This window comes from Peptococcaceae bacterium (assembly GCA_024655825.1).
Taxonomy (GTDB): Bacteria; Bacillota; Peptococcia; order DRI-13; family PHAD01; genus JANLFJ01.
The window spans coordinates 1-57,671 of record JANLFJ010000013.1; the positions used below are offsets into that span (position 1 = coordinate 1).

The 57,671-nt window shown below is 50.1% G+C and carries 51 protein-coding genes and 1 other annotated feature (1 of these 52 running past the window's edge); of the genes, 5 read left to right on the top strand and 46 right to left on the bottom strand.

Annotated elements, in window-relative coordinates; translation table 11 throughout:
- The first annotated feature begins 135 nt into the window (after window positions 1-135).
- On the top strand, window positions 136-795 hold the full coding sequence (locus tag NUV48_06560) for a phosphoribosyltransferase family protein (GenBank protein MCR4441799.1): 660 nt from the start codon (window positions 136-138) through the stop codon (window positions 793-795).
- Here the strand turns inward: NUV48_06560 and NUV48_06565 are convergent.
- The 29 genes from NUV48_06565 to NUV48_06705 all read right to left on the bottom strand — a co-directional run bounded on the left by NUV48_06565 (window position 790) and on the right by NUV48_06705 (window position 32,297).
- The gene (locus NUV48_06565; GenBank protein ID MCR4441800.1) at window positions 790-2,088 is read right to left on the bottom strand and encodes a phenylacetate--CoA ligase; all 1,299 of its coding nucleotides are present in this window, start codon (window positions 2,086-2,088) and stop codon (window positions 790-792) included. The two genes, NUV48_06560 and NUV48_06565, sit on opposite strands and share 6 nt — an antisense overlap.
- A 58-nt stretch (window positions 2,089-2,146) precedes the next feature.
- Window positions 2,147-2,406 (bottom strand) — a binding site (T-box leader).
- Window positions 2,407-2,476: 70 nt separating this feature from the next.
- Window positions 2,477-4,447 (bottom strand): sigma 54-interacting transcriptional regulator, encoded by a 1,971-nt coding sequence (locus NUV48_06570; GenBank protein ID MCR4441801.1) that lies wholly within the window; start codon window positions 4,445-4,447, stop codon window positions 2,477-2,479.
- A gap of 127 nt (window positions 4,448-4,574) precedes the next feature.
- Window positions 4,575-6,518, bottom strand: a complete 1,944-nt coding sequence (locus NUV48_06575; GenBank protein ID MCR4441802.1) for a hypothetical protein — start codon at window positions 6,516-6,518, stop codon at window positions 4,575-4,577.
- A 27-nt stretch (window positions 6,519-6,545) separates the two neighbouring features.
- Window positions 6,546-6,989 carry a 4Fe-4S dicluster domain-containing protein gene (locus NUV48_06580; protein ID MCR4441803.1) on the bottom strand — a complete coding sequence of 148 codons (444 nt, stop codon included), beginning with the start codon at window positions 6,987-6,989 and terminating at the stop codon, window positions 6,546-6,548.
- A gap of 24 nt (window positions 6,990-7,013) precedes the next feature.
- Entirely contained in the window at window positions 7,014-8,075 is a 1,062-nt protein-coding gene (locus NUV48_06585) for a bifunctional 3-deoxy-7-phosphoheptulonate synthase/chorismate mutase (protein ID MCR4441804.1), read from the bottom strand.
- 28 nt (window positions 8,076-8,103) lie between these two features.
- A complete protein-coding gene (locus NUV48_06590; GenBank protein ID MCR4441805.1) occupies window positions 8,104-9,243 on the bottom strand; it encodes an acyl-CoA dehydrogenase family protein in 1,140 nt (379 codons plus the stop codon).
- A 37-nt stretch (window positions 9,244-9,280) separates the two neighbouring features.
- Window positions 9,281-10,273, bottom strand: coding sequence for an electron transfer flavoprotein subunit alpha/FixB family protein (locus NUV48_06595; protein MCR4441806.1), 993 nt, complete (start codon window positions 10,271-10,273; stop codon window positions 9,281-9,283).
- Between the two features lie 15 nt (window positions 10,274-10,288).
- The gene (locus NUV48_06600) at window positions 10,289-11,047 is read right to left on the bottom strand and encodes an electron transfer flavoprotein subunit beta/FixA family protein (protein MCR4441807.1); all 759 of its coding nucleotides are present in this window, start codon (window positions 11,045-11,047) and stop codon (window positions 10,289-10,291) included.
- A 16-nt stretch (window positions 11,048-11,063) separates the two neighbouring features.
- Window positions 11,064-12,323, bottom strand: a complete 1,260-nt coding sequence (locus tag NUV48_06605; protein MCR4441808.1) for a methylaspartate ammonia-lyase — start codon at window positions 12,321-12,323, stop codon at window positions 11,064-11,066.
- Between the two features lie 23 nt (window positions 12,324-12,346).
- Entirely contained in the window at window positions 12,347-13,330 is a 984-nt protein-coding gene (locus NUV48_06610; GenBank protein MCR4441809.1) for a hypothetical protein, read from the bottom strand.
- Window positions 13,331-13,336: 6 nt separating this feature from the next.
- Window positions 13,337-14,629, bottom strand: coding sequence for a U32 family peptidase (locus NUV48_06615; protein ID MCR4441810.1), 1,293 nt, complete (start codon window positions 14,627-14,629; stop codon window positions 13,337-13,339).
- 119 nt (window positions 14,630-14,748) lie between these two features.
- On the bottom strand, window positions 14,749-15,015 hold the full coding sequence (locus tag NUV48_06620; protein ID MCR4441811.1) for an acyl carrier protein: 267 nt from the start codon (window positions 15,013-15,015) through the stop codon (window positions 14,749-14,751).
- Window positions 15,016-15,044: 29 nt separating this feature from the next.
- A complete protein-coding gene (locus NUV48_06625; GenBank protein ID MCR4441812.1) occupies window positions 15,045-15,983 on the bottom strand; it encodes a GNAT family N-acetyltransferase in 939 nt (312 codons plus the stop codon).
- A 10-nt stretch (window positions 15,984-15,993) separates the two neighbouring features.
- Window positions 15,994-17,553 (bottom strand): acyl--CoA ligase, encoded by a 1,560-nt coding sequence (locus NUV48_06630; protein ID MCR4441813.1) that lies wholly within the window; start codon window positions 17,551-17,553, stop codon window positions 15,994-15,996.
- 16 nt (window positions 17,554-17,569) lie between these two features.
- Window positions 17,570-18,598 (bottom strand): 7-cyano-7-deazaguanine synthase, encoded by a 1,029-nt coding sequence (locus NUV48_06635; GenBank protein ID MCR4441814.1) that lies wholly within the window; start codon window positions 18,596-18,598, stop codon window positions 17,570-17,572.
- A 42-nt stretch (window positions 18,599-18,640) separates the two neighbouring features.
- On the bottom strand, window positions 18,641-19,615 hold the full coding sequence (gene nadE / locus NUV48_06640; protein MCR4441815.1) for an NAD(+) synthase: 975 nt from the start codon (window positions 19,613-19,615) through the stop codon (window positions 18,641-18,643).
- 51 nt (window positions 19,616-19,666) lie between these two features.
- On the bottom strand, window positions 19,667-20,788 hold the full coding sequence (locus NUV48_06645; protein MCR4441816.1) for an acyl-CoA/acyl-ACP dehydrogenase: 1,122 nt from the start codon (window positions 20,786-20,788) through the stop codon (window positions 19,667-19,669).
- A gap of 40 nt (window positions 20,789-20,828) precedes the next feature.
- Window positions 20,829-22,532, bottom strand: a complete 1,704-nt coding sequence (locus NUV48_06650; protein MCR4441817.1) for a thiamine pyrophosphate-binding protein — start codon at window positions 22,530-22,532, stop codon at window positions 20,829-20,831.
- 55 nt (window positions 22,533-22,587) lie between these two features.
- Window positions 22,588-23,196, bottom strand: coding sequence for a cupin domain-containing protein (locus tag NUV48_06655; GenBank protein MCR4441818.1), 609 nt, complete (start codon window positions 23,194-23,196; stop codon window positions 22,588-22,590).
- A gap of 28 nt (window positions 23,197-23,224) precedes the next feature.
- The gene (locus tag NUV48_06660) at window positions 23,225-23,785 is read right to left on the bottom strand and encodes a hypothetical protein (protein ID MCR4441819.1); all 561 of its coding nucleotides are present in this window, start codon (window positions 23,783-23,785) and stop codon (window positions 23,225-23,227) included.
- Window positions 23,786-23,813: 28 nt separating this feature from the next.
- Entirely contained in the window at window positions 23,814-24,854 is a 1,041-nt protein-coding gene (locus NUV48_06665; protein ID MCR4441820.1) for a hypothetical protein, read from the bottom strand.
- 411 nt (window positions 24,855-25,265) lie between these two features.
- Window positions 25,266-26,420 carry a TRAP transporter substrate-binding protein DctP gene (gene dctP / locus NUV48_06670; GenBank protein MCR4441821.1) on the bottom strand — a complete coding sequence of 385 codons (1,155 nt, stop codon included), beginning with the start codon at window positions 26,418-26,420 and terminating at the stop codon, window positions 25,266-25,268.
- A gap of 47 nt (window positions 26,421-26,467) precedes the next feature.
- A complete protein-coding gene (locus NUV48_06675; protein ID MCR4441822.1) occupies window positions 26,468-27,787 on the bottom strand; it encodes a TRAP transporter large permease in 1,320 nt (439 codons plus the stop codon).
- Between the two features lie 63 nt (window positions 27,788-27,850).
- Window positions 27,851-28,357 (bottom strand): TRAP transporter small permease, encoded by a 507-nt coding sequence (locus NUV48_06680; GenBank protein ID MCR4441823.1) that lies wholly within the window; start codon window positions 28,355-28,357, stop codon window positions 27,851-27,853.
- Between the two features lie 15 nt (window positions 28,358-28,372).
- A complete protein-coding gene (locus NUV48_06685; protein ID MCR4441824.1) occupies window positions 28,373-28,783 on the bottom strand; it encodes a DUF126 domain-containing protein in 411 nt (136 codons plus the stop codon).
- 2 nt (window positions 28,784-28,785) lie between these two features.
- Window positions 28,786-30,033: an aconitase X catalytic domain-containing protein gene (locus NUV48_06690; protein MCR4441825.1), complete on the bottom strand. Its 1,248-nt coding sequence runs from the start codon at window positions 30,031-30,033 to the stop codon at window positions 28,786-28,788.
- 16 nt (window positions 30,034-30,049) lie between these two features.
- Window positions 30,050-30,331: a UxaA family hydrolase gene (locus NUV48_06695; protein ID MCR4441826.1), complete on the bottom strand. Its 282-nt coding sequence runs from the start codon at window positions 30,329-30,331 to the stop codon at window positions 30,050-30,052.
- A 29-nt stretch (window positions 30,332-30,360) separates the two neighbouring features.
- Window positions 30,361-31,521, bottom strand: a complete 1,161-nt coding sequence (locus NUV48_06700; GenBank protein ID MCR4441827.1) for a UxaA family hydrolase — start codon at window positions 31,519-31,521, stop codon at window positions 30,361-30,363.
- Window positions 31,522-31,595: 74 nt separating this feature from the next.
- Window positions 31,596-32,297: a FadR family transcriptional regulator gene (locus NUV48_06705; protein MCR4441828.1), complete on the bottom strand. Its 702-nt coding sequence runs from the start codon at window positions 32,295-32,297 to the stop codon at window positions 31,596-31,598.
- A gap of 328 nt (window positions 32,298-32,625) precedes the next feature.
- Between NUV48_06705 and NUV48_06710 the strand changes: the two genes are divergently transcribed.
- Window positions 32,626-33,621, top strand: a complete 996-nt coding sequence (locus NUV48_06710; GenBank protein ID MCR4441829.1) for a hypothetical protein — start codon at window positions 32,626-32,628, stop codon at window positions 33,619-33,621.
- An 86-nt stretch (window positions 33,622-33,707) separates the two neighbouring features.
- On the opposite strand, the gene guaA is transcribed toward NUV48_06710, so the two are convergent.
- The 4 genes from guaA to NUV48_06730 all read right to left on the bottom strand — a co-directional run bounded on the left by guaA (window position 33,708) and on the right by NUV48_06730 (window position 39,167).
- Window positions 33,708-35,246, bottom strand: a complete 1,539-nt coding sequence (gene guaA, locus NUV48_06715; protein MCR4441830.1) for a glutamine-hydrolyzing GMP synthase — start codon at window positions 35,244-35,246, stop codon at window positions 33,708-33,710.
- Between the two features lie 49 nt (window positions 35,247-35,295).
- Window positions 35,296-35,829 (bottom strand): hypoxanthine phosphoribosyltransferase, encoded by a 534-nt coding sequence (hpt, locus tag NUV48_06720; GenBank protein MCR4441831.1) that lies wholly within the window; start codon window positions 35,827-35,829, stop codon window positions 35,296-35,298.
- A gap of 152 nt (window positions 35,830-35,981) precedes the next feature.
- On the bottom strand, window positions 35,982-36,701 hold the full coding sequence (locus NUV48_06725; GenBank protein MCR4441832.1) for a hypothetical protein: 720 nt from the start codon (window positions 36,699-36,701) through the stop codon (window positions 35,982-35,984).
- Window positions 36,702-36,776: 75 nt separating this feature from the next.
- Complete coding sequence (locus tag NUV48_06730) at window positions 36,777-39,167, bottom strand: AAA family ATPase (protein MCR4441833.1); 2,391 nt, start codon at window positions 39,165-39,167, stop codon at window positions 36,777-36,779.
- A gap of 206 nt (window positions 39,168-39,373) precedes the next feature.
- On the opposite strand from NUV48_06730, the gene NUV48_06735 reads away from it, so the two are divergent.
- Window positions 39,374-40,171 (top strand): flagellar motor protein, encoded by a 798-nt coding sequence (locus NUV48_06735; GenBank protein ID MCR4441834.1) that lies wholly within the window; start codon window positions 39,374-39,376, stop codon window positions 40,169-40,171.
- Window positions 40,164-40,886 (top strand): OmpA family protein, encoded by a 723-nt coding sequence (locus NUV48_06740; GenBank protein MCR4441835.1) that lies wholly within the window; start codon window positions 40,164-40,166, stop codon window positions 40,884-40,886. Before NUV48_06735 ends, NUV48_06740 begins: the two co-directional genes overlap by 8 nt.
- 66 nt (window positions 40,887-40,952) lie before the next feature.
- Here NUV48_06740 and lpdA read toward each other — a convergent pair whose 3' ends face one another.
- The 10 genes from lpdA to NUV48_06790 all read right to left on the bottom strand — a co-directional run bounded on the left by lpdA (window position 40,953) and on the right by NUV48_06790 (window position 53,495).
- Window positions 40,953-42,359, bottom strand: a complete 1,407-nt coding sequence (lpdA, locus tag NUV48_06745) for a dihydrolipoyl dehydrogenase (protein MCR4441836.1) — start codon at window positions 42,357-42,359, stop codon at window positions 40,953-40,955.
- The gene (locus NUV48_06750; protein ID MCR4441837.1) at window positions 42,356-43,690 is read right to left on the bottom strand and encodes a 2-oxo acid dehydrogenase subunit E2; all 1,335 of its coding nucleotides are present in this window, start codon (window positions 43,688-43,690) and stop codon (window positions 42,356-42,358) included. The genes lpdA and NUV48_06750 overlap by 4 nt, the downstream gene beginning before the upstream one ends.
- A gap of 18 nt (window positions 43,691-43,708) precedes the next feature.
- Entirely contained in the window at window positions 43,709-44,680 is a 972-nt protein-coding gene (locus tag NUV48_06755) for an alpha-ketoacid dehydrogenase subunit beta (protein MCR4441838.1), read from the bottom strand.
- A complete protein-coding gene (locus NUV48_06760; protein ID MCR4441839.1) occupies window positions 44,673-45,614 on the bottom strand; it encodes a thiamine pyrophosphate-dependent dehydrogenase E1 component subunit alpha in 942 nt (313 codons plus the stop codon). The genes NUV48_06755 and NUV48_06760 overlap by 8 nt, the downstream gene beginning before the upstream one ends.
- A gap of 499 nt (window positions 45,615-46,113) precedes the next feature.
- Entirely contained in the window at window positions 46,114-48,078 is a 1,965-nt protein-coding gene (locus NUV48_06765; GenBank protein ID MCR4441840.1) for a sigma 54-interacting transcriptional regulator, read from the bottom strand.
- Between the two features lie 66 nt (window positions 48,079-48,144).
- On the bottom strand, window positions 48,145-49,809 hold the full coding sequence (gene ilvD / locus NUV48_06770) for a dihydroxy-acid dehydratase (protein ID MCR4441841.1): 1,665 nt from the start codon (window positions 49,807-49,809) through the stop codon (window positions 48,145-48,147).
- Between the two features lie 23 nt (window positions 49,810-49,832).
- Complete coding sequence (locus NUV48_06775; protein MCR4441842.1) at window positions 49,833-51,092, bottom strand: TRAP transporter large permease; 1,260 nt, start codon at window positions 51,090-51,092, stop codon at window positions 49,833-49,835.
- Complete coding sequence (locus NUV48_06780) at window positions 51,089-51,595, bottom strand: TRAP transporter small permease (protein MCR4441843.1); 507 nt, start codon at window positions 51,593-51,595, stop codon at window positions 51,089-51,091. The genes NUV48_06775 and NUV48_06780 overlap by 4 nt, the downstream gene beginning before the upstream one ends.
- Before the next feature lie 80 nt (window positions 51,596-51,675).
- Window positions 51,676-52,689, bottom strand: coding sequence for a TRAP transporter substrate-binding protein (locus NUV48_06785; protein ID MCR4441844.1), 1,014 nt, complete (start codon window positions 52,687-52,689; stop codon window positions 51,676-51,678).
- Between the two features lie 110 nt (window positions 52,690-52,799).
- The gene (locus tag NUV48_06790; GenBank protein ID MCR4441845.1) at window positions 52,800-53,495 is read right to left on the bottom strand and encodes a FadR family transcriptional regulator; all 696 of its coding nucleotides are present in this window, start codon (window positions 53,493-53,495) and stop codon (window positions 52,800-52,802) included.
- Window positions 53,496-53,916: 421 nt separating this feature from the next.
- Here NUV48_06790 and ilvC point away from each other — a divergent pair, with 421 nt between their 5' ends.
- Window positions 53,917-54,915: a ketol-acid reductoisomerase gene (gene ilvC / locus NUV48_06795; GenBank protein MCR4441846.1), complete on the top strand. Its 999-nt coding sequence runs from the start codon at window positions 53,917-53,919 to the stop codon at window positions 54,913-54,915.
- A 60-nt stretch (window positions 54,916-54,975) separates the two neighbouring features.
- Here ilvC and NUV48_06800 read toward each other — a convergent pair whose 3' ends face one another.
- The 3 genes from NUV48_06800 to NUV48_06810 all read right to left on the bottom strand — a co-directional run.
- Window positions 54,976-55,950: an alpha-ketoacid dehydrogenase subunit beta gene (locus NUV48_06800; GenBank protein ID MCR4441847.1), complete on the bottom strand. Its 975-nt coding sequence runs from the start codon at window positions 55,948-55,950 to the stop codon at window positions 54,976-54,978.
- A complete protein-coding gene (locus tag NUV48_06805; protein ID MCR4441848.1) occupies window positions 55,947-56,942 on the bottom strand; it encodes a thiamine pyrophosphate-dependent dehydrogenase E1 component subunit alpha in 996 nt (331 codons plus the stop codon). The genes NUV48_06800 and NUV48_06805 overlap by 4 nt, the downstream gene beginning before the upstream one ends.
- 119 nt (window positions 56,943-57,061) lie before the next feature.
- Window positions 57,062-57,671, bottom strand: partial view of a TRAP transporter large permease gene (locus NUV48_06810; protein ID MCR4441849.1) — the 3' end only. 674 nt of this gene lie beyond the right edge of the window; the window shows 610 of its 1,284 coding nt (coding positions 675-1,284); the start codon falls outside the window, past its right edge; its stop codon occupies window positions 57,062-57,064.

Here is a 57,671-nt window from a genome sequence, read left to right on the forward strand (position 1 = left end):
CGTTCCTTTCAACGCTTGTGCTGTTTGGCCCCCTGAACATAGCAATTAGCTCTTTCAACATTTGCCTGGTTCTATCTGTTTCTGGTATATTTGTGTATAAGAACACCTCGATTAGCCTTGTGGAGGTGACAAGTTTTGTTTAGAAACAGAAATCAGGCCGGCCTGCTCCTGGCCTCCGAAGTCGCCGGGTTAAACCTGGAAAAACCCGTCGTTATAGGTATCCCGCGGGGAGGGGTGGAAGTGGCCGCTCCAATTGCGAAAAAACTCGGAGCACCACTTTATGTGATCCTGCCCAGGAAAATCGGGGCGCCGCATAATCCCGAGTTTGCCGTGGGCGCCCTGGCCCCGGACCATACGGCGGTCTTCGACGAGGAAACCCTGGATTTACTTGGCCTGACCCCGGCCGCTTTACAACCTGTAATTGAAAAAGAGAAGGAAGAGATCAAAAAAAGGCTCGAACTTTACGGGCGGTGGGGAGTCATTCCTGACCTGGCGGGATGCGACGTTATCCTGGTGGATGACGGCATCGCCACCGGGCAGACCGTTAAAGCCGCGCTTTCCTCTTTGCAAAAGAAAACGGACAACCCGCTCATTCTTGCCGTCCCGGTATTGCCTGAAGATGCGGTTCCCATTTTTACGGCCCTGGCCGGCAGGCTGGTCTTCCTTGAAGCTCCCCGTTATTTCCGGGCTGTGGGGCAGTTTTACGAAGACTTCTCTGACCTGCCTCATGAGACCTTGATCTCGCTGCTCGAAGAAACGAACAGCAAAACGCAAAAAAGCCGTTCGGGTTTATAGCTCGCGCTTGTCGACAACCCGTTTAGCCTTGCCCTCGCTGCGAGGGATTGTGCGCGGCTCCACCAGCTTGATGCGCGCCGCTATTCCCAGGACACTGCTGATGCGCGAGCGCAGCCTGTTTTCAATGTCCTCCAGGTCCTTAACCTTATCTTTAAACATCTGCGCGGAAACCTCAACCCAGATCTCCAGGTCATCCATAACGTTTTTCCTGTCAACCACCAGCAGATAATGAGGTTCGGTTTCTCCAAATTCCAGGAGCACGCTTTCAACCTGGGAGGGGAACACATTAACGCCCCGGATAATCAGCATGTCATCGCTGCGGCCCGTTACCCGGCACATTCTCACATGTGTCCGCCCGCAGGCGCATTTTTCAGGCTTGAGATAAGTGATGTCCCTGGTCCGGTACCGGACGATGGGAAAAGCCTCTTTGGTTATGGAGGTAAGAACAAGCTCGCCCTGTTCCCCGAAGGGAAGGGGTTCTTTCGTCTCGGGGTCAATAATCTCGGCAATAAAATGGTCTTCAAAAATGTGCATCCCTTGCTGGGCCGGGCATTCCATCGCCACCCCCGGTCCGAGCACCTCGCTTAAACCGTAAATATCAAGAGCCTTAATATCAAGTTTTGCTTCCAATTGTTGTCGCATGCGCTCCGTCCACGGTTCGGCGCCAAAGATGCCGGCCTTTAGAGGAAGTTTCTGGAAATCGATCCCCTGGTTTTGGCCCTCTTCGGCGAGCAGCAAGGCGTAAGAGGGAGTGCAGCACAAAATGGTGGCGCCGAAATCCTGCATCAGCATGAGCTGGCGGGCGGTATTGCCGCCGGAAACCGGCACCACCGTGGCGCCAAGCAGTTCGGCCCCGTAATGAAGTCCCAGTCCCCCGGTAAAAAGGCCATAACCATAGGCGTTCTGGACAATGTCGCCTTTTGTCCCTCCCGCCATGGCCAGGGCCCGGGCTATCAGGTTGGCCCACGTGTTAATATCGTTCCTGGTGTAGCCTACCACGGTCGGCTTGCCTGTAGTCCCGGACGAAGCGTGTACCCTTACGACCTCTTCAAGGGGCACTGCAAATAGACCGAAAGGATAGTTGTCCCGCAGGTCCGTTTTCTCCGTAAACGGTAGTTTCGTCAAGTCATCAAGCGAGCGTATGTCGCCAGGCGCAATTCCCTTCTCTTCAAAAGCCCGGCGGTAAAAAGGAACATTCTGGTAGACTCTTTCCACCGTGGCTCGCAATCTCCGCCCCTGCAGTTCAGCCAGCCTGTCACGCGACATGGTTTCGTATTCTTGCTCCCAGTACATAAAGCTCTCTCCTTTCCTCAGATTATAAAGTGATAAAACAAAAAAACTTTTCATCCAGGCAAGGGACGAAAAGCCGTTCGCGGTACCACCCTTTTTGGTCCAAAAAAGACCCACTCAACTTTGGGTATGGAAATTCAAGTTTCCTCTTACCCCTCCCTTTTAACGGCGGAAGCACCCGGCCGGACCTACTTGCGCTGCGGTTTCAACCCGGCGGCTCCGGGGAGAACTTCAACGGTCTTGCCTTGGAAGCGCTTCCAGTCTGCGGCGCTTCCTCCCTGAAAAAGCAGCACCGTCCACTTTCCCCATCATCGCCTTATAACATGTGACGTCAAAGTAATTCTACCAGCACACAGCAAAAAGATCAACAAATTTAATCTGTATTTTGTTTTTAATATTCAAGGCCATATTTCATTATTTTGCTGTACAAGGTGTTCCTGGAAACTCCCAGCATCTTAGCCGCCTTGCTGATGTTTCCCCGGCAGTGCGCAAGTCCCGCGGCAATGGCTTCCCTTTCTGCCTGCTCAAGCGATACAACCTGGGACGAGGAATGAGGCCCCTTATTTTTTGCCAGCAGGTTCTTCGGAAGGTGATGCGGCATGATAACACTGCCCTCGGCAAAGGCAATCGCCCTTTCCAGGGTGTTTTCCAGTTCGCGCACGTTGCCCGGCCAGCTGTAGTTTAACAGTATTTCCATGGTGCCGGCATCCAGCGTGTATTTCGTATTGTGGCGCTTCGAGAACTCATGCAGGAAGTGGGCTACAAGCTCGGGAATGTCACTGCTGCGTTGGGATAAAAGAGGCAAATAAATCGTAAGGACATTAAGGCGCCAGTACAGGTCCTTCCGGAACGTTTCTTCCGACATTTCCCGGTGAAGGTCTTTGTTGGTGGCCGCTATCACCCTAATATCCACCGCTATTGTTTTGTTTCCGCCAACCCGGGTAACCTCCCTCTCTTGCAAGACCCTGAGGAGTTTGACCTGCATATCGAAGGGCATTTCGGCTATCTCGTCAAGGAAGATTGTGCCTCCCGTGGCCATTTCGAACTTGCCCGGCCTTCCGTCCTGCTTGGCCCCTGTAAAAGCTCCTCCTTCATAACCGAACAATTCACTCTCGATCAATTCCCGGGGAATAGCCCCGCAGTTTATGGCAATAAACGGCCCCCCGGCCCGTGGACTGGCATTGTGAATGGCCTGGGCAAACAGTTCTTTGCCCGTACCGCTGTCTCCTATGATCAGCACATTGGACATGCTCTTGGCTGCAATGCGGGCCAGGCGCTTAGCCTCAACCATCTCCCTGCTGGAGCCGATGATGTTATCGAAGGTGAAACGAGCCTGGGCGCCCACCATCTGGTTTACCAGGTGTTTAACCTGCTTAATCTCGCGAAACACGTCCACCACTCCGTCTATTTGGCCGTCTTCTCCCCTGATCGGGACAGCGCTTTTAAAGAAATGCAGCCGGCCCCGCTTGGAGTTGATAATAAACTCTTTGTCCACGTACCCTTCACCGGTGCGAAGCACGTCAAGGATGACCGGCCGGAAATCGACCACTTCCGTAACATGCTTCCCGATGGCTTCACCAGGGTCAGTAAACAGTATCTTTCCTGCGCTCTTGTTCATGCAGGTGACATACCCTTTGCTGTCAACCGCGAGAATACCTTCGGAAACCGCCTCAATTACTGCCTTGTAGTATTTATTGCTTACCAGCAGCTTTTCTGACGTCTCCAAAACCTGCAGCTGGTTCCTTATGGCAAGCTCAGCGGCAACCAGCATGCCGAGGGTATGGGAGTAAACCTTCTCTGAACTTCCCATGATGCTCAACACCGCTGTTATGTTTCCCCGGGGATCCCTTATCGGCACGGCTGAACTGGTCCATTTTTTTTGCCTTAAACAATAATGTTCATCACCTTTTATCTGGATGACTTTTCCCTCGGCCAGGACAACCCCAACCGCGGTTGTACCGACATTTTTTTCGCTCCAGTTCGACCCGGTTTTAAAATTGGTTCCCAGCCTCAACTCTTCCAGTTCTTCCTTGTCCCCTAAAATGTATAAAATATTAGCCTTTTCATCACATAAAAATACTACAAACCCTGAACCTTTTACTATTTTGTAAATATTTTTAATATAAGGAACAGATGTATTTATTATTACGCTTTTTTCTTCAAGTCTTGTATAGAGTTCCTCCCGGGTAAGGACGCTTTGGGATTCCCCGCCCAGGGGATTGACATTAAGAACCTTGCACCTTTGCCAGGACGCTAAGATACAGGACCTGATTTTTTGCGGTTCATTGCCGTTCCGGATAAAACTCTCCCACTCGCGGAAAGATTCAGTTTTGTCGTTCAACAAAGAAATATTTAAAGACACCTTGATTACTCCCTCTCTATAAAACTCTCCTCGTGTCTCTTCAAGTATTATATACACCGCTATTACTATTCTTCTCTACAAATTTACAAATTCCTTCTACAATTTACATGTTTATGAAATTTAATGTTTATTTTTCCATCGCCTCCGCGATACCCGCGAGGTCGAGTTCTTCAAGTTTTTTCCTGGTGGGAATCGAGGTAACCGGGTCCCAACCCCTGTATTCATAATACTCGTCCAGCAGCCTGTCGAAAAAATCGCGCGCCTTCATGCCTTCGCCGGGGCCGGACCGGATGGGTTCGTCCATCCACCTTGGGCAAAGGGTGTCATCCGAACGTCGCAATCCCACCCTAACATTGAAAGCCTTTTCCACGTTGTAAGCCCTCTCGGCGGCGAGCAGCAGCCCGTTTTCCGTCATGTCCATGCCGGTAATCGCCGCATAGGCTTCCGCCAGCATATCCAGGGGATATATCGCCGACGAGGCCCTGAACATGCAAATTCCGAGGCAGTTGAACACCGAAATGTAGTTTTCAGCCGCGGCAGCAGCCTTGCCTTTTAGGTCGGGAACATGCTTTATACCGGCGTCCTTTTTCCCGAACCACCGTAGCGACACGTCCTCTCTCCCCGTTTTATCTATAAAATTAAACCCTTTCATCACGTCGCACCCGCGCGTGTTGGTGGCAGCCATCACGCACCAGATAGGGAACGGCCTAACCTCTTCCGGAACCACCATTCCTCCCTTGCCGGCCATTGAATAACGCCTTGCGCAAGCGCCCGTCTGCGCCTCGATAAACTCACATAATTTTCCGGTGCTGTAAGAACACATCCGCCCAAGTGTGTTTTCCTGCAGGGCAATCGATTCGATGATTTTTACCACCGCTTCGGCACTGCCCCACTCGAGCGCCAGTTCTTCTCCGAACCATTCTTTCACCTGTTGTTCATTGATGATGCCCCGCTGCCGGAGTTCCATCAAAAAAGGGATGATTCCACCGATTTCTTCATAGTCCAGGCCGTATTTATTGCACAGGTCGCCCAGGAACAGGATCGCCGGGTAATCATGGATGTCGCAGGCCATGCCGAATGAACCAACCGTGATGTATTCCGGACTGTATCCTTTAAAGCCCGGTATCTTCCGGGCAAAGGGCGTTTCATTTCCCCTGACTTCACAGGTTGAACCGCAGCCGAAAGTGCATCCCGGCGAGCAGGAAATGTCGCGGAGCTTTAAGTTTTCTATATACCAGTCGGCGCTTATCTTGGCAATGTTCTCGTCAGCAGTTTTCGTAAACTGGTTATTGCGGAAGGCGTTGCCGTTAATTGTATTGTAGTAGGCTACACCCATGGTTGAACCGATCTTTTTCCACCGATCAATACCCGCGCTGTTATTTATGACCTGATATATTTTTTCTGCGGCATTCAAGGCCGCCTTCTTATCATATACATCAATACCCCTGCTGCCCAAAGCAACTATTGCCTTGAGGTTTTTGCTCCCGGCAACGCATCCTCCGCCCGCGCGAGCGGCGGCCCGGTGGTGCGTCACGATTAAGGAAGCATACCTTACGCCGTTCTCTCCGGCCGGCCCGATGCACACAATACCCGCCTCATCCGGAACCCCTCCGGCATACAATGCCTCGATGGTCTCATCCGTGGTCAGTCCCCATAAACAGCGGGCGTCCCTGATCTCAATCTTCGCGTTTTCAATATAAATGTACACCGGCCAAGGAGCCCTTCCCGTTATCACCAGGTAGTCTATCCCCGCCCACCTGAGCTGCGCCCCGAAAGTGCCTCCGCTGGTGGTATCGCCAAAAAAGCCTGTGAGCGGGGACTTGAAGGTGAATTTCGTTTTTGTGCCGAAACATGTCGCCGTCCCGCCCAACGGCCCGACGCCGACAATCAGGACATTGTCCTCATCCAGGGGGTCTACCCGCGGGTCAACCTTTAAAAAATGTTCCCACAGCAGCCAGTCATTTATGCCCATCCCGCCGATGAATTTTTTCGCCAGGGCGGGATCGACCGGCTCCCGCTCAATCGTCCCGGAGCTCAAATCAATCCTTGCCATATCGCCGTACCCGAACATCGATAAATCACCTCGCCTTTTGCCGATTCAATAGTAATTGAGGGCCTGTTCTCCCTCTTGGTTATTCATCAAGGGGCTGCTTTTTTCCGGCCTTGGGGAGCAAAGCCTCACACAGACCGGGTTCCCGCCGCACAGGTCGCACTTCAATATATACCCTTTTTCGGCGATATAAATCGCCTTGAACGGGCAGGCCTTTACGCATTCATAACACCTGGCGCATTTATCCCTGTCGTAAACAACAACACCCGTCTCCCGGTTAAAGGCAAGAGCCCCAGCAGCACAGGCTTCAAGGCATTTCGGCCGGGAACAATTGCGGCAAGTATTGGGACTGTACGTGTTCGTTTTCTGGTCGTAGATAACCCTTATCCTTGCCAGGGACGGGTTGAATTGCCCTTCATTGTACAGCGAGCACGCCAGTTCGCACTGCCGGCAGCCTATGCATAAATTCTCTTTAACGTTTAACTTTTTCATAATGATCGCTTCTCCCGGTTGTTGTTAATACTCTCTTTTCCGCACGAAGTTCAGCATTTCTTCAAATTCGCCGATGCTCAACTGCTGCTTGCTGTCGGAAAGCGCAAGTTCGGGGTAAGGGTGCACTTCCACCATCAGGCCGTCGGCCCCGGCCGATAAAGCGGCCGAAGCCATATGATTGACAATGTCTTTTCTTCCCAAGGAGTGACTTAAATCCACTACTATCGGTAAATGGGTTTCCTTTTTGATAATCGGTATCGACGACAGGTCCAGCGTGTTCCGGGTCTTTGTTTCAAACGTGCGGATTCCGCGTTCGCACATGATGACCTTTTTATTACCTCGCAAAACAATATACTCAGCCGCATACAAAAACTCCTGGATTGTGGCGTTCAGCCCGCGTTTCAGCAAAACCGGGCAATTGCTCTGTCCCACTTCTTTTAACAGCTCGTAGTTGTACATATTCCTCGCGCCTATCTGTAATACATCCGCGTATTCAGCGACGAGTTCGACATCCCTTGTATCCACGACCTCCGTAACGGTATAAAGATCATATTTTTTAGCCACATCATGGAGTATTTTCAGGCCTTCCGCCCTCAACCCCTGGAAATCGTAGGGCGATGTCCTGGGCTTATAAGCGCCTCCCCTCAGAAAACCGATGCCTTTCTCTTTTAACACGCCAGCAACTGTTTCCAGGTATTCCGGTTTTTCCACGGCGCAGGGACCAGCAATTATTACCGCTTCCTTGCTGTCCAAATTGAACATTTCCTGGATGCTGTCGAACTTCTCCGGCGAACCGCTGCTGATCAGCAGTTTCCTTTCCCGGCTCATGCCCATATACTTGAGGGAAGCGGCAAAAACCATATTAAATATTTCCTTGACTAGCTCATTGTTTAAAGGTCCCCGGTTATTCCTCAAGATCTTTTCAGTCATCTCCGCTTCACGCTCTGCGTCGAAGTACTCCATGCCTTTCTGGTCCTTGAGGTCCACTATCTCTTTTAACAGGCTCGTTCTCTTGTTAAGCAAATCCAGTATTGATAAATTGATGTCGTCAATTTCCTCCCGCAAGGCTTTTAATTCCCTGGCCATTTATCTCTACCTCCGTTCTTTTAAAATGTTACCTCAGTAATTCGCGGGCAATGATGTTTTTTTGGATCTGGTTGGTGCCTTCATATATCTGCGTTATTTTTGCGTCCCTCATCCTTTTTTCGACAGGGTATTCTTTCAAATAACCGTAGCCGCCCAGGATTTGCACCGCATCCACCGTAACCTTCATCGCCATGTCCGACGCCACCGCCTTAGCCATCGCCGCCTCTTTTGATATGCTGTCCGCACCGCTGTCGATATGCCTGCATGCCTGGTAGAGCAGGCACCTGGCGGCTTCTATCTGCATGGCCATGTCCGCCAGCATGTGTTGAACGGCCTGGAAGGAAAAGATCGGCTGTCCAAATTGCCTTCTCTCTTTTGAATACTTGAGAGCTTCTTCAAAAGCGCCCTGGGCAATACCTACCGCCTGCGCGGCGATCCCCGGCCTCGTCCTGTCCAAGGTCCTCATGGCGATTATAAAGCCCATGCCTTCCGCGGCCAGCAGGTTTTCTTTCGGTATCCTGCAGTAGTCAAAGACCAGGCCCCTTGTGGTCGAGGCCCTTACCCCCAGTTTGTCCTCCTTTTTCCCGAAAGAAAAACCCGGGGTGTCTTTTTCCACAATAAAGGCCGACAGGCCCATAGCCCCTTTGCTTCTGTCCGTGGAGGCGAAAATGACATAAACATCCGCTTCACCGGCATTGGTGATCATTTGTTTTGTCCCGTTGATTACATAGTGCTGGCCGTCTAAAACCGCCCTGGTTTCCGTGCCGGCAATGTCGCTGCCGGCATTGGCCTCGGTCAGCCCAAAGGCGGCCAGTTTTTCCCCCGAAGCCAGAGCGGGAAGATATTTCGCTTTTTGCTCCGGGCTCCCAAAGAGTATGATGGGGATGGTTCCCACCGCGCTGCCGTTGTAAATCAAGGCAATCCCGCCGCAGGCCTTGCTTAATTCTTCAACCACCAGGGCCAGTTCAAAAATACCGCCTCCCAGGCCGCCGTATTGTTCTTCGATATAGACCCCGCATAAATCGGAACCGGCAAGCGCCTTAATAACTTCGTGCGGAAACCTCTCCTCCTCGTCACACTGCGCGGCGACCGGCGCTATTATTTCCCGGGCAATCCTGCCCGCGATCTTTTTTATCATTTGCTGCTCTTCTGTTAAGAAATAATCCATGACTTTATCCCCCCGTATGGTATTGGTTTGGTTCCCATCAATCGCGAAAACTGTCAAGAGCCTTGTTTATTTCCGGCACCACTTCATACAAATCGCCGATTATCCCGTATTTTGCATAATTGAAAATAGGCGCATGAGGGTCCTTGTTTACAGCGACGATCACTTTGCTGCCGCGGATCCCGGCAATATGCTGGACAGCACCCGATATGCCCAGCGCGATGTACAGCCTGGGCGACACGTTTTTGCCGGTCTGTCCGATTTGAATGCCCTGTGAGGCGAGGCCGGAATCAACGACTGCTCTTGTGGCGCCGACCGTTCCTGCCATTTTTTTTGCCAGTTCCGCCAGCATTTTGAACCCTTCGGGGTTTTTTATTCCCCGGCCCCCCGAGACAATTATCTCCGCCTCCGTCACATCTTCCTGCCCCGGCTCCTGGGTCCGGGCGGCAATCAGCCTCCCCGGCGGCTCGTGGTCCAGCACATATTCAATCACGTCCAGTTCAGTTTTCCCTCTCGCCTCACCCCCCCCTTTTTTCAGGTTCGAAGACCGGCGGGCCATGGTGACTATATATGGCGGTTCTCCAGTAAAACTCAGCTGTGCGTGCGCTTTGCCGTAGAAAACCGGCCTGACCGCCTTCAACCTGCCGCCTTCAACAAACACCCTGAGACAGTCTGAAATCATGGGAACCCCAAACAGAGCCGAAATCCTGGGGAAGAGGTCTTTTCCCATTATCGAAGCGCTGCCCATGATCAGGCGCGGGCTCAAATTCCGGGCAGCGGAAAAGAATGCGGGAGCGAAAACATGAACATCGTAGTTCTTGAAGAGCGTTGATTTCAGATAGTGCACGCACCGAATACCGCAGCCGGATATTTCTTTGATGCTCTCCGGTGGTTCATCCGCCATGACGATGGCCTCTATCTCCAACCCCAGCTGGCCGGCCAGGCAATTGGCAACATTGATCAACTCAAAAGCGCTTTTCTTAAAACCCCCGTCCTTGTTCGTCTCTAAAAAAACCACAATTCTGTTATCCATAACGTGCTCCTTAAATCAAAGTACTTTTTCTATTTCCCGCAAAATTCTCACTAATTCCGCCGCGGCATTTCCCGGCTCACCTTCGACAAACCGGCAATCGCTCTTCTCCTCAACCGGATGAATCCTTTCGATTTCGAGACCGTATAAAACCGATCCCGGAACAGCCAGTTCCTCAATCCTAACCCTTTTCACTTCTTTTTTCCTGGCTGAGATAACGCCTTTCAAGGAGGGATAACGCGGTTCATTAATCCCTCTGGTTACCCCGACCACACAGGGTATCCCCGCCCGGATAACTTCAATATTGCCGTTTTCAGCCAGTCTTTCAGCAATCACTTCGTTCTCTTTCACCTGCAGCCTGATGGTATCTATCGCCTGGGGCCATCCCAGCAGGCCGGCCAGCATCCCCCCCACCTGGTGTGCTGAATTGTCCACGGATTGTTTTCCCATTAACACAAGATCTACTTTTTCCATTAAAACAATGTTTTTTATTATGCTCGCGATCCCGAACCCGTTGATATACCTGCCGTCTTCATTCACGACATGTACCGCGCGCTCAGCCCCCAGGGCCAGCGCAGAATAAAGGACTTCTTCCAGCCTGCCGTTCCCAATCGTGAGGGCAACAACTTCGACCCCGCCTTGCTTTTCTTTGATCCTAAGCGCTTCTTCCAGGGCATACTCATCAAAAGCATTCATCACGTATTTAAACGCATTGCCGTACCCGCTCACGTCTGCCGTCGTTTCAAGTACCCCTTTTATGCATACACCAATCCTCATGATCCAAAACCCCAGTTCATATCAATATTTTTACTCTATTTCGCGCGTTCACCAGGGCCAAAACCCGGTTCATCTCGTTGTGGACGATCATATACCCCTCATCAAATCCCATGCCCGGTTTGGCCATGCACAGGTCGGCCCCGCAGGCCAGGGCTATATTGGTACAAACCGCTGCTGACCTGTCAGTGCCGTTGCAGGTTCCCCCGCAGTATGCCCCAATCCCTTTTTTCTTGCAGTAAAGTATGGCCTTGGCCAGATTATTTACTCCGCCCAAATCGGGAGGTTTGATATGAATCATATCCGCAGCTTCCTCATCGACAAACTGTTTAATATCCTCCCAGGTGTTACACCACTCGTCGGCCACAATTTCCACAGCGATCCTTTTGGCCTTTAACATGCGGCGCAGTTCTTTATAAACCTGCAGTTGAGCGGCCCTGTTTTCCATATCCAGCGGCCCTTCGATGCGCAACCTAAAAGGCATCGCCTCCAGGGCCAGTTCCCCGAAATAATTGGCTATCCTCTCCACATTGCTATCAAAGGCCAGGCCGACTGTGCCGTAGGTGTCAATATGGATAACCGGGCTGTAGGTCTCATTCTCTCTCAGGAGTATAATCCTGTCCCGCACCCAGCCAACGTATTCCTTCAATATTTCTCCCCTGGAGCCGAGTTTTTCCGCCACATTGTTGACCAGCCCATGGGGGAGGGCATCCACGCCCTTGAGAATCATTTTATCCGTGTTGGCAAAGCGTTCATCCCCCGACTGCCCAAGAATAGGCACCCTCTTCATCTCTTGGGCGATCCTGTATTCATCCCTAATCACTTCGGCCATCGTAATCCTCCTGGCCTTCGCCACGGCATCGAGGAGGGCCTGGGTAATCCCGTACCGCAGGGCCGGGTGCAGCCTTCTTCCCCTTAAAGCCAGCGTATCAATTTCACCAGCCAATTCGCGAAAGCTGCCAAGCTCTCTCCCCCGCAACAGTGGTGCAATAACCCTTTCAATAACCGGCAGGGAATTCTCCGCCAGGAATAGAGGTTCTCTTCCTCCAGCGCCTGAATACTGGACAGCAACGCAATCTCCCAAGGCCACCTGTCCATCTTCCAGTACGAGCATGACGGAGACGGCCTCACCCGGTTGCCTTATTTTTCTGAATCCCGCGGTAACCGGACTACCCGCATAATTAAAACCATCCCGGACCGCCCCCCTTCTTATTGCCTGCAGATCATCGTAAAAATATCCAGTTCGGCCAACGGAGCAGACAACATCTGCTATCTTCATGTTGCTTCCCCCCTAACCTCAAGTCACTCCTGCAGCATTTCCAGCAAGGCCGCGTTCCAGCTGGTTCCCCACCCCAGCCCGTAAGCGATCATCAGCTCGCCTTTCTTAACCACTTTTTGCCCGGTTATATCCGTTAAATTCCTGATTGTGTCCACGTCGCCGGTGTGAGCGCCCTTGGGAATATTGTCCAAAAACACTTTCCGGATATCGATCCCCAGCAAGGAGGCATAAATCTCATACCCGCCGTAAGTCGTGTTTTGGGGACATATTACTTTGATCGCCTCAAAATCAAGGTTGTTCCTTCTCAACAGCTCCTTCATCGTTTCGGCACCATCGGCAATATAATTTACCAGTTCACGGTAATTGCCTCTCTTGGTAAAGCTCTCGATGGTAAAACTGTAGCTGCCGGTAGTCCTTGACAAATAATCCCGTATCAGCAGTTTTCTGGGATTGCTCTCAATATAAAGCACGCCAGCCGCATCGCTGATCAGCGTTACCTGGACATTACGCTTTTCAAGTTCTTTGATTAAACTGGAAGACAGTATGAGCGCCGAGCGGTACCTTCCTGTCCTGATGAGGGATTCGGCCACATGGATGGAAGTAAGGGAAGCCCCGCAGGTCTGGTCCACATTAAAGGTAACGACATCTCTTTTCAAGTCGAATTTCTTATGAATGTAGTAAGGAACATTCACTTTACAAGCATGAATGGGCACGCCTTTGGTATAAATCAAAATATCAATGTCTTCCGGCCTGACACCCGAATCTTCGAAAAACCCGGCGACCAGGTTTTCAAATATTTCAACCTCTTCTTTTTCCTCTTCCACGTACACCCCCGTGATCTTTTTCTGCTTGTAAAACGATTCGCAGAAACTTTCCATGTCGCTGTAACCTTCAGGAAGGGAAAAGTTTTTCAGGCTGTTGAAAAATTCATTTACACCAAGGTATTTCCCCGGCAGGTAATAATCGCTGTATGAAATTCCAATCCTGTTATTCTCCAAACCCTTCATCCCGTTTCATCCCTTTCCGTAACTGTAAAAGAGCCTGCTCGAATTAACGTCGTCCAGAGCTTTTTCAGCCCTGCCTATTATTCTTTTTCTTTCTTCAGGGTCTATCGACAGCGCTTTTTTCGCCCAGACCCTGCAGTAGGAGCAGGTTTCACCGGATAAATAATCATCTGGCGTTTTGGAGTCATAGTCGCTTTCGTCGCACATTTTACTGTCGCACTGGTAATGGTCTATGAAAAATTTCAAGAAGTTATCCAGCTTTGTGTTATCAAGATAAGGGAGGGTATAAAAAATCGACTCGCGGTAATTGCGGAACAATTCTTCGTTATAGCCTTCTTCCTCAATCTGTTTCCAAAGGTGCTCGTCATGAAGCTTCCCGTAAAAATTGCCTTTCCCCACAAAATTTACGATATCCAGCAGGTTTCCGCGGTAGGACCTGTGGTGATAGGCTTCGGCCACCCTTAATAACCATTCGGTTGTCCTGCCTCTTTCGGTTAATTTGAGCGTCAGCCTGTCATACCCCACCTCCTGGCTCAGTTCCTCATAATAATGAATATCCTCTGGCCTGATCCACTCTGAAGACACTATCCTGGAGGGGTCTTTAATCTTTAAAAGATTGCAGTTTAAGATCTGGTAATCGACATGAAACAGCCTTGTTTTGGCGTCATCCTTGGAACCGTGGGCATGAGTCACTGCATGGTTGGCGTGAAAGGGGCATTCGTGCAGGCAGCTGTTGTTGGCAATAAGCCTTATCGTAATATTATGGAGCTTTGCGTATTTCATCATTTGTTTCAGTTTTTTAAAGTCACGGTTGACGGTGTGAAACATCGTAACCTCGTCTGCCCCTAGCATTTTCCAGTATTGCAGCTGCGTAAGCGTTTGTACCTTATTGTAAATAGACACCGAAACATAAAGGTGAGGAAACTGGTTTTTTATTATTTCGCATAAATACGGGGAGGCGATTGTTACCCCATCGGCCTTTATTGACGAAATCCTTTTCAACAGCTCAACGACTTCCTGGTGAAAAGACTTCTGGAACTCCATCCCGCCCAGGCACAGGGCGTTAAGCAAGTAATTGAACTTGATGTTGTGGCGGTGACAGTATTCTATATAATCAGCCAGCTCCTTCCATGACAGGATGGGCAGCCTGATCGAAGGCCTGCCTCCGCCAACCACATCGTGGTTCATTTTTCCGTATACCCATTCAAAATCGCCATAAGTCGAAATAACATCAATGACTTGTTTATCGAAATTTGCGGCGAGGTCAAAGGTCACTTTGCACTCTTTCCTGATTTCTTCCATTTTTCTCCCCTTCGATCTCTTTATAATTTTTTTTATAATTTGTTTCATCTTGCTAATTTTATGACAACTGCCTTCCCCGCTGTACTTAACCTTCAAGCCAGGCCGGGCTTTTGCTTTGGTTAACTGATTTTGTTCATTAACCCAAGTTTGCTGTCAATCAGGTTGGCCAGCGCGTTTATTGTATTGAAATTTTCAGGGATCAATTCGGCGTCGTCAATTGAGATACCGTACATCCTCTCAATCTCCATGATCAAAACCAGAACTCCCGATGAGTCAATGATCTGTTGATCGAGCAGCTTGGAATCGTAAGCCAGTTCGTAAGCTGCGCTTCCAGCTAAAAATCTGTCTTTAATAAGCGTTTTCAGTTCTTTTTTAATATTTTTCATTAATCGATTGCTCCTTTCTTTCACATCCGTTAAATCAGGTTCGTTATAAACGTACCCTCGCGCGGGGCATCTATCTCTTCGCCCGCCGCCAGATCGCCGGGCTGTTCTTGACCGAGTAGAAACAGGGCATACTTTTTTTCCAGCACCTTTTTACTTCGTTCCCAGCCGGATAAAAAACGGTCGTATTCGCTTCCTTTCGGCACTTTTAAGATCATGTAGGCAAAACCCTGTGTTTGTAAAAAAGCCATCATTTCGCGCAAACAAGCTGCCGATTCTTTTTTTTCCCCTTGTCTTTCCATATATATTTCCCCTATTTCAACTCCCTTCACCCCGTTGATAATGACTGTCGTAAAAGCAAAATACCCCGCTCTTAATCCCTTTTTCTCGGCAACAACGAAGCCGTGCTTGACCGGATGTTTAAAATACCTCCACTTTAAATAATCATTCTCTTTTTTGAAATCCAGGCCGTCTATGTCCGGTTCGTTCAGGAATTGAAAATGCAGCTTTTTCACCGCTGCGTCCCGGCAGCCGAGCGAGATGCCCCACCGGTGCAATTCGCGGTATTCATTGATCTGAAACATAAACCGCCAAGTGATAAATGAATTGCGGTCTATGGGGAAAAAGACAAACCTTGGGCAGTCCTTTAACTCTTGCCGGCACAGTGTTTCCACAAACTCTTTCGCGTAGCCCTGCATACGGTAAGCGGGGTCAAAAATGACGTCCGAAAAAGCAGCCATCCTGCCGTGCCGGTCTTTCCCCAGGATGACGCCGCAGAAACCTATCGGCCGGCCGTCCTCATTAAGACAGCAGTACGCCCTGGCATAAGGATTATCAAAATACTTGTACCTGTAAAAACCCACTTCATGCGTTCTCAGGACATGGTTGTTGTTTTTCCAGTATACCTCCCACATCCCGCTCCACTGCTGAAGGTCCTTGCTCGACAGGGGTTCAATGCCTATTTTTTTCATTGAATACCACTCACTTCAGGAGTTCTGCCAGGAGATCCCTTTTTAATTTGCCCGTGTTGGTCCGAGGAAGGGCTTCGACGAATACCACCCTGGCCGGCACTTTATGGCGCGGCAGGACTCTTTTGCAGAATTCGTATATTTCATTCTCCGTCAGCCTCTCTTTCGGAACAACAAAAGCGTATATGGTTTTTCCCATGTAGTCGCTGAAGGTTTCCCTAATCCCGCTTTCTTCCTTGATGCCTATCACGCCGGCTTCGGCGACCAGTTCATGGGTCAGAAGCGCTTTCTCAATCTCGATGGGGAAGACCCTTTCCCCGCCTATTTTGATCATTTCGTCCATTCGGCCGGAAATATACAGGTACCCGTCTTCATCAAGTTTCCCAAAATCGCCGGTGTATAGATACGAATCCTTTATTTTCGAGGCCGTCGCTTCAGGATCGTTCCAATAGCACTTCATAATATTCGGCCCGGCGACGATAACCTCCCCGTACTCATTGGGCGGCAGTATGTTCCCTTCGGAGTCGACAATCTTTAAGTCCATTCCTTTTATGGGCCTGCCTACGGAACCCGGTTTCTTATCCAGCTCGTCCGGCTTCAGAATGGAAATCCTGGCAGTCGCTTCGGTTTGGCCGTACATCACGTAAACATCCAAGCCCATAGACCTCATCTCCGAAACAACCCAGTCGGCCACAGGCTCGCCGGCAAAAGTGACATATCTTAAAGCGGGCCATTCCAGTTCTTTAAACGGCGACCTTTTCAACAGCAGAATAAAATTCGAGGCAACACCGGCAATGCTTGTGCATTTCTTCTCTTTTAAATCATTGAGAATATAGACGGGCAGCTGTGAATTGTTGTTGATGGTCAGCCTCGCGCCCCTGGCCACGTGGCTTAAAATGAGAGAGTTCCCATATGAGTAGTAAAAGGGGATTATCACCAGCATGTTGTCGTTTTCGTTAATGTCTATCCGGTCAATGATTTGCTCCATGTTCGCCAGGAGGTTCCTGTGCGTCAGGCAGACCCCGTTGGGTAAACCTTTCGTCCCCGACGTGTAGATGATCTGGGCGATGTCGTTTTCATCCTGCCTGTAAAAGTCAGCAGGGTTATAATGCATATCGCTGTCGTCAAGAATAACCTTTTTAAAACTTTTTATTTCCATGCTTGTACCATTTTTGTATCGCTCAAATTCGTCATCGAAATTGTAACAGGTGATAGAGTCTAGCAATTTTTTGTCCAGGTTCAAGACAGTTTGCAGGTAATTGTTGTTGGTAAACAAGACCCTGATCCCGGCATTGGAAATAATCCTTTCCAGGTCGTATTCCTTATTGAGAGGATTGATGGCCACCACAATATTGCCGCTTTTGATTATGCCAAAATGGCAAACCAGGTAATCAAGGGAATTTTTGGATAGTATCCCCACCGCAGTCCCCCGGCCGTACTTTTTTAGTTCCAGGGCCAGCCTGTCCGAGTAGTAGTCCAGTTCCCGGTACGTCATGTTTTCATCGCCGGCGCTGGCATAAACCCGGTCACCGTACTTTTGGGCGCAGCTTTTAAGCAGTTCCTGGACGAGCATATCGAACACCTCCTCACTAAACAATGTGTTCCAGTCCCAGTTTTCGTTTGCACTCGTCAATAACTTTTTGGTCCAGGCTTCCCTCCAGCCTGGCCAGCCCTTCGTCGCGGGTAATGACCCCGCTGCGGATCAACCCGCTGATCTCCTGGACATACGGGTTATAACCGTATTTTTTCAGGTGGACGTAATTGCCGAAAGCGTTCAACAGGCAGTTGGTCGAGTTTAAATCCGTGTTTTCGGGGTTTTCCCAGCCCAGGTCTTCAATCAAGGCCCTGACCTTTTCCATCCTGTATTCGTTAAAAAGCAATGGATTAATCAAATAAGGGATAGCGGGCGCGTTTTCCTCAAATTCGCGGGCCTCAAGAAAGTAGTTCTCTTGAAACCCTTCCAGGTGCGTCTTGTTGGCGTTGATAAACACTTCCTGGGATTTTGCCAGGAAAGAGGGGAGCGGTTTCAGGATGATGCCCCTGCGCTCTATTTGCCCGGGAGCCCACCCGAAAACCAGCATGGGGATTCTCTTTTCGACCGCCAGCTTTAACGAATTGTACCGGATAAAATTTATGCAGGTGGTGCAGATGGCCGACGCTCTCATAATGGCTGCCCTTGAATATATTTGGTCGTTCAACGCGGCACTGGCAAAAAGCTTTTTCAACAGGTCGATCCTGGGCGAAAAAACGATGTTGTCCACATTAAGTCTTTCGGTAATGTTTTTGATGTTTTTCCTGGCGCCTTCTGAAATAAACCCGTTATCAAACGTGTAGGTGAGAACGTTTAGCCCGTATTTTTCTTTTAGGAGGTACAGAGTGTACGTGCTGTCTTTACCGCCGCTGAAGGCCAGCAGGCAGTCATACCTGTTTTTGGACTTGATCGAATCAATGATCTGCAGGAACTGGTTCTCGTACTCCCGGCCAAACGCCCCGTTTTCTTCACTGGCCGGCGAGCGGCAGTAATTGCACACGCCGTCCTCCGAGAAGGTTATTCCCGGAAAGGCTTCTGGCAGCACGCACCTGCTGCAGACCCTGAGGCTTCCTGGAGAACTCATCATCCACCTCCACAAACAGCTTTACTCGTTTCCAGGCCGCTGAGCCTACAATTCCATGGAACCGCAGGCCGGCGGGAGCATCTTAATGTGCATGGTGTTGTTTTTCTTGTTCTGGAAGTTGGCAAAGATCGCGGCAACCTGCTTTTCTTCCATCCCGACTATTTTTGCTGTTTTAGCCGCTGAAAAGTTCTTGGCGTGCGCGTACAACAGCCTGTCCAGAATATCAAAGGGAAGCGAAAAGAAAAATTCTTCGTCGCTCACATAAGCGCTGCATGTGTCGGGTGACGGCGTCCTCTGCTGTATCTCTTCGGGAATCTTCAGGTATTTTGCCAGGTCATAGACCTGCGTTTTATAAAGGTGAGAAATAACCTCGAAATCTATCCCTCCATCCCCGTACTTGCAGAAATTGCCCAGGTCGAATTCGGACCTGTTTGTCGTACCGGCAACCGCCATATTGTTTTTTTCGGAATAATAGTAGAGGTTGATCATTCGCACCCTCAATTTTATGCTGAGAGCGGCCTGAAAAGCTTTGTAATCATGAAAGGGCAGTTTTTTCCTTAACACCTCGTTGCCGCTGCTGTCCACCACGGAAAGCGAGTAAAGATTTAAGATCGATTTATCCAGCATGCCTGGAAGCACGATTTTATATTTGAATGACTCGTTAAATCCCGGGTGGTATTTCTTGACAATCTCTTCGATTTTTTCATATACGCCGAACTGTTCAAGAATCGGGGTAATATCTTTTTTGACATAATTTATGCCCAGGGTTTCAGCAAGTTTTACTGCATAAGGCTCGCTTTCCTTGCTTGACTCTTTTTCCGGCAGCACAACACCCAGGACCTTGTCTTTTCCAAGCGCTCTCACGCACAGGGCTGCCGTTACGGAAGAGTCAATTCCCCCGCTCAGGCCGATTACCACCCCGTCCCTCTTGAGAAACTCATAAACAATTTGCCGGATGGAGTCGCAAATTTTCTGGCATTCCACAGCCCAGTCTTTTACAAAACAAATACTCTCGCTCACATCTCATCCCTCCACATTTATCGACGGCCGGTAATTAGCCGCGCACGAGTTTCACACGAAAATGGAAATAAAACTTTTAATCCTGTCAGGATCGCCCCCCAGTATGGTCACGGCCCTGATGTCGCGATAAAGGCGTTCAAGTATGTTGCCCCTGATATAGCCGTACCCACCAAAAAGCTGCAGGCAGTAATCGCAGATTGCTTTTGCCTTTTCGGTAATTTTCAGTTTGGTAATGCAACAGTTCAAGAAATCGTTTTGTCCCGCCTGGCCGAACAGGGAGGCCGCATTAAACGTCGCCAGCCTCATCAGTTCCAGGTCCGCCTTCATGTCGGCGAAATTGTATTTTACATACTGCATGTCGATAAGATAAGTCGAGTATATCTTCCTGATTTTTGCGTAGGCCAGCGCCTCCTCGTAAGCCCTTTCGGCAATCCCCAGCGCGATGGCGCAGTTGCTTATCCTCGCCAGGTTGGTGGCATTGGTGATTATTTCCATTCCCTGGTTTACTTTTCCCAAAAGGCTCCCTTCATCCAGGGTCACATTGTTAAAAAACATGTCCGCGATCCTCAAAGACTGCAGTCCCATGGTCTCTTCAGCCTGCCCTATCTCCACGCCCGGGCTTTTCAAGTCAACGATGAACGCCGACAACCGTTCCCTTTCCTCAACCGGTTCCTCGCTTGTCGCCGCGACCATGGCAAAATCGGCAAAAGGCGCGTTGGTAATCATTGACTTGCTGCCGTTCAAAACAAACCGGTTGCCGGCGGGCTTAAAGACTGTCCTGATCTCGGTCTGGGGCTCCACATAAGCGAAATTACCTTCCTTTTCTCCCAGGGCGCAGGGTCTTAGATACTTCTCCTTTTGTTCCCTGGTCCCATAGACAATTACGGGGTAGGCAAAGCCGAAGTTTACGGTAGCCACCATGTGGGCTACGGCCGCGTCAGACCTGGCTATTTCGTTGATCACGATCATGGATGAAACGACATCCAGGCCGGCGCCGTCGTATTCCGGGGGAACCAGTAATCCCTTATAACCCAATTCGCCCAGCTTTTTCAACACCCCGGCAGGGTACTCTTGCTTGTTGTTGCGCTCATGGGCGCCTTTTTCAATATGCCTGTTAACCAGTTCTCTAACCGATTCCCTCAGACTGACCTGTTCCTTGCTGAACGCGAACATGGCTGCCCTCCCTTTTATTCATCCCGTTTTTTTAATCAGGCTATTTTTGCAGTTTTAAGGCCTCGTTGAAAGAATGCACGCCTGGGCTGTACGCGTATTTGTCCACCATTATGTTGATACAGGAGGGAAGTTTGGACTCCTTGGCCTTGGTTATGCTTTCCTCCAGCGTGTTCAGATCCGTGGCCAACCCGCCGACCCCCCCGAGCGCTTCGACCATTTTGTCGTACCTGACCATTCCCAGGTCCGCCGCCTCAGTTTTCCCGTATAGTATCTCCTGGGTGGTTTTGCAAAAGCCCCAAGTCTGGTCGTTGTGTATGAAAACCATAACCGGAAGATTGAATCTTACCGCCGTATCCATTTCCAGGGCATTGAAACCGAAGGAACCATCGCCCGTGTATAAAACAACCTCTCTTTGCGGGTTGGCGGCTTTGGCGCCAATAGCCACGGCAACCCCCGTCCCCATAGGGCCGAACTGCCCGTCAGGCCCGTAAATCAGCTGGCCCGGGTAATTGCAGTCAAAACACAGTCCTCCCCAGAACATGGCATTGGAACCGTCCAGCACGATAAGCGCATCTTGGCCGATCATTTTTTTTATCATCTTAAGACCGTGCAGGGGGTGCAAAAACGGCGTGTCGCGGCATATGGATTCTCTTTCCAAATCATCCCAGAACTTGCGGTTGTTTTCTTTTAACTCGTCCAGCCAATCTTCGAAGTCGGGATTTTCCTGACTGGATAGTTCTCTGATCCTTGAACAAATTTGCCCCAGTACCCTGTCGACTCTCCCTGAAATGACCAGATCCGGCCGGCAGTTGCCATTTATTACCGTAAAGATTTCCTTATTAACAGCCACCAGCTTTTGTTTTTCGCCAAACCTGGGAGGTTTTAAGTTTTCTACCTGGTAGTCGCTTTCCAGCCCTACGGTGATGACGAGGTCGGCATTACGAAAGGCGTATAACTGCGGACCCGCCTCAAGCACCCTGCCCGGCCCCATGCACAAAGGGTGCGTGTCTGCGATGCAGCCCCTCCCCCTGCTGGTGGTATAAACGGGTATCCGGGTCAAATCTACAAATTCAACCAGTTCCGCTTCGGCATGGTCATAATACACCTCGTCCCCGGCAATGATTATGGGTCTCTTCGCTTTGGACAGCATGTTTAAAAACGCATCTATCTTCCCCGGTACGGCCATTGAGACATCGGAGGAAACCAGGTCGCAGTCAAAGGTGTGAACCATTTCAGTTTTTTGTTTCAAAATATTGATTGGTATTTCCAGCACCACCGGTCCTTTCCGGCCCGTGGAACTGAACTGAATGGCCCTGCTGACATATTCCGGAATTCTCGCCGGGTCATAAACGGTGCAAGCCCATTTGGTATACGGCCTGATTAAAGAAACCTGTTCACACTCTGCCAGAACACCGTTGTCCCTTTGCTGCGGCACAATAGCGCCGGTTATAACCACCAGGGGAGTACGGGCATAATATGACTTAATGATCGCGCTTACGGCATTGGCAAAACCGGGACCTCCGCTGATGATGGCCACCCCTGCCCTGCGGCTTGCCTGCGCCCAGCCGTTGGCCATCAAAACCGCTCCAGTTTCGGTACGTGTATGGATGACCTTGATGCCGTTCTCCGCCAAGTACACGATGGTTGGTGACACCTGGTTTCCAATCAAGGTGAAAACGGTATCGACATTTTCTTTTTTCAGTTGCCGGGCCAGCAGTTCCCCTCCGGTAATTACCGCGTCCATAGTTCAATCACTTCCTATACCTTTTTGGTCATACATGTGCAGCCATGTACTGCTTTCAAATCTCCAGCACCAGCAAATAGCCGCTGCTCATCAACAGCAAGCTGAATTCTTCGCGGCCGGCCATCTGGTAAATTGTCATTGGCTGGAACTCGAATCCCACACCGTCGATTTTTATTCTTGTTTCGCCCGGGGCGATAAAAAAGTAGTCGCATGTTTTTTTCGCGCTGATATTTATGAGCGCCGTGTTCTTTTTGTTCATTATTTTTCTGAGTTTCATCCCGTTTAGTTGTGCTGTCTCCAGCAGGAGGTCGTCGTTGTTAACTTTTTCTTCCAGCACATTTAATCTCAGGTCAACTGTTTCTTTACCGCCCGACAGGTATTTAACATCCATTGATTTGAAATCGGCTGCCGCATCGACCGAGTGTTCCGCTCCCGCGTTTATTAACAGGGAGTCTCCCCGCTTTACCGGATGCCTTATTCCCTTTACCGTGAGGTCAAATCGCCCTTGAAAGCAGTAAACGAACTGGTGGTGCGGGTGACTGTGGCCGTCAAAACCGGTGCCTTTTTTGATGTCATTGAGCAAAATCTCATAATTATCGGTTATAAAGTAAACTTGGTTAAACCCTTTCTTAACAAGTTTTGAATCTGTTATTTCTCTTATCAAACAAACCCACTCCCCGTTTTATTTTGCCTTATTTTGCCGCCTGGACCGGGCTGGCCGTTTTTATTCTTTCAAAAACATTCCAGCTCATCATAATCGGGCCGCAGTCTTTGATGACGTTAAGGCCGTATTCTTCAACGCAAATGTAATTCGTCATGCAGACATCCACCTCGCCCTCGGCTACCATTAATGCAGCCCTGCTGTTGCTTTCTGCAAAAATGATCTCCGCATCAGGGTAATATCTTTTGACCCAACTGCTGGGTGCAGGATGGGTGGCAATTTTTTTTATATCTGTCACCACAGGCTTTTTGCTCCCTATAACAAGCCTGGGTGTTTCGTAAACAAAAGTGTTTACAATTTTTATTGAATCGAAATTTTCAAATAACAATTTGGCAAAATTCTGATAAGCAGAAGGAACGAGGGCCAAATCCGATTCTCCTCTTTTCAAAACATCAATCGCCTCTTCAAAAGTGGAATACAGCCTTATTTCCCCTGTCAAACCGTTCTTGTCCATGTAGTACTGCGCAGTATATTCGCTGCATGTGCCGCGCGGTCCAAGGGTTGATATGACAATTTTCTTTTTGCTTTTCATAAACCATTAACACACCTTTTTAAATGTTTTATTTGCCCGGCTTAACGGCGGTGATGATGCTCCTGCTGGCCACAGTCGGGATGACCTGGATCCCTGAAAACCCCGCCTCTTCCATAAATGTGCCGACCTCTCGGCAGGAATAACACTTGCCCCTTGTCGAAAGCATTAACAGTACCGAGTATTCCGCAATTTCCAGCGGGCCGTTCTTTTCGGGATTGAGATGAGCGTCGTGGACGACAATCATCCCCTCGTCATCTAGCGCTTCGTATGATTTTTTCAGGAGTCCTCTGATTTCGCCCTCGTCCCAATCATGGAATACATTTGAATAAAGATGAACATCATAACCCTCAGGCAGTTTTTCCTTGAACATATCGCTTCCGATTACAGTTATCCTGCCGGATAGCCCTCTTTTGTTTATTGAATGCCTGGCAATTCTATCAATAGGTGGTTTCTCCAGTACAGCGGCACTCATGTTTTGATGTTTAAGCACGATCGCCGCCGAATAAATACCAGAGGCCCCGCCGATGTCCAAAAGCCTGTTATAATCCTTAAAATCAATTCTCTGGGCGAGGACCGGTGCAAGAAAGGCCCCCCTGCTGTCCATCGCTTCCGTAAAATTCTCCGAAAATTCCTCTTTCTCCATGGCCAGCGCCCATTCTTTTTCATTCTTATTACCGCCCCAACCTTCCGGTTCACCGGTTCTCAATACCTTCACCATATCCAGGCAAGCCGGACGGTTCATCTGCGTGGCTAAATAAGGCCCCAAATACCATTGGCTTGAATCGACCAAGTGCTCTCTGGCAAGCTCCGTCAGGTGTAATTCATTTTCCTTTTGTTCCAGCAGCCCGTATGCTTTGAAAAGAGTCAACATTACATCGGCAGGCCTTTCCTTTATTTTCAGGCCTTCGCATATTTTTTTAAGGTCTGCAGGATGTTCATTCAACCACGAAAAAAAGTTCAGGTGCGCGACAGCCGCTATAAACAGATCCGCGGCATACATGCCGTCGCGCAGCGCCATCAAACGGCTGGGATCAGTCGCCGGGTTTGTATCAAGTTTGTTTAAAACCATACCTACCTCTCGTTTTTGTTTAATTATTATGATAAATAACGCAACAATTTGAATTGCAAGTTTTATGCCAGATCACAAAATTCCACCGTTCTTGGGTTTTTTCGTTCGACCCTCCCAGAACTTGTGTTCAAAAATTTATCAAATGCACATCAGCAAAAGGTTTTCTGGCTGGTTCTGCCTTTTTCCAGTTTTGTTAGTATTTTGTACATGCTAAATTTTTTAGCATGTGTATTCATGTTTAACTGCATTTTTAGACACGAAAAGATGTATTAGCCCATATTCCGATTGTTTTCTTTACAATTCGTATAATGCACTGGCTTTATGGCGACGTAAAGTCTTGTTAAATAATAAGTTGCCGGCAGCTAAATGCCGGCAACCCGGTAGGGGAGGTAATATTATCGGTTTTTCAGTCTATTTTTTGCCATATAGTTTTTCATAAGTTTCCGAGACGCCTAATACTTTGCTTTCTTTGCTGAATTCAGAAGTATACTTGTCAAGCTTGGCCAAAAAATCCTTTGCTTCCGCTTCTGTCATGAGTTTTAACTTGGTAACATCGTTGATCCACATTTTTTCCTGCATGGGAACGGCAATCTTAGCCGCTTCCTTTATGACGTTATCCGGCCATTTGTGAAACTTGCCGCCTTGCTCCGTTATGGTCTTGACACCCGTTTCCATGGTATTGTTCATAATCTCGGCCCACTTGTAGTCAATTAACTCCTTCCGGACCTGCATGAAGAGATCCTTGATGTCCTGCGGGAATTCATCCCATAACTTCTTATTGATTACCACCGCGGAGGGCCCTTGCACACCGCTGCCAATGTCAATGACATGGGGTGCGATTTCATGCAGTTTCATGCCGGCGGCCGTCCTTAACCCGAAACTGGTTACAGCGTCAATGATGCCTCTTTCCAGGGACGTATAGGTTTCAGGAGCAGCAATGGGCATCGGCGTGGCTCCCAAAGCCTTCATGACATCGCCTTCCACACCATATGTCCGGACCTTGAGCCCTTTTAGTTTATCCAGTGACAGGACCGGAGTTTTGAATAAACAGGCTTCGTTACCCCAGTTCGTCATATACAGAACCTTGATATTGTTACTCTCGTATTCCTTCTGCCAGGCGGGGGTTTCTTCATACAGCCTGTTCGTGGATTTAAACAGGGCATCTGGACTTTCCAGGCCAGGTCTCCACTTCCACTCGACGCCCCTGCTCACCGGAAGCTCGGCAGTATAATAGCCGTAGTTTAAAAATGTCAGTTCACACAGCCCATCCCTAACGGCGGCAAAATGTTCACCGGTTTTATGCAGGGCACCCGACCAGTAATATTCGACTTTAATCCGGCCATTGCTTCGTTTGGCCACTTCATCGAAATACCACTGATCGATGATGGACGGCTCAGTGTTTTGAATACTGTAATAGTCGTACTTTAACGTCCAGGTTTTAGGAGTTTCAACCTTTTTTTCCTGCGGTTTCTCTGCTTTAGCACATCCTATGGACATACCGCTTATTAGGAAAATACAGGCAACCAGCAGGACAAGCAGTTTGGTTTTTCCAGTCCTTCCTTTCATGAACTTTATATCCTCCCTTTATTTAATATTAAATGCACAACTATGCGCTATTGAACCTTGGATGGCAGCCAGGTAGTGAGCTGCGGAAACAGCAGCACCAGCACGACCACAATAATTGTAAAAAAGATAAACCAGTTGCAGCCCTTGAAAATGTCTTCCAAGGGCATATCGGGGCAAACCCCTTTCATGATATAGGCGTTCAAGCCTACCGGCGGCGTAATCAATCCTATTTGGATCAGCAGGGTGCAGAGTATGCCGTACCACAGCGGGTCGTAACCAAAGGTCTTGACCACTACCGGAAAAGTGATGGGCAGGGTGATGACCAGGATAGAAAAGGGGTCCAGGAACATGCCCATGGGAATCATGATAAGCAAGAAAACGGCAACTATAAAAATCGAGGGAATATCAAGTCCCGCCGCCCAGGCGTTAACCAGGGCGGGGACTCCCGCCAGGGTCATGAAAAAGCTGAACAGCCCGGACCCAATCAAGATTATGAAAATCATGCCACATGTATTTAACGTCTCTTTCAAAGCATCCCAGACTTTACCTGGTATTTGCGCTCTTTCCTCCCTGGGGCACTTTAACAAGTACATGATGAAGCTGGCAAAAGCCCCTACAGCCGCCGCTTCCGTTGGGGTAACCACACCGCCGTAAATGCCGCCGATAACAATTATGAACAGCACGCCGACTCCCCAGAACAATCTTAAGGATTTAATCCGTTCCAGCCAGCTTACCTCCATCGGTGACGGGCACAAACTCGGGTCTTGCCTGCTCAGCATCAAAAGCCCCAGGCAAAATACCGCTGCCGTCAAGATTCCGGGGATGATCCCGGCAATAAGCATCTTGCCTACCGATACTTCGGTTATAGCCCCATAAAAGACAAGAATAACACTGGGCGGGATCATGATGCCCAACAGTCCACCCGCGGCCACCGTACCGGCGGCGATTTTCCTATCATACCCCCTTTCGAGCATTTCTGGTATGGCCACTCTGCCCATGGTGGCGGAACAGGCCACGCTTGAACCACAGCAGGCGCCGAAGCCGGCGCAGGCCATAACCGTCGCTATAGCCAAACCGGCCGGCAGTTTCGACAGCCACTTATTGGCAATTATATAGGCATCCTTGCTCAGCCCGCCGGCAAAGGCCAAATACCCCATCAAAATAAACATTGGAACCACCAGCATCAAGTAATCGGCAGCATGCATATACGGGTACGTTTTCAACTGCGCAAGGGCAAAGCCCAGCCCCTTTAGTCCTATCAACCCGACAACCCCGCTTACTCCAAGGCTGGCATAAATCGGCACCCCGATGGCCATAAGGATGAGCATCAGAAACGTTGCCATTATAACTGCAGTAATTGGCTCCATAGAATCACTTCCCCCCGTCGTAAAAGATTGGCTCGCTTAACCCGGCCTTATCCTGACAGCTGGTTATCCTGTCGGGAACCGTTTTAGCAGAAAATACAGGTTCCCCTTTATCTCGGCAACCAGCTGGCCCATCATGGCCAGCGCGCCCACAGGGACAAACAGCCTGGCCCACCATGTCGGAAACCGGTAAAAATCCCCGTACCTAAAAGACTTTACACCATACGCCCAGAGGCCGTCTTTTAAGGTTTGGGTAAAGATCATCGCAAAAAAGAGCAAACAGACCGTAAGGCTAACCAGCTCAAGGGCTGCTCTCCACTTTTCATTAAGTCTGCTTGTCAATATGGTTACACTGATATGACCGCCCGCTTCCTGTGTCGGCGCCAGGGCGGCAAAGACCATCACGGCCATCAAGGTCTCGCACATGGAGAAAACAGGCCCTACCGGCTCATCTGAAAACCAGCGCCATATCACATCAATTGTAGTAAACACTCCCATCAGTATTATCGCGGCAATGGCAATCAGAGCAAATCCACTGTTTACAATAGACCACTTGCTTTTTTTTACATCCATTCTTTATCCCCTCCCCTATTGTTCCTGTTTTTTGAGGGTTCTGACACTGCCGTCTTCATTTATTTCAAGATAATCCCCGGTTTTGATCTCTTTTGTAATGTCTCCCATAAAGCCGTCCAATACCGGTATGTCCATTGTCAAAGCGCACTCAAGGGTTACTGGTTCAATATGGTTGCAGAGTATTGCCAGCGGCGCCTTGTCGTTTTTCTTGAGCTGGTAGGCAATGTACGGCGCTATGGTTCCCCCCTTGCCGGTGGGTATGACCATAATTTTACCCTTTAGCGGAGTGCCAAAAAGATGATGGCCAGTCAGTGTAATTTCACCATTGGTTGGATTTACATCTCCAATAAAGGAAAACGGAACATCGATCACCACTGCTTCCCCTCTGACATATCCAGCATTTAAGACCCTTCCGGTAAATCGCACCGTCAGTTCACCTCCAGCTTCCCTGATACTGCTGACTGCAGGCACTGTTTCAGACTGCCAACGACTACCTTTACTTTTCCTTTTTGTAAAGCAGTAATGTAATGAGCCGCTTTAAAAGAGTTGGTCATTACGGTTCGAACACTATCCGGGATTGGAGAGTCAGGAATGGTCGCCAGGCAGGTATTGCTGAATACACCTCCGGCTTTTTCGATTTCATCCGCAAATCCCATGGTCCTGGCAAGACAGTAGGTCGGCTCGGACATCGCCAGCCAAAGCCTTGAGTTATCACTTATCTTTTTACCTCTGATAATCCCGGCTACCCTTGCAGCCTCCTCGATAGTAACATGCGGGCAGCCTATTACTACCAGGTCTACCTGGTCGCTAGAAGCCTGCCTGTATTTTTCTTTGGTCTTTTCAATCTGGATTCTGTCGACGGTGATAACCTCTTCCGGCTTTTGACCGCCAAGCGCCGCCTCTGTTGTCGGAGCCTCGGGTGTAACGCCGGCCACATGACAGACGTGGACCGAACCGCTGGTCGCAGCCGGTGCTATCAAATACTTCAATTGATCAAAAGTTATTTCCCTGGAAATGCCCTCAAAAACAACGTTCTTGTTCCAAACCTTCTCTCCCACGTAATACCCCAGTGCGCCAAAATCGTCGTCCGTCATCTCCGCGGCATCCATCCTCACCCTCACAACAACACTGGCGCGGCGGTTTTCATCTTTCAAGAGTCCATAATATAAAGCCCTCCCCGTTAATGCTGAACAAAGATTGACAATTGTTCCATCTTTATTGGTTCGCGCCCCGATGATAGAATTGGCGATTATCTGAGCACATGATCCTATCCACGATATGTAATCGCCTATGCGGGGAAGATTTCCAACATGCATGGGAAGGCAGCTGTAAGTCTGAATAAACCCGAGCTTTTTATAGATGGCCTGTCTTTTTTCATGGTCTTTAAGTTCCGACAGCGCAAAATCCTCCCTTATGCCCATGGCCATCCACTTGTCAGGATTAAATGCGGACATTAGCGGGTGAAGCGTGGTTAAAACCGGCACCGCCTCAACCCCTTCCGTCAGCTCCATCAGCAATTCCGGCGGTTCCTTAGGCATGGTATGCGCGCTGGCAATTGGAACGAACTTTTCCACGCTACAAGACCGGCCAAATTTTATCAGAATGTTGATGGCTTTTTCCAACCCTGGGCCGTGTTTGCCCGAAGCCATCTCTTCTTCATATCTGGTCAATTGCAATCGCTACATCCCCTTTTTATTTCACTTCATAATGATCTCTGACATTGTGGGTATGAACCCAGTCCCCGGTCCTGATCCTGGCCGTTGCCAGGCCTATCGTTTCACCGTATTTAATCACCGGTCCATCTTTTTCAATATTTACAATAGCTATTTTGTGTCCAAAGGGTACATCATGATTCGACTTGTATGACAATTCCTTGTCTTCGACTTTGACAAAAAATTCTTCGCCCGCTTTTATATCCGCCACGCTTGTTACGACATTATCGCTGGAGGAAATTAACTTGGCATACTTCTTCACAATATCACCTCCCGATTTTGATATTCTGCTCACATAACCGGACCTTTAATCAGGATTTCCATCTGACCGTCATAATTTAATATCTCGGCCTTCGTCAACCTGCCGGATGCCACTTCAACAGCCAGTTCATACAGTCTTTCTCCCGCCTGGGCTACACTTTCCGTTTCTTCGATTACCGATGATACATCAATATCAATATGGGACTTCATTGTAATGTTGGTTTTTTTATTTCCGCATATCTTTATTGTTGGTATGACGGGATGGCCGTTGGGTGCTCCGCGCCCGGTGGTAAACAGTATCAATTGAGCCCCGCCGGCAGCACCGCCAGTCAGGTTTTCAAAACCATGACCGGGAGTGGCCATAATATGCCTGCCGGGACACCGCGGTCTTTCTCCATATAAAAGGGCGCTCTGAATCGGTACCCTTTGCCCCTTAGCATTTGCGCCCAGGGCTTTTTCAATTAATGTTGTCAACCCCCCGGCTACATTTCCCGCCGTCATCTGGCTGCCTCTTACATCTGCTCCCACTGCCACCCCTCTTTCATACAAGTCCTTCACAAAGCCGATTATTTTATCCCCTTGTGAGGGGTCCACACACAAATCTTTCAGTGCATATTCACCGCCCATAATGTCGCACACTTCTCCCTGAATGAACGTACCTCCATTATCCGTCATCAGCCTGCATACTTCTCCAACCACAAGATTGGAAGATAACCCGGAAGTGGTATCGGAGGAGCCGCACTTCGTGCAAAAACACAGCTTGTCTAAGCCGAATTTTTCTCTTTTTATCCTGCTTGCTTCCAGGACTAGATCAGCCGCTATCTGCGCGCCCTTGTTTATGGTCTCAAGCATACCTCCCAACTCGTGAACCGTTACGGCTTCAACCGGTTTTTTTGATTCCCTGATTCCTTCCACAACTTCTTCCAGCTTAACCATTTCACAGCCCAGCCCCAACACAAGGGCTGCAGCAACATTGGGATTTTTGCCCAGGTTAATTAATGTCCGTGTCACCTGTTCCGTATCCTGCGGTGGATGCAGGCACCCCTGGTGATGAGTAAAAGCCCGGGTTCCCCTGATTAATCTCTCGATGTGCAAGGCTACGGCATTTACACATCCGACGGTTGGAATAAGCGCCACCATGTTTCTGGCTCCAACCTGCCCGTCTAACCTTGGATAACCATAAAAATCCATCTGCAATTCCTCCTCTCTATCTAGTTCAATATGTCAGATTTTTAATAAAAACCGCCTTGTATTTTAATTTATATTTAAAGATTGTAATAACTGGTCTCCAGGTGCAGTTTCATAAGCTCCGTAGCGGTTTTTACGTCTCTTTCTTTAACGGCCTCGTAAATCGCCCTGTGTTCATCAATAGACAGCCTGTACCTCCCCTTGATTATTAAAGACTGCTTGCGTCCCTCGTTTATCACATCACTGAAACAGGCCAGTATGGCAATAAACAGTTTATTATGGCTTGCTTTCATAAGGCTGTTGTGATAGTTCAAGGAAGCCCTGATTATTTTCTCGTCATCGTTACTGTTAACGGCAATCTCCATTTCTTCTATTGCCTCCAGCATTCTCTTTAAATCTTTATCCGTTCTCCTCATGCAGGCCAGCTCGGTGGCTTTGACTTCCAGAGTAATCCGCATTTCTTTGAGATCATTCAAAATGTTTTGCCCCGGTTCAACAGCATTTTCAAGAATATCAAGCAAATTTGCCGTTTCAAGCCCTTTTACCACATAACCTTCGCCGGGCCTCAAGTCCAAAACATTTATAAACTGCAGTATCTTCAGGGCTTCCCTCAGCGGAAGCCTGCTGACACCGAGTTTCTGCGCCAAATCTCTCTCGGGGGGGAGCTTATCCTCCGGTTTCAAAATCCCCTTCTCAATCATCTCTTTGATCTGTCGAATGATCTGGTCAGATAAATTCTCCTTATTGACTTTCTTGAATTCATCAAACGATTCGTTCATTACAACACCCCATTATATGGTTTTATTTTATTATGGTATTACCGTTATTGGTATATATGTATTTTGGTATTACCAACTTACCATAAAGTATATCACATCATTTATATAATTCAAGACCTTTTTTATAAAAAGGTGGTTAGAACTCTGCCGGCCAAGGTAGAATCATAAATATTATATCCTGGTTAACTGAATTGTCACGGTACACATGATTCCCGATTGACCGATAAAAATTAATAAATACCCTTGGAAAAAAATGATCCGCTTCGAATAATATGGGTGCTGCCAAGGCTAAATAAATTAGTATCTATGGTTATGAGGAGGTAATCTTATGAAAAAGACGCTGGCCATCCTGCTGACCCTGATTCTGATACTGTGCAGCAGCACAGCCACCCTGGCCAAGCCCCACGGAGTAATCCACTCTGTTCCTGCAAAATCCACTTACACGTTCAGCTATGAAGTGCCTGGTTACATCGTGACGGAAAAAGATACTGCTGTTAACGTGACATTTAAAACAGCCCTGTTGGGAAGCGCCGGTTATGAAGGGGTCCACTTTGAGTTTCAAGCAACAAATAATGTAGCCGGAACCGTATATTTTACAGCTACAGACAGTGCAGGCAACACTCAAACCTTTATCAACAATGGCTCCTGGGGGCCTGCTGAAGGGTTTACACTGCCAGCATATTATAATGAATCCACCAGCTGGAACCTGAAATTCACTAAAGCGGGTCAATATAATATTATTTTTAAAGCATTCAGCGGCAGTAACGTCTTTGCCGAAAAGATTCAATCATTAACAGTTACAGATGCCGCTTTCGTCTACACAGTCCCGGAAACTGTTTATGCAAACCAGGAGATAACAGTAAATGTCGGCTTCGTTACAGAACAAGATTACAGCAATGTACACTTTGAATTCTCAAAAACTGCAGGTCCTGGGAACGTGGTTTTTAAAGCAAAAGACAGTAATGAAGTATGGTTTAACTTTATAAATGCCGGCACGTGGGGCTCCGGATTTAATATTACCAGTCCTTACAGCACAACCACTCCCTGGCTTATGACCTTCAGCTTGCCCGGCACCTATACGATAACCTACAAACTGGTGGAGAGCGACAATGACATAGTAGCTACCGGCAGTACAAACGTAGTAGTGAAAGACCCCACTGCAGTTAATAACGATGACGAAGATGATGACAGTATTAAAAATGGAAACACCAAAGGTTTGCTGAATGCCCTCCGGAATCACTACAAAAAAAATAAAAAGATAAACCACGGTGCAGAGCGGATTGTGGAACTGCTGATGGCCAGAGGAGTAAATCAGGTAGAGTAGGACAAGGTCGGCTGTCCGGTTCTAATCCATTTTAAGCTGACTAGTAGCTAAAACTCCCGCTAAATCAACTCTATCGGCCTTCCCCCTTATTCCCACTCTATGGTGGCGGGAGGCTTGGAGGTGATGTCGTACACCACGCGGTTGACGTGGGGGACTTCATTGACAATGCGGTTGGAGATGCGCTCCAGCAAGTCATAGGGCAGGCGGGCCCAGTCTGCCGTCATGGCATCGTCGCTGGTTACGGCCCGCAGAACGATGGGGTAAGCGTAAGTGCGTTCGTCCCCCATCACTCCCACGCTCCTGATTGTGGGTAAAACGGCAAAGTACTGCCAGATATTCTCTTGCAGCCCGGCTTTTCCGACCTCCTCCCGGACAACGGCATCAGCTTCCCTCAGTATTTCCAGTTTCTCCTCCGTCACTTCGCCGATGACGCGAATGGCCAGGCCCGGACCGGGAAACGGCTGGCGAGCAACGATTTCTTCCGGCAGCCCCAGTTCACGCCCAACCTGTCGCACCTCATCCTTGAATAAAAGCCTCAAGGGCTCGAGCAGCCTGAATTTCATGTCGCGCGGAAGACCCCCCACGTTATGGTGGGTCTTGATTGTCGCCGCCGTGCTGGTCCCGCTTTCAATGACATCGGGATAAAGAGTACCCTGAACAAGGAACTGGATGTTTCCCAGCTTGGCGGCTTCCTCTTCGAAGACACGGATAAACTCATTGCCGATGATGACGCGTTTCTTTTCCGGGTCGCTTATTCCTTTTATTTTGTTTAAGAAACGCTGCCCCGCCTCCACAAAAACCAGGTTTATGCCAAATTTTCCGCTAAAAGTATCCCTGACCTGCTCCGATTCGCCCTTACGCATAAAGCCGTGGTCCACGTAAACGCAGGTTAACCGGTCCCCTACGGCCTTGTGGACCAGGACCGCCGCCACAGACGAGTCCACCCCCCCGCTTAAGGCGCACAGGACTTTTTCACGGCCCGTCTCTTTTTTAATTTTTTCTACCTGTTCTTTGATAAATGAACCCATGGACCACTCGCCCTGGCAGCGGCAGATGTCATAAAGAAAACGGCTCAGTATTTCCATGCCGTACTCGGTATGCCTCACCTCAGGATGGAACTGCACTCCGTACAATTTTTTTTCGTTGTGGGCAAAAGCGGCATATGGAGTGTCGGCAGTCCGGGCGCATGAGACAAAGCCTCCAGGCATGCCAGCCACAAAATCTCCATGGCTCATCCAGCACCGCTGTTTCCCGGCAAGACCGCGAAAGAGGGGGGTTTCTGTGTTTACCTCAACAACCGCTCTTCCGTACTCGCGCTTGCCGGCTCTTTTCACTTCTCCTTTGAAAAGATGGGCAATGAGCTGCATACCGTAGCAAATGCCCAGGATTGGTATACCCAGTTCGAAAAGCCCAGGGTCCACCTGGGGAGCATTTTCGGCGTATACACTGGCCGGGCCGCCGGAAAAAATAATCCCTTTGGGTTTCCTGGCTTTTATCTCGTCCAAAGGAGTATGATAAGGAATCATTTCGGAATAGACATGCAGTTCCCGAACCCGCCGGGCTATCAACTGGTTGTACTGGCCGCCAAAATCCAAAACCAAAACCGTTTCGTGTTCCTGGAGCAACCGGCTTCCTCCTTCCATGCTTCAAACAACAACCGGTTAAAACTATTAACTAACCGCTTTTTGTTTCAATTACCGCCACATAGGGCAGGTTTCTGAATTCTTCATTATAATCCAGGCCGTAGCCGACCACGAATTCGTCAGGAATTTCATAGCCGTTGTAGTCCGGCACAAGCGGCACTCTCCTCCGGCCTGGTTTATCAAGAAAAGCGCAGACCTTCAGGCTGGCCGGGCTGCGTGTCATGAGGTTCTCTTTCAGGTAGCTCAGGGTGAGACCTGTATCCACGATATCCTCGACTATCAATACATCTTTGCTCATAATATCGGCTTCCAGGTCTTTTAAGATGCGCACCACCCCGGAAGTGCTGGTCGAAGCGCCGTAGCTTGAAACCGCCATGAAATCCATCTGCAGGGGTAAAGGAATTTCCCTTATCAAGTCTGAAAGAAAGATGATTGAACCTTTGAGAATCCCAACGACAAACAGGTCTTTATTCTTGTAATCCTGTGTTATTAGCTCTCCCAGTTCTTTTACTTTACTGCGGATTTCAGCCTCGGAAATTAAAATCCTGGTGATCTCGGCGGTCATTGTCAACCCCTCCCTTTTTTTAAAAACCTCTCCCGCAAGCCTGTCCAACTATAACACCCTTTGATTATACCAAAAAGCGGCAATGGGCCTCAAGTGGATGCGAGTAAAGGCATCTTGCCTGGCAAAGTTCGGGACTTCATATTGTTTCCCGGCTACACTTCAGGTCCCTTTATGTCGACCGGCTCGTTAAAGTCCTTCAGTTCCACATCAATTTTGAGGAGGTGGCGGGAGTTGTCGCGGTGTTCGGCCATAATTTCAGCCCTACGGATCACCCCTTCTTTTCTGTCGATCCACAGCCTGTAATTAAAGTCCTCCCAGTACAGTTCCATGTACTTGTTACCCCCGCGTCCCATGACCTCGTAAAGGCGGCACGTCTTCCCGCCAGCCTTTTCTCGGCCCACGTACTTTACGTCGATATTATCCCTTTCCGTAAAATGGAACGCCCCCAGCGGGTTTATTTCCGCAATCAACTTTTCCACGGCGGCGCGTTCCTTGTCGGGGACCACCACCCAGCCTTTGGTCAAGCTGTCGCGCCGGTACAGGACGTCTCCCAAGTGGTAAATCTCCACCTCCGCCTTGATGATGGGAAGACTCCCCTGGAGATGAACACCCCTTAAATTTTTTTCGCCGTTTATCTCGGAAATGATTGACTCCTTTCCTTCCAAAACGCGAACTGCCACTGCCCTGTAGCGGTAGCTCTTGGCGTTCAGGGTTTTGACCAGGCCCTGCAGCACCGCTTCTTTCGGGGGAGGCGCAGTCAGCTCGTTGATTCCATAAACCAAAAGCGCCGCCAGAAAACAAGCCGCCAGCAGTTTCCACCATTTTCCGCGCAAGTTGACCGCTGGCAATGTAAATCCCGCCAACTGCCGCATTATCTCCACTCCCGCTCCAACACTTCTTGCTCGTTTTTATATCTTTACGAAGGCAGGCGGAGAATTATGCACATATTATTTTGCTTCGGAAATCACGCTTCCTTCTGTTTTTTCCTCCCTGGCGCACTCGTGAATTTCCAGCAGCCTTTGCTGCGCTTTAGCAAAAACCTCCTCCCAGCTTATCCCGGTGAGAATCTCTATGCCCTCTTCGATCGTTTTTACGGCATAAACATGGAATTTGCCTTCTTTTACAGCCTCGATCACCTCGTCGTCAAGCATCAGGTTCTTAATGTTCTGGTGCGGGATAATCACCCCCTGCTCTCCTGTGAGACCCTTGATCTTGCAGACCTGGAAGAACCCCTCGATTTTCTGGTTGACTCCGCCGATTGGCTGGATTGCCCCTTTCTGGTTGACGGAACCGGTAACGGCGATCCCCTGCTTCACCGGCACGCCGGAAAGACTGGAAAGCAGGCCGTAAAGTTCGGCGCTGGAAGCGCTGTCCCCTTCCACCCCTTCGTAAGACTGTTCAAAACAAATACTGGCCGAAAAAGAAAGAGGAAACCTGGCCCCGAATTTTTCTCCCAGGTAGCCGCTCAGGATCAGCACGCCTTTGTCATGAATCGGACCGCTCAGCTTAACTTCCCGCTCAATGTTGATGATGCCCCTTTTGCCTACGTATGTGTTTACCGTAATGCGCGAGGGCTTGCCAAAGGAGTACTCGCCAAGGTCGTAAACGGCCAACCCGTTGACCTGCCCGACCGTTTTTTCGCCGGTGTCAATGAGAATGACCCCTTTTTCGATAAGCTCCCGCAGCTTCTGCTCAATTTTGTTGGCCCGGTATATCTTTTTTCTGATCGCCTTTTTTACATGTTCTTCGGTCACCGTTGCCGCTTTTTCCAGCTCCGCCCACGTATCGGCCTCGTATAATATTTCCACCAGGTCGTTGAATCGAACAGAGAGCTTTTCCTGGTTGTCAGCCATGCGGGAACTGTACTCCACAATCCTGGCCAGGGCGGAACTGCTGAAGGGGCGAAGGTTCTCCCTTTTACAGTGATAGCAGATTATCCTGGCCAGTTTATCAACATTCCCGGCGGTTCTCTCCATCTCCACATCAAAATCGGCTTTGATCTTAAACAGCTTGCGGTAATCCTCATCGTACTGGTACAGCAGGCGGTACTCCCACTCGCTGCCAATCACAATCACTTTAACCTTAAGCGGGATGGGTTCCGGCTTTAAGGTGGAAGTCGGTATTACCCCCATCTGCTCGCCTATGTTCTCCATGATTATTTTTTCCGTCTTCAGGGCGCGCTTCAAGGCGTTCCAGGAATAAATATTCGTAAAAAGGTCCCGGCACTGCAGGATCAGGTACCCCCCATTGGCCCGGTGCAAGGAGCCGGGTTTTATTTTCATAAAATCGGTGGTGAGAATTCCCAGCTGGGTTTCATATTCAACCTTCCCCACGAGGTTGTAGTATGTGGGATTGGTCTCCACCACGACCGGTGCGCCTTCGGTCTTGCCGTTATCGATAAGCAGGTTCACCTGGTACCTGTGAGTAAAATCCCTCACCTTTTCATCCTTAAACAGCAGGAGCTCCAGTCCGGCCTTTTCTTCCTTGTCCTTGAAAAGCCTTAAGTTCTTCATAATATCTTTGAGGACATCTTCGATATATTGACCGATTTTATCATATTGCGCGTACTTTTCCTTATGTTTTTCGAATGTATCCTCAATGGCGCTCAAAACGACCCGCTTTTCCAGCCGGTCCAATTCTTCTTGTGAACCCTTTTCCAGGTCCTTTAATTTTTTGAAGGTATCAAGGATGATCATGTTGAGTTCTTTGGATTTTTCATCGATTCTCCTGGTATCGTCGTCGCTTAATTTTTCGAACTCATCTTCCCCCATCGGCCTGCCCTCGCTGTTAAGGGGCACTGTGACTATACCTTTTTCCGTGTTTTTCAGGGCAAAACCTAGCTGCCTGGCTGTTTCATTCAAGGAAGCCAGGACCTGGTTTTGCTTTTCCTGCAGTTCTTGCAGAAACTTGCTTTTTTCCTTGTTATACCGTTCGGAAGCAAGTGCCTGGGGAATTATGTTCATGACCTGTTTGATCAATTTTCTCATATCTTCTCTGAATTCCCTTCCCATGCCGGCGGGAAGGCTCACCACACGGGGATGGTCCGGTTTTTCAAAATTATAGAGATAGCACCAGTCTGGCGGCTTGGGCTCCTGGGCCGCAAATTGTTTTACCAGGGACTGGCTGTATTTGTTGCGTCCCGTTCCCGTCGCCCCGGTAATAAAAATGTTGTACCCGTATTTTCTGATTTTCAACCCGAATTCCAGGGCTTCTGCAGCTCTTTCCTGGCCGGCGATGCCATCAAAGGGTTCAATGTCTTTGGTTGTTTTAAACGGAAATACACTGGTATCACAGGAATTCCGCAACTGTTCAGGTTTCAATTCCCACTGCCTGTTCATCAGCGCCAACTACCTCCTCGTTATGATAAGCCTGCCTGATATCATTGGGGTTATTTGCTGTTTTTTCTACATGATATGCTCCGAATCCTTTTTACCGAAAAACTTTTTTAAACACGGCATTTAATTATTTATCATGCTGAAAAAGGCAGGAATTTGCCAATTATTAGCGAAAAGTGAATAATGATTCGATTATACGGGGTGAAAGTATGGATATTGCAACTTTACTGGGAATTTCCATTGCTTTAATCGGGGTCATTGGGGGATACCTTTACGAAGGCGGGGCGCTGTTGGGCCTGTTCAGCGTGGCCTCGGCGCTCATCGTCTTAGGGGCCACAATTGGGGCTGTGTTTATCTCTTTGCCCCTGTCGGAAATAAAAGAAATCCCGAAACTGATCAAGCTGGTCCTGACCGAAAAAGATTATGACTATAACGCCTTGATTAAAAAAATCACGGAACTGGCCCATACCGCGCGGAAGGAAGGAATCCTGGCCCTTGAATCTTTAACCCAGGAAATCGACTACCGGTTCCTGGCCAACGGGATCATGATGGTTGTCGACGGCATGGACAAGGAGGCAACCAAAAGCATTATGGAGGCCGAAATCAGTTCAGTGCAGGAAAGGCATTTCCGGCGAGCCAAAATATTCGACATTGCCGGCGGCTACTGCCCGACCATGGGCATCATGGGAACCGTTATGAGCATGATCTCCGTCTTAAAAGAGCTAAATGAACCTGCCGCCCTGGGGCCGAAAATAGCCATGGCCTTTACAGCCACATTATATGGAGTGGGCTTCGCCAACGTGCTCTTTTTCCCGATCGCCGAGAAATTAAAAGCGAAGTCCCACGCCGAAATGGTTTACATGGAAATCTGCATGGAAGGCGTTTTGTCCATCCAGGCCGGAGAAAGCCCCAAGATCATCAGTGAAAAGCTGCTGGTTTTCATCAACCAGGGCAAACGCGAAGAAGAGGAAACGGAAACTAAGAAAGAGGAAGAGCAGAATGCTTAGGAAGAAAAAACACGCCGATCACATCAACATGGAAAGATGGCTGATTTCCTACGCCGACTTCATCACGCTTCTTTTTATCCTCTTCATCATTTTATACTCATTCAGCCAGATTGACATTCAAAAATACAAGCAGATGGCCGCTTCCCTCGCCGGCGAATTCGGCGGCAGCAATCCCATCATGGAGCATCAGGGACAAGGTCACAGTGAGGAAAAATCCCCGGCGGAAATAGAGAATGAAACGCTGGCCAGGCTGGCGGAAGAAATAAGGGCTTACGGCCAGCAGCGGGGAATAACCCCCAACCTCGCTTTTCGCGTCGATGAGCGCGGTCTCCATATTTCCATCACCGGAACGGTCCTGTTCAATGACGCCAGCGCCGCCCTGACGCCGCAAGCCAAGGAGTTTATCAGCATCATCTTCGAACAGCTAAAAAATTTGCCCAACCCGATACTTATTGAGGGACATACGGACAACCGCCCCATCAATACCAGGGAATTCCCCTCCAACTGGGAACTGTCGGCGGCCCGCTCCATTAACCTTGTCCGCTATCTTATCGAAGAATACAAGTTCGACCCGCGCCGTCTTTCATCGGCAGCGTACGGGGAATACCGTCCCGTCGCCCCAAACGATACTCCGGAAAACCAGGCCAAAAACCGCCGGGTGGAGATCATCATCTTGCGGACAAACCAGTCCGCAGCCACGCCGGTCAAGCAGTGACGCGCGCCAAAGCAAACCCCGGGCCGCTTCTTAACGAGCCCGGGGATCTCTTTTTTAATAACAGTTTTACGCTTGCCTGCGCGCCGGAGGCCAGTGCACGGCCAGGCCGTTTACGGCCAGCGCCGCTTCGCCTATGGCTTCCGTCACCGTAGGATGGGGGTGCACCGTGGAAACCAGTTCGTCCACAGTGGCCTCCAGCCTGATGGCCAGGGCCGCCTCGGCAATGATGTCGGTGGCCCTTGGCCCGATCACGTGAACACCCAGTATTTCGCCGTATTTTTTCCCGGCAATCACTTTCACCAGGCCTTCTCCCCCGCTGTCGATAACAGCCTTACCGTTGGCTGCCAGCGGGAATTTTCCCACTTTGTACGAAATGTTCTTGTTGGCGGCCTCTTCTTCGGTAAGACCGACTCCTGCCGCTTCCGGGCTTGTGTAGATGCAGGAAGGGACAGTGGCCGGGAAATAAGCAGGCTGGTGACCCAGGGCATGCTCAACCGCCGCCACTCCCTGGGCGGAAGCGGCATGGGCCAGCATTTGCTGCCCATTGCAGTCACCAACGGCATAAATCCCCGGAACTCCCGTGGAGAATGCACCGTCAACAAGTATTCTACCGCGCTCCACCCGGACCCCAGCTGATTCCAGGCCCAATCCCGCCGTACGCGGCCGACGGCCTACCGCCACCAGCACGTACTGGGCCGCTATTTCCTGCTCTTTACCCTGAGATTCAACCGCGGCAAGCAACCCATTATCATTTCGACCAGGTCTGACCTCCCGCAGTTTCGCTCCGGTAAAGAAAACAACCCCCCGTTTTTCGAGTTCTTTTCTCAAGCAGGCGGCAATTTCGCCGTCCATTACCGGCAGGACCTGCGGCAGCAGTTCCACGACGGTCACGCTGCTGCCCAGGGAACTGAAAAGGTCCGCAAACTCGATGCCGATAACGCCGCCTCCCACAATCACCAAGGAGGATGGAATATCCTGCAGGTTCAAGGCCTGTGTGCTGTCGATGACCCCCGGCAGCTCGGAACCCGGGAAATCCAACCTCACAGGTTCCGAGCCTGCCGCCAGGATGATTATATCGGCGTTAAGCGTCTCCGCCTTCTCGCCCTCTATTTCCACGCTGCGAGCGCCGCGCAAAACGGCTTTGCCCCTGTGGCATTTGACCCCGTTAGCCTGAAGGAGGGACCCGACACCACCGACCAGGCGGTTGACCACCGCCTGTTTGTGTTTTTGCAGTTCAGGCCAGTCAACACGCACTGCCTCCGCCTTGATCCCGTGCACAGTTCCTTCCCGTATCGCCCGGTACATCTCGGCGGTATGGAGGAGCGCTTTGGTGGGAATACAGCCTACATTCAGGCAGGTCCCGCCCAATCTTTCCTTTTCCGCCAGGTGTACTTCCGCTCCCAGCTGGGCCCCGCGAATGGCCGCCACATAACCGCCGGGACCGCCGCCTATCACCACCACTCTTTTGCTCATGTCTCAACCGGTCCTCCTCCCAGCAGCAACAGGGGATCTTCCAGCAGCCGGCGCACCCTGGCCATAAACCGCGCCGCAAGCGCCCCGTCGATCAGGCGGTGGTCAAAGGACAGGCACAAATTGGCCAGGGGTCTTATCACTACCGAACCGTCGACCGCCGCCGGGCGTTCCGCTACCCGGCACACGCCCAGGATCGCGCTTTCCGGCGGGTTGATGATCGGCGTAAAGTGATCGGCGCCGTACATCCCCAGGTTTGTAACGGTAAAGGTTCCGCCGCTTACCTCGTCGGGCAAGAGTTCACCTTTGCGCGCTTTTTCGCTCAAAACCGCTATCTCCTGCCGCAAGAGGCGAAGGGACTTCTGCTCCGCATTCTTTATCACCGGTACGATTAAACCGTTGTCCAAGGCTACCGCCACGCCGATATTTACGCCGGAGTGCCGCTTTATCCTGCCTTCCTGCAGGCTGCTGTTGACTTCACGGAACTCGGCGAGAGCGCAGGCGACACACTTGACAATGACCTCGGTATATGAATACCTGACCCCGTCCTCGCGCGACAGGCTGTCTTTCAAGCGGCCGGCTGCAGTCATATCAACTTCGACGGTCAGGTTGACATGGGGCGCGGTCTTCCAGCTCAAGCTCATCCGCTCGGCTATCGCTTTGCGCATGCCGGCCAGCGCCGTTCCCCCATCTTCTTTCTCTCCGGCGGCGGGTCCCGCGGCAGCTGCGGCCGCTCCCTGAAGAGCAGACAGGACATCATCTTTCATGATCCGCTTGTCTGAAGCTATCGCGCTCAGTTCCACGCCAAGTTCGGCCGCCATTTTGGCCGCCACGGGGGTGGCCTTCACTTCTTTGACTTTTTGCTCGCGGCAGGCCAGGACATCTCGTTCCACGATCCGGCCGTCCGGGCCGCTTCCCTTTACCCGGCTGAGATCGATGCCCAACTCGCGGGCCAGCTTTTTTGCGGCCGGGGAAGCCTTCACCCCGCTGTCCGCTCCTTTTTCGGCGGTAAATTGAACAGGTGTTTCACAGGCCGCAGCCGGATGGTCATTTTTCTCCTCTCCTGCCGGCTGCGGCAAATCCGCCGCTTTTTCGCCCGGTTCGCCGATCAGGGCAAGAGCCGCTTTCACCGGGACCGTTTCACCCTCCGGAACCAGTATTTTCAATAAAACCCCGCTGCCGGGAGCCTCGATTACGTTCGTGATTTTATCCGTCGTAATTTCCACCAGTTCCTCGCCGGCGGCAACCGTTTCTCCCTCCCGTTTATGCCATTTCACCACAGTTCCCTCAGTCATGGTCAGTCCCAGCTGGGGCATCTGCACATACACTGCCATTGCCTGGCCTCCTCTCAATTAGCATATTTCTTGGGCCGCGTTGACAATATCTTCAACACCGATTTTTACCAGCTTTTCAAGAACAGGACTGAATGGGATGGGCACATAAGGAGCTCCCAGGCGTTTTATAGGAGCGTCGAGGCAATCGAGCATCTCCTCGGCGATAATCGCGGCTATTTCCGCTCCAACACCGCCGGTCTTTACGGCCTCATGGACAATCATCACCCGCTTTGTTTTGGCTATAGACTCAAAGATTGTCTCCTTGTCAATCGGCGAGATGGTGCGAAGGTCTATGACTTCCGCTTCGATACCCGACCCCGCCAGCGATTTGGCCGCTTCCAAAACCCGGTGCAGCATCAGGGAATAAGAAATAATGGTGATGTCCTTCCCTTCTCTCACGATGCTGGCCTTTCCGATGGGTGTCAGGTGGTCACCGTCCGGAACCTCGCCCTTCATCGGAAATAATACCTTGTGTTCAAAATACAACACCGGGTTATCGTCCCGGATCGCCGACTTCAGCAGTCCTTTGGCATCCGCCGGATTTGAAGGGATTACGACTTTTAGTCCCGGAATATGAAGAAACCAGGATTCGATGCACTGGGAATGCTGCGCGGCTGCTGAGCGAATAATCCCGTCCGGGGCCCTCAAAACTACGGGTACTATTGTTTGGCCGCCGAACATATAGCGAATCTTGGCCATCTGGTTAAAAACCTCATCCATGGCCACGCCCAGGAAGTCGGCAAAATGCATATCCACAACCGGGCGCATTCCGGCCAGCGCCGCGCCGACCCCGGCGCCCACGATAGCTGTTTCCGAAATCGGCGTATCTTTAACCCTTTCAAAGCCAAAACGCTGCGGAAGTCCCTTGAACTGTCCAAAAATTCCGCCCTGCCTGGCAATGTCTTCTCCCATGATGAAGACCCTGTCATCTCGTTCCATCTCTTCACTCATAGCCTCTAGTGTGGCTTCCGAAAAGGTAATACTACGCATTGCTTACACCACCTTCAACATATAAATCTTCATACAGCTCATGCGGTTCAGGGAACGGGCTTTCGACCGCAAACTGCTCGGCTTCTCTGATCTCTGCTTCAACCTGGGCCTCGATTTGGGCAAGCTCCTTCTCTGACAGCCTTTTTTCGGCTATGACCCTCTCTTTGAGCCTTGTTATGGGATCGTTTTCCTTCATCATCCTTTGCACTTCTTCCCTGGAGCGGTACAACTCCGGATCACCGACAAAATGCCCTTTGATCCTGTAAGTCTTGGCTTCAAGCAGGGTGGGACCTCCACCTGTTCTTGCCCGTTCAACGGCCCTGGCGGCCTTTTCATAAACGTCGAACACATCGTTCCCGTCCACTATTTCGCCGGGAATCCCGTAACCGACCGACCTGTCGGCGATGTTTTCCACCGCTGTCGTTGTCCTGTAGGGTGTGGTTGAAGCCCACTGGTTGTTCTCGCAGACAAAAACGACGGGTAGTTTCCAGGCGGCGGCCATGTTCACCGCTTCATGAAAGGTCCCCCTGTTGGAAGCCCCGTCTCCAAAAAAGCATACCGCCACATCGTCCCTTCCCTGCATTTTACAGGCCAGGGCCGCTCCGGCAGCCAGGGTGTATCCTCCTCCTACCACTCCATTTGCTCCCAGCATACCCACGCTGAAATCGGCGATGTGCATCGAACCTCCTTTACCCTTGCAGTAGCCGGTCCGTTTCCCGAAGATCTCCGCCATCATTGGTTTCAACTGTGCGCCTTTGGCTATTGTATGCCCGTGTCCGCGGTGGGTGCTGGTAATGTAATCGGAGTTCCGAAGATTCTGGCACACACCTGTCGCTATCGCCTCTTCCCCGATGTAGAGATGCACAAACCCTGGAATTTCGCCTTTCAAAAACAACTCGTTTACCTTCTCCTCAAACAGGCGAATTCTCGTCATGATCAGATAAAAGTTTTTCAGGACTTCTTTTGATATTTGCTTCAAAAATAGTCACCCCGCATTTATTAATCTTCGATTTGATCAGGACCCATGCCCTCCCACTGTATAAATAATTAACACTGTTCCATAAATGAACTCCTTTCCTTCAAAAAGGCCAAAAAAAAATTAATAAAAATCAACAATACGAATACGATAAAGTCTCTAAGCCTTATCCCGTTGAAGAAAGCCCAACCCGGGGAGGTATGAGTCAGGCTTCCTTGGCCGGAAAACCGGAAGATATGTTTTTTCTTAATTTACACCCCCTCGGTTAAGATGCTTGCACAAATAATTACATGCAATTTTTGTGCCAGTTTTAATCTCCTTGCCTCTACTTAATTTTTATGTTCCGTCTGGCAGCCAGCAATTCCTGTATTGTACTATTTTTGAACAACATCAAAAAGAAGCAAGGAAAAAGAGTAAAAACGGGTTATGTGCAATTATTGAAAAATAGTTAGTTTTTCTAACACTCGATTTTATATTTGTCTATCTTAAAATACAGCGTATTGCGGGCTATTCCCAGTATTTTGGCCGACTTTGTAATATTACCCTGACAGTGTTTAAGCACTTCGATTATCGTTTGCCGTTCCGCTTCTTCCAGAGAGCAAAATTTTCTCGACTGCTGTAAATGAGCGCCGCTCCCCGATAAAATTTTGGGTAAATGGTGAGGCATAATACGATTGGTCTCCGCAAAATTTACCGCTCTTTCCAGCGCGTTTTGCAATTCCCGGATATTTCCCGGCCAGGAGTATTCCATAAGGATTTTCATGGCTTTGTCGTCCAGCACGTAATCCATGCCCCGTTCTTCCGACAGCTTCTGGAGAAAGAACCGCACCAGCAGGGGAATATCACCGCTTCTCTGGACAAGCGCAGGAAGGTGAATATTTAAAACATAGAGCCGCCAAAAAAGGTCTCGGCGAAAAGTCCCCTCCTCTATTTCCTTGTAAAGGTCCTTATTGGTCGCGGCAATAACCCTCACATCAACCGCCAGCGTCTTACTGCCGCCAACCCTGGTTATCTCTTTATCCTGCAGTACCCTCAGAAAACGAACCTGCATCTCCAGGGGCATTTCTCCAATTTCATCAAGAAAAATGGTACCGCCGGAAGCCAGTTCGAACTTGCCGGGTCTGCCTCCCTGGCGCGCGCCGGTAAAAGCTCCCTCATCATAACCGAACAGTTCGCTCTCGATCAAATCGCGGGGAATAGCCCCGCAGTTAACGGCAATAAACGGTCCCCTGGCACGTGAACTGGCATTATGGATGGCCTGGGCAAACAACTCCTTGCCCGTCCCGCTTTCCCCCGTGATTATTACCGTGGAAGAACTGCTGGCCGCTATGGCGGCAATGCGCTTTGCTTCCAAGATCTCCCTGCTGTTTCCGATAATATCGTCAAACGTATAACGCGCCTGGGCGCCGACCATCCGGTTCACCAGTTGTTTTACCTGTTTTATTTCTCGAAAAACATCAACCACGCCTTCAATCCTTCCATTTTCCCCCTTGATGGGGAAAGCGCTTTTTATAAAATGCAGGCGTCCTCTCTTTGAATTGATAATAAACTCTCGGTCCGTATAACCTTCTCCCGATTTAAGAACATCCAGAACAGGCGGATGAAAATCGACTATTTTCGTGATATGTTTTCCTAAAACCTTTTCAGAATCTACAAGCAGGATTTTTGCCGCGCTCTTGTTGAGGTAAGTGATGTAACCTTCCGCATTGACAGCAAGGATCCCTTCAGAAACCGCGTCTATAGCCGTCCGGTAATACCGTGCGGTCAGGTCATGTCCATCCTCTTTCTCCGCAAGCCGGAACTGGTTCTCTACAGAATATCCTACTACTGCCAACATACCCAAAATATGGTTCGGGACCTCTTCACAGCTGCCCAGTGCGCCCAGGACCGCCGTGGTTTTGCCCAGCGGATCGGCAAGGGGTACGGCTAAACTGCAGCAGCGCTTGAGTTCCAAACAATAATGCTCATCGGCTGAGACTAAACAGGGCGCTTCTTCCCGCAGGACCAGCCCAATCGCCGTAGTCCCCACCACCTTTTCGCTCCAGCTGGCGCCTGCCCGGAGATTGAGAGCCTGGCGAAACCTATTAAGCGTCTCTTTATCGCCCAGTGTTAATAAAATGGTCCCTTCGCCGTCAGCCAAAAAAGTGACAAAATTGAATTCCGCAGCCGCCAGATAAATGTTTTCCAAGTAAGGCTTGACTATGTTTATCAACGGCTTTTTTTCTTCCAGCCTGGCAAAGAACTCCTCGCTGTGGAGAGCCAGACTGCTTTTACCTCCCAAGGGATTTACTCCCCAAGACCTGCACCTCTGCCACGAAGCGGCAATAGCGGGTCTGACATTTTCCGGTTCCTTACCGGAATTGATAAAATTCTGCCACTCTGTAAACAAGTCACTGTTCTTTTTTAACCTGGTTAGTTGCATTGGCGTATTACCCCCTCTCACACAGCTCACATTGCGCGGTTAACTGCGGGGAAACCGCCGCCGCGCTTAAGGCAAGACAGCTCCCCTGCTGGCCGAAGAAACCAGGGCGGCATAGCGCCTGAGGTAAGAACCGGGCGCCGCTTTGTCCGCGGGCATCGACCATTTTCGCTTCCGCCTGTTGATCTCCTCGCTGTCCAGCCTGACATTTAAGGCCCGGTTTGGTATATCCACCCGGATAATGTCTCCTTCCTCAATTAGCCCCAGCGGACCTCCTTCGGCCGCTTCCGGCGATATATGGCCTATCGCCGCGCCCCTCGTAGCCCCGGAAAACCTGCCATCGGTAAGAAAAACAACATCCTTTTCCAGGCCCATCCCGCACAAGACCGCGGTTGGGCTGAGCATTTCTCTCATCCCCGGCCCGCCCTTCGGTCCTTCATACCGGATGACAATAACATCTCCCCGCCTTATTCGTTTATTCATGATTGCTGAAAAAGCCTCTTCTTCCGAATCATAAACCCTGGCCGGTCCCTCATGGCATTTCAGCCGGGCGTCGATTGCCGACTGTTTCGTTACCGCGCCGTCAGGCGCAAGGTTACCCCACAGCACGGCAATGCCGCCTTCGTTCTCATACGGATTGTCTATGGGCCTAATCACCTCCGGGTTTAACACCCTGGCCCGCGCAACCGATTGTGACAGGGTAAGGCCGCTGACGGTGATTTCATCACCCTCCATCAGCCCTGCCTCATCCAGCTGCCTGAGCACGGCCGAAACACCCCCGGCATAAAACAGGTCAAGCATCCTGTGTTCGCCTGCCGGATTTATTTTGACAATGTTTGGCACCTTCTTGCTCATTTCATCGAAGACCGCAAGGTTCAGCGGTACGCCCGCCTCATAAGCGATGGCGAGCAGGTGCAAGACAGAATTGGTTGACCCCCCGAGGGCCATATCGAGTGCAATGGCATTACGGAAAGCCCCTGGGGTCATCACATCACGGGGACATACATTTCGCCTGACCAGTTCCATTATCTGCATTCCCGCCTTTTTGGCCAGGGCAATCCGCTGCCCGTAAGGGGCAGGTACGGTCCCGTTCCCGGGAAGGGCTATCCCTAAGGCCTCGGCCAGGCAGTTCATGGTATTTGCTGTGTAAAGTCCGGCGCAGCTTCCACAGGATGGACAGGTATTTCCTTCCATCTCGTAAAGAGTTTCTTCGCTAATTCTGTCCGCAGCCAGGGAACCTACCGCTTCAAAACCGCCCTTTGTTACATCCGTATCCTGGCCTTGAAAACGTCCCGGCAGCATAGGTCCGCCCGATACGTAGACGGCGGGGACATTCAGCCTCGCCGCGGCCATCAACATGCCCGGCACAATCTTGTCACAGTTGCCAACCAGCACCATGGCGTCGAACTTATGGGCCGCCATCATCGTTTCAATGGAATCGGCAATCAGTTCCCTGCTGGCCAGGGGATATTTCATCCCGCTGTGATTCATTGTTATCCCGTCACAAACTCCGATAACGGGAAACTCGATAGGCGTGCCCCCGCCCGCCGCTACGCCGAGTTTCGCCGCCAGGACCAGCTTATCGAGGTGGTAATGACCGGGGACAATCTCACTATGGGCATTGACTACTGCCACCAGCGGCTTTGCCAAATCCTGCGGTGTATAACCCATGGCATAAAACAAAGAACGGTGGGGTGAACGGGCTGTCCCTTTAGTAACTTGCTCGCTTAGCAAAACCAAAACCTCCTCGCTTAATATTAAAAAATAATGTCAAAATATAAGGGAATATAGGTTATCAACAATAAGGCCAGAACAAGTCCCAGCATTAAGGGGACTACGGCTTTGCTTATCCTCTCGATGGGAATATTAGAAATGGTACTGGCCACGTACAGGTTAATAGCCACCGGGGGCGTGATCATCCCGATGGCCAGCCCGATCACCACCAGCAAACCGAAGTGAATGAGGTCCACCCCCAGCTGGTTTACCAGGGGTAAAAACACCGGAGTGAGAATAATCAGGGCGGAGGCTGTTTCCATGAACACGCCGGCAATAAGGATGACTATGTTTATCAGCAGAAGAATAATAAATTTGTTGGAAGACAAAGCCAGGATGTTCCTGGCAATGAGACCGGGTATCTGCCAGTTGGCCAGTATCCAGCTCAGCGCTGAAGCCGTGGCGATCAGGAACATGACCACCGACATGGTAACGGCCGACTTCGTGAAGATCCTGAAAATGTCGCGCCAGCCCATATCCCTGTAAATGAAGACGGCTACGAGCAGGGCGTAATCTACCGCTATTACCGCGGCTTCCGAGGGAGTGAAATAACCTGAAAAGATGCCGCCCAGGATAATCAGCGGAGTGAGCAGCCCCCATACCGCCTCCTTGAAAGTCCGGCCAATATGGCGAAAGGAGAAGGGCGAACCCTGCTCGTAATTGTTCCTGTAAGCCTTTGACAGCGCAATAATAATCAGCACAAGACCCATCAGGACTCCCGGAATAAAACCGTTTAAGAAGAGCCGGGCCACCGACTGGTCGGCGATGACGGCATACAGGATCATGGGAACCGACGGAGGTATGACAACCCCTATGCAGCCTCCCGCAGCAATGAGCGCGGCGGAGGTCGCCGGATTATATTTCTTTTTCTCCAGTTCCGGTATGAGGGGAGTGCCCACGGCAGCAGTTGTGGCGGCTCCCGAACCGGAAATGGCGGCAAAGAACATGGAAGCCAGAACAGCTACAACCCATAAGCCCCCTCTCAAAAACCCCAGGATGGCATCGGCAAACTGGACCAGTTTTTCCGAAACCTTGCCCTGGGCTAAAAGATCCCCTGCCAGGATAAAAAAGGGAACCGCTACGAGAGGAAAGGAATCCGTCCCGGCGAACATCCGCTGGGGAATTACCACCAGGGGAACACTCTGAGTCAGGAGAACAGTAACGGCTGTCAGTCCCATAGAGACGGCTACGGGAACACCCAAGATTAAAAAAGCCGCGAAAGAACCAAATAGAAGGGTTATCATGCCGCCACCCCCTTTTTTCCCTTATTATTTAACATTTGCGCCATTCCGCCGAGAGCGTGCAGCGCCATTACCGTCAGGCTAACGGGAATGCTCATATACACAAACTGCATGGGTATCCCCAATGCCGGCGAGATTTGAAAAACCTGGAGTTTTATCATTACCAGGCTGTAATAAGATATTACGGCAAAAAACAGCAGGGACAGAACATATATGAGCAGCGAAAAATAAAACCGGATTTTCTGGGGAAGGGCTTCGATAAAAAAATTTATGGCAATATGGTTGCCGCGCTTGTAGGCCATGGTAGCGGCAAAAAATGTGCCCCATACCAGAAAATAACGGGAAATTTCCTCGCTCCAGGCTAAAGCGGTGAAAAAGACTCTAAACACGACCTGCAGGGTTGTCGCAGTTACCATACCCGTAATTATGAAAAAAACAAGCGCCGTAATCATCCTGTCTAAGAGGTCGCTTGTCTTTACAAGCAGTGAAGATACGGTTTTAGCCATTCTTTACTCCTCCATATTTAGTGGAAGATTTGTGTGACACCTCAACAGTGTCACACAAATCTTCTGTTGTTTCTTTTTTCTTATTTTTTGGCTTTATTGATTTCATCCAGCAGGGTTCCAAACTTTGATCCGTATTTATCATAGACTGGTTTTACGGCTTTCTGGAAAGAAGCCAAATCCGGTTCAATTATCTGCATGCCTTTTTCAGCCAGTTCTTTCAACTGGCCTGACATCTGCTCGGCATTCCACTTGCGCTCGTATACCGCCGCTTCCTGCGCGGATTTTTGAACCGTTTCCTGCACTTCCTTGCTCAAGGAATCAAAGAACTTCTTGCTCATCAAAAACAGCGCCGGAGCATACGTGTGCTTTGTCATGGACAGGTATTTTTGCGTTTCATACAGTTTATAAGCATAGATGACGTTTACCGGGTTTTCCTGGCCGTCGATTGTTTTTTGCTGTAAAGCCGTCAAGGCCTCGGTCCAGGCCATGGGAACGGCATTCGCGCCCAGGGCCTTGAAGGTATCGATGTACACGGGATTCTCCATCACCCTGATCTTCAATCCCGCCACGTCATCGGCAGCTTTCACCGCCTTTTTCGAGTTGGTAAGGTTTCTGAAACCTCTTTCCGCAAAAGCGAGACCTTTTAAGTTAACAGTATCCAGCTTGGACAGGACTTTTTTCCCGGCTTCCCCGTCCAGGACCTTGTAGGCTTCCTCAGGTGAACCAAATAGAAAGGGCATCTCGAAAACGGCTATTTCCGGAAGAAAGTTCGCCACCGGACCGTTGGTGATAACTCCCATTTGGATCGTGCCTACCTGCATTCCCTCGATCAGGGTTCGTTCATCCCCCAGCGTGGCGTTGGGATGGATTTCGATTTTCACCGCTCCCTTGGTCCGTTCTTCCACAAGTTCCTTAAACTTGACGGCGGCGATATGAAAGCCGTCCTTTTCATTCACGACATGCGCCAGTTTGATAACAGCAGGCCCGGCGGGTTCTTTTTTCTCCTCTGTCACAGGGGCGGAAGAAGTGCACGCCGCTGTCACGAATGCGATGATCAACAGCAGGGCAAACAAAAATGAAATCTTTTTTCTCATAATACCACCTTTTTCGTTAATTTTATGTATTTTATAAATACATCATCTAAAAACTCCTCGCTTTTTCCTCCTTTCTTTCTTTTTAATAATATTCAGGAGCCTGATTCGAATTAACGGGGATAAAACTGTTCTTCGGCAAAGGAAATATGTCTTTCCATGGCCGCGCGGCATAAAGAGGGGTCTTTTACGGCTATACCCTTTAAAATTGCCTGGTGTTGCTCAATAACCTGCTGCGCTTTGGATTTTTCATGCTGCAAAAAATATTTCCAATTCTTAACAGAAATCCTGCCGATGTAAACGGCAAAAATGTTAACCAGATTTTTTAATAAAACATTGCCGGAAAAACTGGCCAGCAGCGTATGGAACCTGACGTCTTCATTGGCCAGCCTGACGGGATCATCCAGTTTGGACATGTTGTGCAGGCAGTTCTTTAAAAGAGCCAGGTTTTCGGCGGACCTGTTGACGGCGCTCAGTTCTACCGCCGCCATTTCCATTATTCTCCTGACCTGGCTGATGTCCTTAATGTCAACCTCATCCAGCAACAGCAAAAGGGAAAGAGCTTTCGAAGAGTTCTCCAGGCTGAAAGCATTAAGGTAAGTTCCTTCTCCCTGTTTGCTGCTGACAACTCCCAGTATTTCCAGGGCCGCAATCGTTTCTCTTACCGGTCCCCTGTTTATGCCCAGGATATTGGAAAGCCTGTGCTCGGAATAGATCTTTTTGTTCGGCTTGAAGGTGCCCTTTTCCACACAATCAACAATTTTATCTATTATCAGGTCATGCTTGCGTTTGGAGGGCTCTCCGTTCACCGTACTCACTTCCTTCAGGTTATTTAAATTGTCGCTTAATTAATGTCTGTTATAAATATTCTATCGTTTTAATGAAAACCCTTTACTTGTTAACAAGTTTTTGTAATTCCGAAAGCATTCTGTTTTTCGATAAGACGTAATAAAAACTAACTACCGTCATATTACCGAACAAAAGCATTAAACAGCGTTCCGTCGGCTTTTTTCATGAAACCGGACTATCCTCATGATCATAAATAAGACAGTCCCCCTGAGGACCTTTCGTCGAAAAACGCAAAATTTCTTGAGAATATCGTCCTGCCGTTTTGGCACATGATTTGCAGTTTTCTTTTTGACATCAGGTAAAAAAGGGGGCTTGGCCATGTGAACAGCCGCATCCAAATCCAGTGCGACCGTAAAAATTAAACGAAGGAGGATCAACCCGATGGCTAAACTATACTATGACAGCGACTGCAATTTCCAATTAATCAAGGATAAAAAAATCGCCGTGATCGGTTACGGCAGCCAGGGCCACGCTCAGGCCCAGAATCTCCAGGACAGCGGGGCAAACGTGGTGGTGGGGCTGCCAGCGGAATTCAAAGAAGAGAGGGCCAAGGTTGTCGCGGACGGGCTGGCTGTCGCGGATACGGCGGAAGCGGCCAGGCTCGGCGATATTATCATGATGCTGGCTCCAGACACGCTTCAGCCCGCCATCTACGAGCAAAGCATCAAACCGCATCTCCAAGCGGGTAACGTTCTGATGTTCGCCCACGGTTTTAATATCAATTACAACCAGATCATTCCTCCGCCGTACGTGGATGTGGTCATGGTGGCTCCCAAGGCTCCCGGTCATACGGTGAGAAGCCAGTACAAGGCCGGGATGGGGGTCCCCTGTCTTCTTGCCGTGCATCAGGACGTGTCCGGTAAAGCCAAGGAATACGGGCTTGCTTACGCGAAAGGCATCGGAGCCGGTCGGGCCGGTATTATTGAAACGACTTTCCGTGAAGAAACGGAAACCGACCTGTTCGGGGAACAGGCCGTGCTCTGCGGTGGAGTAACCGAGTTAATGAAAGCAGGTTTCGAGACGCTCGTAGAAGCCGGGTATCAGCCGGAAATCGCCTATTTTGAGTGCATCAACGAAATGAAGCTTATTATCGATCTCATCTTTCAGGGCGGTTTCAAGTACATGAGGTATTCGGTCAGTGATACCGCCGAATACGGCGACTATATAAGCGGGTCAAGAATAATCACGGAGGAAACAAGAAAAGAAATGAAAAAGATCTTGGCCGAAGTCCAGAGCGGGGCTTTCGCCAGCAAGTGGATCCAGGAAAACAACGCCGGCGGCAGGGCTGAATTCCTGTACAGGCGGAAAAAGGAATCAGAACACCAGCTGGAAATAGTGGGTGAAAATTTAAGAAAAATGATGACCTGGATAAAAAAATAGCGGTAACAAGAGTGGCCCGGCAGTTTTGTTTCCGGGTCACTCCTTCTTTTTATTTTGAGTTTATCTCAACACTTCACGCACGCCCTGCATGATGTCTTGTTTATGGGGATAAATCAAGTCCTCCAGGCCTGGACTGAACGGCGGGATCACATTCAGCCCGGCCACCCGTTTGACAGGCGCATCAAGGTAATCGAAAGCGTTTTCCATCACCTGGGCGGCGATTTCCGCCGCATAGCCGCCGCGCTTGACGGCTTCCTGCACCACCACGACCCTGTGCGTTTTTTTCACCGAGCTTTCGATAGCAGCCCAGTCAAGCGGGACCAGCGTCCTCAGGTCGACAATCTCCGCTTCGATCCCCTCGGCGCTTAGTTCTTCCGCCGCTTCCAGGGCAAAAAGAACCTGCCGGGAATAACAAATGACCGTGACATCCCGCCCTTTTCGCTTAATCTCCGCCTTCCCCAGAGGGACGAGGTGTTCTTCTTCCGGGACCTCTCCCCTGGTGGCATAAAGCAGCTTGTGTTCGATGCACACCACCGGATCGGGATCACGTATGGCGCTTTTCAGCAGCCCCTTGGCATCGTAGGGAGTGGCGGGAGCAATCACCTTCAGGCCGGGGATATGGGTAAAGAGCGCTTCCAGGCTCTGCGAATGCTGGCCCGCATTCCTGCGCCCCGCGCCGCCGGGAGCCCTGATGACCAGGGGTACGGAGATCTGTCCCCCTGTCATATAGCACATTTTTGCCGCCTGGTTGACGATGGCATCCATGCAAACGGGAGTGAAATCAACATACATTATCTCCACCACGGGCCTCAGGCCGCGCATGGCGGCGCCGACCGCCATACCCGTAAAAGAAGACTCGGAAATAGGGGTATCGATAACCCGGAGCGGCCCGAATTCTTCAAGAAAACCTTTCGTCAAACCAAAAACGCTGCCCAGTACGCCCATATCCTCACCCATGATCAGTACCGACCTGTCGCGGAGCATTTCTTCACGCAGAGCTTCTGATATGGCCTGGCCGTATGTAATCGTTCTCACCGCGCCACACCCCATTCGTTATCCTTAGAATAAACATCGGCTGTTACCTGCGCGGCGTCGGGATAAGGGCTGTCCATGGCAAATTCGACGGCTTCCTCGATTTCAAGCCGCAGCTCATTTTCTATCGCGCCCAGTTCCTCATCACCGGCCAGTCCTTCTTCCAGTATTTTTCTCTTTAACCCGGCAACGGGATCGCGTTCTTTCCACTCTTGGATTTCTTCTTTCGGTTTATAGACCTGGGGGTCACCCTCGTAGTGCCCGCGGTGGCGGTAGGTAACAGCTTCAATCAGGGTGGGCCCTTCCCCGCCGCGCGCCCGCCGGGCGGCCTCTGCTACGGCTTCATGGACGGCAAACACGTCGTTTCCGTCGATGGTTACCCCCGGGATTCCATAGGCCTTAGCGCGTTCGGCCAAATTACTGACCCTGGTAACCCTTTCGATACAGACCGAAACGCCGTACCTGTTGTTTTCGCAAAGGTAAATTACGGGCAGGTTCCAGGCCGAGGCCATATTAAGCGATTCATGAAAATTACCCGTATTGCTGGCCCCGTCGCCAAAGAAGGCCAGCGTCACTTCGTCTTTTCCCATTATTTTAGAAGCAAGCGCGGAACCAGCGGCAATGGGCAGCCCTGCCCCCACGATCCCGTTCGCCCCCAGAATACCCAGGCTTACATCGGCGATGTGCATGGAGCCGCCCTTCCCGCGGCAGTACCCCGCGGACTTGCCAAACAGCTCGGCCATCATTTTCCTGGAATCGCCGCCCTTCGCCAGGCAGTGGCCGTGGCCCCGGTGTGTGGCCGTGATATAGTCTCCCGGCCGCAAGGCCTGGCAGGCTCCTACCGCAACAGCCTCCTGTCCCACGCAGGTGTGGATGTTGCCAGCCAGCAGCGCCCGGCTGAACAATTCGGCGGCTTTCATCTCGAACAGCCTTATTCTCAACATTTCCCGGTAGAATTTTACGGCTGTTTCTCTATCGTACCCGCCTGTCTTCATCTGGCAGCTTTCCGCCTCCTTCCATATAAAATAAATAGCGCATGTCTTTTAGGTCAATCGGCAGCAAAAGGTAAAAAAAGAGAATCAACCCCCGCTGCAAAGGGGGGATCTTCTCCCCCCTACTTAAGACCCATCAGGTTTGGCAGCCATAAAGAAAGTTCCGGAAAATAGGTGATCAACATCAAAGCTACAAGCGAAGCAATCAAAAACGGCGGCAAGGCCCGGGTGAGGGTCTTGATGGGAATGCCGGCGATACCGCAGGCCACGTAAAGGTTTACTCCAACCGGGGGCGTCACCTGCCCGATGGCCATGTTGGCGGTAAAGACCACGCCGAAGACCAGGGGATCGTAGCCGATAAAGTTGATCAGCGGCAGCAGGATCGGCACCAGGATATACATGGCGGAAATGGCATCGATGAAGCAGCCGGCTATCAAAAGAAGAATATTGATCAGCAGAAGAATCATGTACTTGTTCTGGGTAATGGAAAGAATAAGCTGGCCGGCGGTTTCGGTAATCCCTTCCGTGGTGATGACCCAGGCAAAAAGGCTGGCCGTGGAAACGATCAGCATGACCACCGCCGAAGAAACAGCGGAATCAACCAGCACCCTGACAAACTCCTTCCAGCGGATCTCCCTGTAAATAAACACGCCCACGAAAAGCCCGTAAACCACGGCCACGGCCGCTGCCTCCGTGGGCGTGAAAACCCCACCGTAAATGCCGCCCAGGATG

Excerpts from the sequence above, each read along its gene's own strand:
- NUV48_06605 (MCR4441808.1), bottom strand. The coding sequence starts at position 12,323 with ATGAAGATAGCAGATGTTGTCTGCTCCGTTGGCCGAACTGGATATTTT.
- NUV48_06750 (MCR4441837.1), bottom strand. The coding sequence starts at position 43,690 with ATGGCAGTGTATGTGCAGATGCCCCAGCTGGGACTGACCATGACTGAG.
- NUV48_06630 (MCR4441813.1), bottom strand. The coding sequence starts at position 17,553 with ATGCTCGTCCAGGAACTGCTTAAAAGCTGCGCCCAAAAGTACGGTGAC.
- dctP (MCR4441821.1), bottom strand. The coding sequence starts at position 26,420 with ATGAAAGGAAGGACTGGAAAAACCAAACTGCTTGTCCTGCTGGTTGCC.
- NUV48_06785 (MCR4441844.1), bottom strand. The coding sequence starts at position 52,689 with ATGAGAAAAAAGATTTCATTTTTGTTTGCCCTGCTGTTGATCATCGCA.
- hpt (MCR4441831.1), bottom strand. The coding sequence starts at position 35,829 with ATGACCGCCGAGATCACCAGGATTTTAATTTCCGAGGCTGAAATCCGC.
- NUV48_06595 (MCR4441806.1), bottom strand. The coding sequence starts at position 10,273 with ATGGATAACAGAATTGTGGTTTTTTTAGAGACGAACAAGGACGGGGGT.
- NUV48_06575 (MCR4441802.1), bottom strand. The coding sequence starts at position 6,518 with ATGTTCGGGTACGGCGATATGGCAAGGATTGATTTGAGCTCCGGGACG.
- NUV48_06565 (MCR4441800.1), bottom strand. The coding sequence starts at position 2,088 with ATGTACTGGGAGCAAGAATACGAAACCATGTCGCGTGACAGGCTGGCT.
- NUV48_06805 (MCR4441848.1), bottom strand. The coding sequence starts at position 56,942 with ATGAAGACAGGCGGGTACGATAGAGAAACAGCCGTAAAATTCTACCGG.
- NUV48_06615 (MCR4441810.1), bottom strand. The coding sequence starts at position 14,629 with ATGGAAGAAATCAGGAAAGAGTGCAAAGTGACCTTTGACCTCGCCGCA.
- NUV48_06580 (MCR4441803.1), bottom strand. The coding sequence starts at position 6,989 with ATGAAAAAGTTAAACGTTAAAGAGAATTTATGCATAGGCTGCCGGCAG.
- NUV48_06650 (MCR4441817.1), bottom strand. The coding sequence starts at position 22,532 with ATGGACGCGGTAATTACCGGAGGGGAACTGCTGGCCCGGCAACTGAAA.
- NUV48_06590 (MCR4441805.1), bottom strand. The coding sequence starts at position 9,243 with ATGGATTATTTCTTAACAGAAGAGCAGCAAATGATAAAAAAGATCGCG.
- NUV48_06725 (MCR4441832.1), bottom strand. The coding sequence starts at position 36,701 with ATGCGGCAGTTGGCGGGATTTACATTGCCAGCGGTCAACTTGCGCGGA.
- lpdA (MCR4441836.1), bottom strand. The coding sequence starts at position 42,359 with ATGAGCAAAAGAGTGGTGGTGATAGGCGGCGGTCCCGGCGGTTATGTG.
- NUV48_06600 (MCR4441807.1), bottom strand. The coding sequence starts at position 11,047 with ATGAGGATTGGTGTATGCATAAAAGGGGTACTTGAAACGACGGCAGAC.
- ilvC (MCR4441846.1), top strand. The coding sequence starts at position 53,917 with ATGGCTAAACTATACTATGACAGCGACTGCAATTTCCAATTAATCAAG.
- NUV48_06675 (MCR4441822.1), bottom strand. The coding sequence starts at position 27,787 with ATGGAGCCAATTACTGCAGTTATAATGGCAACGTTTCTGATGCTCATC.
- NUV48_06585 (MCR4441804.1), bottom strand. The coding sequence starts at position 8,075 with ATGGCCAGGGAATTAAAAGCCTTGCGGGAGGAAATTGACGACATCAAT.
- NUV48_06775 (MCR4441842.1), bottom strand. The coding sequence starts at position 51,092 with ATGATAACCCTTCTATTTGGTTCTTTCGCGGCTTTTTTAATCTTGGGT.
- NUV48_06620 (MCR4441811.1), bottom strand. The coding sequence starts at position 15,015 with ATGAAAAATATTAAAAAAGAACTGAAAACGCTTATTAAAGACAGATTT.
- NUV48_06610 (MCR4441809.1), bottom strand. The coding sequence starts at position 13,330 with ATGAAGGGTTTGGAGAATAACAGGATTGGAATTTCATACAGCGATTAT.
- NUV48_06780 (MCR4441843.1), bottom strand. The coding sequence starts at position 51,595 with ATGGCTAAAACCGTATCTTCACTGCTTGTAAAGACAAGCGACCTCTTA.
- NUV48_06765 (MCR4441840.1), bottom strand. The coding sequence starts at position 48,078 with ATGCAACTAACCAGGTTAAAAAAGAACAGTGACTTGTTTACAGAGTGG.
- NUV48_06700 (MCR4441827.1), bottom strand. The coding sequence starts at position 31,521 with ATGGATTTTTATGGTTATCCAAGGTTAGACGGGCAGGTTGGAGCCAGA.
- NUV48_06730 (MCR4441833.1), bottom strand. The coding sequence starts at position 39,167 with ATGAACAGGCAGTGGGAATTGAAACCTGAACAGTTGCGGAATTCCTGT.
- NUV48_06740 (MCR4441835.1), top strand. The coding sequence starts at position 40,164 with ATGCTTAGGAAGAAAAAACACGCCGATCACATCAACATGGAAAGATGG.
- NUV48_06760 (MCR4441839.1), bottom strand. The coding sequence starts at position 45,614 with ATGACGAGAATTCGCCTGTTTGAGGAGAAGGTAAACGAGTTGTTTTTG.
- NUV48_06645 (MCR4441816.1), bottom strand. The coding sequence starts at position 20,788 with ATGTTCGCGTTCAGCAAGGAACAGGTCAGTCTGAGGGAATCGGTTAGA.
- NUV48_06755 (MCR4441838.1), bottom strand. The coding sequence starts at position 44,680 with ATGCGTAGTATTACCTTTTCGGAAGCCACACTAGAGGCTATGAGTGAA.
- NUV48_06705 (MCR4441828.1), bottom strand. The coding sequence starts at position 32,297 with ATGAACGAATCGTTTGATGAATTCAAGAAAGTCAATAAGGAGAATTTA.
- NUV48_06635 (MCR4441814.1), bottom strand. The coding sequence starts at position 18,598 with ATGATGAGTTCTCCAGGAAGCCTCAGGGTCTGCAGCAGGTGCGTGCTG.
- NUV48_06665 (MCR4441820.1), bottom strand. The coding sequence starts at position 24,854 with ATGGTTTTAAACAAACTTGATACAAACCCGGCGACTGATCCCAGCCGT.
- NUV48_06625 (MCR4441812.1), bottom strand. The coding sequence starts at position 15,983 with ATGAAAAAAATAGGCATTGAACCCCTGTCGAGCAAGGACCTTCAGCAG.
- NUV48_06660 (MCR4441819.1), bottom strand. The coding sequence starts at position 23,785 with ATGAAAAGCAAAAAGAAAATTGTCATATCAACCCTTGGACCGCGCGGC.
- NUV48_06710 (MCR4441829.1), top strand. The coding sequence starts at position 32,626 with ATGAAAAAGACGCTGGCCATCCTGCTGACCCTGATTCTGATACTGTGC.
- NUV48_06680 (MCR4441823.1), bottom strand. The coding sequence starts at position 28,357 with ATGGATGTAAAAAAAAGCAAGTGGTCTATTGTAAACAGTGGATTTGCT.
- NUV48_06735 (MCR4441834.1), top strand. The coding sequence starts at position 39,374 with ATGGATATTGCAACTTTACTGGGAATTTCCATTGCTTTAATCGGGGTC.